The 57671-nt window shown below is 36.3% G+C and carries 46 protein-coding genes and 1 pseudogene (2 of these 47 cut by a window edge); 18 read left to right on the top strand and 29 right to left on the bottom strand.

Going from position 1 to position 57671, the window contains the following annotated elements:
- The 9 genes in view from LEP1GSC059_RS18075 to LEP1GSC059_RS18035 are tightly spaced (at most 29 nt apart) and all read right to left on the bottom strand, a layout consistent with a single transcriptional unit that may run on beyond the window.
- Positions 1-743, bottom strand: the 5' portion of a protein-coding gene (locus tag LEP1GSC059_RS18075; RefSeq protein WP_017214677.1) for a phosphotransferase. 874 nt of this gene lie to the left of the window's left edge; only the first 743 of its 1617 coding nucleotides appear in the window; its start codon is at positions 741-743; its stop codon lies off the left edge, out of view.
- Entirely contained in the window at positions 740-1732 is a 993-nt protein-coding gene (locus LEP1GSC059_RS18070) for an NAD-dependent epimerase/dehydratase family protein (protein ID WP_017214676.1), read from the bottom strand. Before LEP1GSC059_RS18070 ends, LEP1GSC059_RS18075 begins: the two co-directional genes overlap by 4 nt.
- A gap of 3 nt (positions 1733-1735) precedes the next feature.
- Complete coding sequence (locus tag LEP1GSC059_RS18065) at positions 1736-3268, bottom strand: PfkB family carbohydrate kinase (RefSeq protein WP_017214675.1); 1533 nt, start codon at positions 3266-3268, stop codon at positions 1736-1738.
- On the bottom strand, positions 3265-4068 hold the full coding sequence (locus tag LEP1GSC059_RS18060) for a nucleotidyltransferase family protein (RefSeq protein WP_017214674.1): 804 nt from the start codon (positions 4066-4068) through the stop codon (positions 3265-3267). Before LEP1GSC059_RS18060 ends, LEP1GSC059_RS18065 begins: the two co-directional genes overlap by 4 nt.
- A complete protein-coding gene (locus tag LEP1GSC059_RS18055) occupies positions 4049-5038 on the bottom strand; it encodes an SDR family oxidoreductase (protein ID WP_017214673.1) in 990 nt (329 codons plus the stop codon). The genes LEP1GSC059_RS18060 and LEP1GSC059_RS18055 overlap by 20 nt, the downstream gene beginning before the upstream one ends.
- A 6-nt stretch (positions 5039-5044) precedes the next feature.
- Positions 5045-5602, bottom strand: coding sequence for an SIS domain-containing protein (locus tag LEP1GSC059_RS18050; RefSeq protein ID WP_017214672.1), 558 nt, complete (start codon positions 5600-5602; stop codon positions 5045-5047).
- A 29-nt stretch (positions 5603-5631) separates the two neighbouring features.
- The gene (locus LEP1GSC059_RS18045; RefSeq protein ID WP_017214671.1) at positions 5632-6729 is read right to left on the bottom strand and encodes an NAD(P)/FAD-dependent oxidoreductase; all 1098 of its coding nucleotides are present in this window, start codon (positions 6727-6729) and stop codon (positions 5632-5634) included.
- A gap of 17 nt (positions 6730-6746) precedes the next feature.
- Complete coding sequence (locus LEP1GSC059_RS18040) at positions 6747-7691, bottom strand: GDP-L-fucose synthase family protein (protein WP_017214670.1); 945 nt, start codon at positions 7689-7691, stop codon at positions 6747-6749.
- A 5-nt stretch (positions 7692-7696) separates the two neighbouring features.
- The gene (locus LEP1GSC059_RS18035) at positions 7697-8017 is read right to left on the bottom strand and encodes a MarR family EPS-associated transcriptional regulator (protein WP_017214669.1); all 321 of its coding nucleotides are present in this window, start codon (positions 8015-8017) and stop codon (positions 7697-7699) included.
- A gap of 1134 nt (positions 8018-9151) precedes the next feature.
- Between LEP1GSC059_RS18035 and LEP1GSC059_RS18030 the strand changes: the two genes are divergently transcribed.
- The 5 genes from LEP1GSC059_RS18030 (at position 9152) to LEP1GSC059_RS18010 (ending at position 16016) form a co-directional block, all read left to right on the top strand.
- Positions 9152-10582: an SBBP repeat beta-propeller lipoprotein, LipL53 family gene (locus tag LEP1GSC059_RS18030; protein WP_017214668.1), complete on the top strand. Its 1431-nt coding sequence runs from the start codon at positions 9152-9154 to the stop codon at positions 10580-10582.
- A 715-nt stretch (positions 10583-11297) separates the two neighbouring features.
- Complete coding sequence (locus LEP1GSC059_RS18025) at positions 11298-12722, top strand: SBBP repeat beta-propeller lipoprotein, LipL53 family (protein WP_017214667.1); 1425 nt, start codon at positions 11298-11300, stop codon at positions 12720-12722.
- An 812-nt stretch (positions 12723-13534) separates the two neighbouring features.
- Positions 13535-13951, top strand: a complete 417-nt coding sequence (locus LEP1GSC059_RS18020; RefSeq protein WP_017214666.1) for an Hsp20/alpha crystallin family protein — start codon at positions 13535-13537, stop codon at positions 13949-13951.
- 20 nt (positions 13952-13971) lie between these two features.
- Positions 13972-14376, top strand: coding sequence for an Hsp20/alpha crystallin family protein (locus LEP1GSC059_RS18015; protein WP_017214665.1), 405 nt, complete (start codon positions 13972-13974; stop codon positions 14374-14376).
- Between the two features lie 1292 nt (positions 14377-15668).
- The gene (locus LEP1GSC059_RS18010; protein ID WP_036026449.1) at positions 15669-16016 is read left to right on the top strand and encodes a DMT family protein; all 348 of its coding nucleotides are present in this window, start codon (positions 15669-15671) and stop codon (positions 16014-16016) included.
- Between the two features lie 356 nt (positions 16017-16372).
- Here LEP1GSC059_RS18010 and LEP1GSC059_RS18005 read toward each other — a convergent pair whose 3' ends face one another.
- From LEP1GSC059_RS18005 to LEP1GSC059_RS22500, 5 genes and pseudogenes are all read right to left on the bottom strand, one after another.
- The gene (locus tag LEP1GSC059_RS18005) at positions 16373-16969 is read right to left on the bottom strand and encodes an SCO family protein (protein WP_020981163.1); all 597 of its coding nucleotides are present in this window, start codon (positions 16967-16969) and stop codon (positions 16373-16375) included.
- Between the two features lie 350 nt (positions 16970-17319).
- The gene (locus LEP1GSC059_RS18000) at positions 17320-18357 is read right to left on the bottom strand and encodes a multicopper oxidase domain-containing protein (protein ID WP_017214662.1); all 1038 of its coding nucleotides are present in this window, start codon (positions 18355-18357) and stop codon (positions 17320-17322) included.
- Positions 18344-18655 carry a PLDc N-terminal domain-containing protein gene (locus tag LEP1GSC059_RS17995; protein WP_002178529.1) on the bottom strand — a complete coding sequence of 104 codons (312 nt, stop codon included), beginning with the start codon at positions 18653-18655 and terminating at the stop codon, positions 18344-18346. Before LEP1GSC059_RS17995 ends, LEP1GSC059_RS18000 begins: the two co-directional genes overlap by 14 nt.
- A 39-nt stretch (positions 18656-18694) precedes the next feature.
- Positions 18695-20716 (bottom strand): right-handed parallel beta-helix repeat-containing protein, encoded by a 2022-nt coding sequence (locus LEP1GSC059_RS17990; protein ID WP_017214661.1) that lies wholly within the window; start codon positions 20714-20716, stop codon positions 18695-18697.
- Positions 20717-20811: 95 nt separating this feature from the next.
- Positions 20812-21005 (bottom strand): annotated as a pseudogene (locus LEP1GSC059_RS22500) (hypothetical protein).
- On the opposite strand from LEP1GSC059_RS22500, the gene LEP1GSC059_RS17985 reads away from it, so the two are divergent.
- From LEP1GSC059_RS17985 to LEP1GSC059_RS17965, 5 genes are all read left to right on the top strand, one after another.
- A complete protein-coding gene (locus tag LEP1GSC059_RS17985) occupies positions 21004-22263 on the top strand; it encodes a sensor histidine kinase (RefSeq protein ID WP_017214659.1) in 1260 nt (419 codons plus the stop codon). The pseudogene LEP1GSC059_RS22500 and the gene LEP1GSC059_RS17985 sit on opposite strands and share 2 nt — an antisense overlap.
- Positions 22264-22691: 428 nt before the next feature.
- The gene (locus LEP1GSC059_RS17980) at positions 22692-23213 is read left to right on the top strand and encodes a hypothetical protein (RefSeq protein WP_036026496.1); all 522 of its coding nucleotides are present in this window, start codon (positions 22692-22694) and stop codon (positions 23211-23213) included.
- 15 nt (positions 23214-23228) lie between these two features.
- On the top strand, positions 23229-24065 hold the full coding sequence (locus tag LEP1GSC059_RS17975; RefSeq protein WP_017214657.1) for a penicillin-binding transpeptidase domain-containing protein: 837 nt from the start codon (positions 23229-23231) through the stop codon (positions 24063-24065).
- Positions 24066-24083: 18 nt separating this feature from the next.
- Positions 24084-26330, top strand: coding sequence for a cation:proton antiporter (locus tag LEP1GSC059_RS17970; RefSeq protein WP_017214656.1), 2247 nt, complete (start codon positions 24084-24086; stop codon positions 26328-26330).
- 131 nt (positions 26331-26461) lie between these two features.
- Entirely contained in the window at positions 26462-27547 is a 1086-nt protein-coding gene (locus LEP1GSC059_RS17965; RefSeq protein WP_002178715.1) for a DNA-methyltransferase, read from the top strand.
- Positions 27548-28945: 1398 nt separating this feature from the next.
- Here LEP1GSC059_RS17965 and LEP1GSC059_RS17960 read toward each other — a convergent pair.
- Complete coding sequence (locus LEP1GSC059_RS17960) at positions 28946-29443, bottom strand: DUF4395 domain-containing protein (RefSeq protein WP_002178618.1); 498 nt, start codon at positions 29441-29443, stop codon at positions 28946-28948.
- Positions 29444-29866: 423 nt separating this feature from the next.
- On the opposite strand from LEP1GSC059_RS17960, the gene LEP1GSC059_RS17955 reads away from it, so the two are divergent.
- Positions 29867-33163, top strand: coding sequence for an efflux RND transporter permease subunit (locus tag LEP1GSC059_RS17955; RefSeq protein WP_020981314.1), 3297 nt, complete (start codon positions 29867-29869; stop codon positions 33161-33163).
- Positions 33164-33404: 241 nt separating this feature from the next.
- The gene (locus tag LEP1GSC059_RS17950; protein WP_002178479.1) at positions 33405-34979 is read left to right on the top strand and encodes an FAD-dependent thymidylate synthase; all 1575 of its coding nucleotides are present in this window, start codon (positions 33405-33407) and stop codon (positions 34977-34979) included.
- Between the two features lie 975 nt (positions 34980-35954).
- Here the strand turns inward: LEP1GSC059_RS17950 and LEP1GSC059_RS17940 are convergent.
- Entirely contained in the window at positions 35955-37010 is a 1056-nt protein-coding gene (locus tag LEP1GSC059_RS17940; protein WP_017214653.1) for a class I fructose-bisphosphate aldolase, read from the bottom strand.
- Between the two features lie 838 nt (positions 37011-37848).
- Positions 37849-39303, bottom strand: coding sequence for an ATP-binding response regulator (locus LEP1GSC059_RS17935; protein WP_002178864.1), 1455 nt, complete (start codon positions 39301-39303; stop codon positions 37849-37851).
- 391 nt (positions 39304-39694) lie between these two features.
- Between LEP1GSC059_RS17935 and LEP1GSC059_RS17930 the strand changes: the two genes are divergently transcribed.
- The 3 genes from LEP1GSC059_RS17930 (at position 39695) to LEP1GSC059_RS17920 (ending at position 41039) form a co-directional block, all read left to right on the top strand.
- A complete protein-coding gene (locus tag LEP1GSC059_RS17930; RefSeq protein WP_002153584.1) occupies positions 39695-40135 on the top strand; it encodes a CBS domain-containing protein in 441 nt (146 codons plus the stop codon).
- 206 nt (positions 40136-40341) lie between these two features.
- Positions 40342-40533, top strand: a complete 192-nt coding sequence (locus LEP1GSC059_RS17925) for a hypothetical protein (RefSeq protein WP_002178644.1) — start codon at positions 40342-40344, stop codon at positions 40531-40533.
- Complete coding sequence (locus LEP1GSC059_RS17920) at positions 40530-41039, top strand: LIC_12238 family plasminogen-binding lipoprotein (RefSeq protein WP_020981161.1); 510 nt, start codon at positions 40530-40532, stop codon at positions 41037-41039. The genes LEP1GSC059_RS17925 and LEP1GSC059_RS17920 overlap by 4 nt, the downstream gene beginning before the upstream one ends.
- Before the next feature lie 25 nt (positions 41040-41064).
- Here LEP1GSC059_RS17920 and LEP1GSC059_RS17915 read toward each other — a convergent pair whose 3' ends face one another.
- From LEP1GSC059_RS17915 to LEP1GSC059_RS17880, 8 genes are all read right to left on the bottom strand, one after another.
- Positions 41065-43032, bottom strand: coding sequence for a hypothetical protein (locus LEP1GSC059_RS17915; protein WP_020981326.1), 1968 nt, complete (start codon positions 43030-43032; stop codon positions 41065-41067).
- Positions 43022-43486 (bottom strand): chemotaxis protein CheW, encoded by a 465-nt coding sequence (locus LEP1GSC059_RS17910; RefSeq protein WP_004421003.1) that lies wholly within the window; start codon positions 43484-43486, stop codon positions 43022-43024. Before LEP1GSC059_RS17910 ends, LEP1GSC059_RS17915 begins: the two co-directional genes overlap by 11 nt.
- Before the next feature lie 8 nt (positions 43487-43494).
- On the bottom strand, positions 43495-44232 hold the full coding sequence (locus LEP1GSC059_RS17905; RefSeq protein WP_002154911.1) for a hypothetical protein: 738 nt from the start codon (positions 44230-44232) through the stop codon (positions 43495-43497).
- 222 nt (positions 44233-44454) lie between these two features.
- Complete coding sequence (locus tag LEP1GSC059_RS17900; protein WP_020981219.1) at positions 44455-45516, bottom strand: mannose-1-phosphate guanylyltransferase; 1062 nt, start codon at positions 45514-45516, stop codon at positions 44455-44457.
- Entirely contained in the window at positions 45513-46388 is an 876-nt protein-coding gene (locus LEP1GSC059_RS17895; RefSeq protein ID WP_017214650.1) for an SPFH domain-containing protein, read from the bottom strand. Before LEP1GSC059_RS17895 ends, LEP1GSC059_RS17900 begins: the two co-directional genes overlap by 4 nt.
- Positions 46388-46645, bottom strand: a complete 258-nt coding sequence (hfq, locus tag LEP1GSC059_RS17890; RefSeq protein WP_001274793.1) for an RNA chaperone Hfq — start codon at positions 46643-46645, stop codon at positions 46388-46390. Before hfq ends, LEP1GSC059_RS17895 begins: the two co-directional genes overlap by 1 nt.
- Before the next feature lie 16 nt (positions 46646-46661).
- The gene (gene miaA / locus LEP1GSC059_RS17885) at positions 46662-47555 is read right to left on the bottom strand and encodes a tRNA (adenosine(37)-N6)-dimethylallyltransferase MiaA (protein WP_017214649.1); all 894 of its coding nucleotides are present in this window, start codon (positions 47553-47555) and stop codon (positions 46662-46664) included.
- Positions 47556-47564: 9 nt separating this feature from the next.
- Complete coding sequence (locus LEP1GSC059_RS17880) at positions 47565-48041, bottom strand: TIGR02300 family protein (RefSeq protein ID WP_002178584.1); 477 nt, start codon at positions 48039-48041, stop codon at positions 47565-47567.
- A 374-nt stretch (positions 48042-48415) separates the two neighbouring features.
- On the opposite strand from LEP1GSC059_RS17880, the gene LEP1GSC059_RS17875 reads away from it, so the two are divergent.
- A complete protein-coding gene (locus LEP1GSC059_RS17875; protein WP_002178831.1) occupies positions 48416-49168 on the top strand; it encodes a pyridoxine 5'-phosphate synthase in 753 nt (250 codons plus the stop codon).
- Here LEP1GSC059_RS17875 and LEP1GSC059_RS17870 read toward each other — a convergent pair.
- Positions 49140-50159, bottom strand: coding sequence for a hypothetical protein (locus tag LEP1GSC059_RS17870; protein WP_020981308.1), 1020 nt, complete (start codon positions 50157-50159; stop codon positions 49140-49142). The two genes, LEP1GSC059_RS17875 and LEP1GSC059_RS17870, sit on opposite strands and share 29 nt — an antisense overlap.
- Between LEP1GSC059_RS17870 and LEP1GSC059_RS17865 the strand changes: the two genes are divergently transcribed.
- Both LEP1GSC059_RS17865 and nadB read left to right on the top strand, forming a co-directional pair.
- Positions 50101-51924: a S41 family peptidase gene (locus LEP1GSC059_RS17865; protein WP_036026454.1), complete on the top strand. Its 1824-nt coding sequence runs from the start codon at positions 50101-50103 to the stop codon at positions 51922-51924. The two genes, LEP1GSC059_RS17870 and LEP1GSC059_RS17865, sit on opposite strands and share 59 nt — an antisense overlap.
- 1 nt (position 51925) lies before the next feature.
- Positions 51926-53524, top strand: a complete 1599-nt coding sequence (gene nadB, locus LEP1GSC059_RS17860) for an L-aspartate oxidase (protein ID WP_017214646.1) — start codon at positions 51926-51928, stop codon at positions 53522-53524.
- 297 nt (positions 53525-53821) lie between these two features.
- Here the strand turns inward: nadB and omp85 (LEP1GSC059_RS17855) are convergent, their stop codons facing one another.
- The 3 genes from omp85 (LEP1GSC059_RS17855) to omp85 (LEP1GSC059_RS17845) form a co-directional block, all read right to left on the bottom strand.
- Positions 53822-55426, bottom strand: coding sequence for an Omp85 family outer membrane protein (gene omp85, locus LEP1GSC059_RS17855; protein ID WP_020981142.1), 1605 nt, complete (start codon positions 55424-55426; stop codon positions 53822-53824).
- Positions 55427-56117: 691 nt separating this feature from the next.
- Positions 56118-56801, bottom strand: coding sequence for a surface adhesin Lsa25 (lsa25, locus tag LEP1GSC059_RS17850; RefSeq protein ID WP_002178619.1), 684 nt, complete (start codon positions 56799-56801; stop codon positions 56118-56120).
- Positions 56802-56808: 7 nt separating this feature from the next.
- Positions 56809-57671: the 3' portion of an Omp85 family outer membrane protein gene (gene omp85 / locus LEP1GSC059_RS17845; protein WP_017214645.1), read on the bottom strand. The gene runs 676 nt beyond the window's last position; only the last 863 of its 1539 coding nucleotides appear in the window; its start codon lies beyond the right edge, outside the window; its stop codon occupies positions 56809-56811.

The following is a 57671-nucleotide window of genomic DNA, read 5'->3' as shown; positions in this document are numbered from 1 at the left end:
TGGCTATTGGAATCAACTCGATACACTCTACTATTCCCGTTCGCTTTTATCGTTTTTATTCCAGTCAAACCTAAATCTTTCCATTTTTGAGTTAAAACAGAGAATATTTCTTCTAATGAGAATTCAGAAAAAATAAATAACGAAATTTTTCTCCAGCTATCAAATTCTATTATGTTTTCAACGCTTTCAGTATTTGATTCTAACTTACCGAAAAGAATTTTTTTAGTAAGTGATGAAAACTCCTTCTCTTCAAAAACTTCAAGTAGATCATCTATGAAATAAGAAAACTTAAGTTCATTGATCTTTTTTATTTTTTCTAATCTTGTAGTAGAGAAAAAAACGTTCTCTAGAGAAATATTAAATTCATTGGGATTAAAAAATCCTTTTTGTTTCATCCATTGTAAGGCTGCGGTTCTAAGATTTATCTTTTCTTCGTCGAAATGACCATACTCAGTTTTATGACTAACAATAAAAACTTCTACCTGATTTAATTTACATTTCCATAAGAATTCAGCTACCCCCGGAAATAGAGTGGCTTGATTCATATATTTACCGTAAACTTTACCTTGGACTTTTTGCCATAATAATTCCCCTTTTTCTAAAGTTCTAAGAAAGTCCCTAAGTTCTTTCTTAGATCCTTTCCATTCATTTGGGATTAATTTTTGTTCTTTCGCTACAATCGCAAAAACTTCATCATAGCACGCGAGAGTATTATCGAAATCTAATCCGATTCGAAGTTTCATCTTAAACTTATAGATTGCATACGTTTTATATTAAAATATTTTTCATCGGTCAGAGAATTCGGAAGAAGGCCAGAATCAAAAGCTTTCTTTAAATCTTCTGCAGCCAACTTGATAGAACGATTTGCACGGAACCCCAATTGATTGTAAATCTTATCGGAAGAAATATGGTAAGATCGATTATCGTTTGTAGGAGTGGTAACTAACTTTACATCTTCTCCGACAACTTCTTTAACCATATTAGCAATTTCAGAAACTGTAAAGTTCAAATAACCGGCGTTATATATTTCTCCTGCTACTTTTTCTTTTGGAGCGCGTAACAAAACCAAATAAGCATCGACCATATCGTCAATATGAATATTCGGACGAAGCTGAGCGCCTCCGAACACGCTGATCTCGCGTTTATGATAAGCAAGATTAGTCAAAATATTTACTACAACGTCCAATCTTTGTCTAGGAGAATAACCACAAACCGTAGCAGGGCGAATTGTAACAGTCGTAAAATCAGAGGACTGATATTCTGAAAGAATTTTTTCGCAATCCGCTTTAAACTTGGAATAATCGGTAAGAGGTTCTAATGAAAAATCCTCAGTAACATTTGGCTCATCTTTAATTCCATAAACAGAAGAAGAGGAAGCATAAATGAATCTTTTGACGGCGTGCTTTTTACTAATTTCAACAAGAGGTCGAAATGCGTCCAAGTTGATTGATTTTCCTAAATTCGGATTTAACTCAAAACTAGGATCATTGGAAATACATGCCAAATGAATTACCGAATCATGACCTGGAATTGTTTGATTCAATACATCTTGATCTCGAATATCACCTTGAATCTTTGTTAGGTTAGGATGTTTTTTAAGCACATCTTCTCCATAGATCATAAGATCAAGTACTGTAACTTTATAACCTTCCGAAAGAAGGCGAGGCACAAGCATGGCCCCGACATAACCGGCACCGCCAGTTATATAAATACTTTTAATATCTTGGCCCATTATTTACCTCAAATTCTTAATATAGTTTTCAAGTTTCTGATGAGAAACAGGTATATTCCCAACTGTTTGAACGGCAAGCGCCGCCATACAAGTACCAATTGCAGAAGCTTCCATTAAATTTGCACCGGAACACATACTAACAGAAATAGCTGCTAACAAGGAATCACCCGCTCCGGCTACATCTACCGGATTGGAAACTAAAGCAGGAAAATGTTCACTTTTTTTAAGATTGCCTGGAGTAGTATCGTTCGAATAGGCAATAAATCCTTCCGCACCCAACTTAATTAGTAAATTTCTAGAACGTGTTTTTTCCAAAAGAGTATTTGCAATCCATTCTACACCATCTTCATGATTTGCTAAAGCAATTCTAGCCTCTCTTTCAGTTGGGCAAATTAAATTAAAATCTTCAAATTTAGCAATATTGCCAACTTGACTACTACACTGTAAATCTCCAAACAGTAAAATATTGTTTTCCCTTGCTATTGATCGAATTTCAGCAAGAATTCTATTCGTTATCACCCCATATACAAAGTCACAAACTAGAATTCCATCGTAGTTTTTCGCAATTTTTCTTAATTTTTCAATGAGTTGATCTTCAACTTTTTTTGAGAGAGAGTGTTCCTTAAGACGACTGACTCGAAATAGTTTTTGATTTTCAACCATATAACGAATTTTGAATGTAGTAGGACGACTGCTATCACGAGTTAATTGTACATCAATACCTTGTTCTTGTAAGTTTTTATTTACCAAATTTGCATTTTCATCCTCGCCTACAACGGATAAAAAAGTACAATCCGCGCCCAAAGCCTTTACGTGTGCGGCAACTACCCCAGCCCCACCCACAAATTCTCTAGTTTCTAACTCCTTAACTACAAGAACGGGAGCCTCGGCACTAATTCCAATTGCGTCACACGCAACATACTGATCTACAATTGTATCTCCAACAACGAGGATTTTAGAATTGGAAAATTTTTCAATGTAAGTTACAAGTTTTGCGAGATCGATTCCCTGTCGTTTGTTTGCCTGAAGAAATAAATGTTTTCTTTCCGATTCAAGATCTTGTTGGCTGCCATGAAGTAAATCAGCGCTTGCATAGTGAACCTCACCTGCATGAAAAATAACTTTCCCATTTTGTTTTTCAATACTATAAACCGCAGCCTTAATGTCTTCACGATGTGTATTTTCAAGTTCTTTTCCCAAAACTAAAACAGAGGGTTTAATCTGGATCGATAAGTCCTCGAGAGAAATTTTATCCAATACGTAAACTAAGTCTACAAAATGTAAAGAAGCCACACCCTCTGCTCTTTCCATTTGATGAAAGTATTTACTTCTTTGAGATTCTGTAATACTTTGATCTCCTAGAACCGCTACTTTTAGTTTTTTTCCAAGACTTTTAGCATATTGTAAAAATCGAATATGTCCCGGATGTATAACGTTAAAATGCCCATAACAAAGAACTAAAGATTCTTCTAATGGACTTTCACTCAATTGTGAAACGTCTACGACAGATATAATCTTATGAGAATTCGGAATCATAATATGGATTGAATGGATTGATGAATCGAGTTTGATAAAAATTCAGTTTCCCATTCATCTAAATTATTGTTTTTTGGAAAAACAATTTCCTTTTGAGCTTTCGCCAAGGCTTCTGAATTTCCAATATCGCGCATTATATCTTTGTTTTCCCAAGTGGCGATTTTACCTAAAAACTGAGGCAATACCTGATTGCTAAAATCATTTACGTATTCTTTTTCTCGAATCCAATCTAAAACTTCTGGCTCAATCAAATAGATAGCGGCATTTGCCAGATCTCCTGGAGGGTTCTCTACTTTTTCGTGGAATCTCTGAACGACTCCGTTATCATCCAGTTCCACAATCCCGCAACTTTTCGGAGAATCAGTTCGAAACGTCATCATCGTTATAAGAGAACCCTTAGGTCTTTTCAAAAAATGAAATTCAACAAAAGAATCAAAATCGCATAAACAAAGATTATCGCCGTGAATCAAAAGAATTGTTTTTCCTTTAAAGAAATCATAGTTTTTTTGAAGAGTTCCAGCCGTACCTAATAACTCAGGCTCATAGACGGATTTGACCCAATCCTTATATCTCGGTCTTTTTAAAAAAGAAGATACGACCTCGCTCAAATAATGAAGATTCACCAAAACTTTAGAAATTTTTAATTGAGAGATCTGATCCAACCAAATTTCAAGCAAAGGCTTTCCGGAAATCGGCATCAAACATTTTGGCCAAAAATCTGTAAGAGGTTTTAACCTAGTTCCAAGTCCAGCCGCTAAAATCAAAACATTAATTTCGTTTTTATGAATTAGATCCGCCAAGATACTTAAACCAATCAGATGTAGCCTTTTCTATTTTATCAGGCGTCCACACTGGGGCTTCTCTCCAATAATTTATATTTTTTAATAATTCTCCAATTCCTGTTTCTATAGAAATCTTAGGGGACCAATTTAAGTCTTTTTTAATTTTCGTAATATCTGCAAAAGTACTATCTGGTTCACCAGGTCGCTTTGGAATGTACGTAACTTCTCCTTTTAGAAGTTCTACAATTCGATTTACTGAAATCGTCGCACCGCTTCCAACGTTATAAATTTCACCTACTTTATCACTTTGTGCAGCAGCAAAAACTGCTTCCACCACATCTCTCACATAAGTAAAATCCCTAGTTTGTTTCCCATCCCCTACCACGGTAAAAGGTTTTTCAGCTAACTTTTGAGCAAGGAATACTCCAAAAACGGCCCCGTAAGTTCCTGAAGTTCGAGATCTAGGTCCGTAAACATTAAAGAATCGTAATGATAAAGCAGGAAATTTATAAACCTGAGCCCAGTGTATTACCAATTCCTCTCCCATTCTTTTCGTAAGAGCGTAAGGATACTGAGGTTGAATCGGAGACGTCTCGGGAGTCGGATAAACTTCCGGAATCCCATAACAGGAAGATGAGGCGGCATAAACAAAACGCTTTACATTCTGATGCCTGCTTGCTTGTAAAACGTTTAAGGTGCCTGTTACGTTAGACTGAAAATACCCTTCAGGATTTTGAATACTTGGAACAATATCCGCAAGTGCTGCGAGATGAAATACGTAATCAACCGATTGGAACTTCTTTATCCAATCGCCTTGAACGGATATATCGCATTCGACTAAATCGATTTTTTTCTTTACGTGATCGAGATTTAAAGCCCTGCCCGTGCTAAAATTATCCAAAACAGTAACTTCAAATTTGTTTTCTAATAGAAGATCAACAAGGTGACTTCCGATAAATCCGGCTCCTCCGGTAACTAATGCTTTCATTCTTATTTATTTAGCCTCACATAACCACTGCATACACATATGACCGACAATTACTTGTAAATCTTCGGATATTTGCATGTCATTAATCGGAAAGTGAATTGGATATTTTGCCAATTCTTTACACTTCCCTCCCGAAAATCCCAAAATTGCGTAGGTCGTCATACCGATACGATTTCCGACCTCAAGCGCCTTTACTACGTTAGGTGAATTACCACTCCCAGAAAGAACGATTAGAACATCACCTTTATTCGCTTTTACCTCTAATTGTTGAGAAAAAATAGTATCGTATCCTTCGTCATTGGCAAGGCAAGTAATGACGGCAGCATTCGCAGGCAAGGCTTCTACACGAAGCCCTATTCCGTTTTTTTTATCGATACCATAATTAAAATCATTCGCGAGATGAATTGCGTTTCCTGCACTTCCGCCGTTTCCACAAAGGAAAACTTGTTTTTTAGTCTCCCAAGCATCTTTCAATGAAAGTGCAAGACGTTCTATTTCGGATGCTCTTTCGGGAACAAGAACCGATTGAAGACGGCCAATATACGCATTGTAATGATCTAACATTTGCTTTCCTCTTACATAAAGAAAAATTACTAAATCAGTGATTTGACTAATAGAGAAACTTCTTCGCCAATCGAAGGAGAAGAAGTAAGTCCAGGACTTTCAATCCCAAGTAAATGAATCCAGGGGCGATTTTCTGGGTATTTTTTAATTACAAAATCAGCAATTGGTTTATTATCAAAAAATAACCTAGGTCTTAAACCTACGTAACCTTGGATCAAATCTTCTTCAGTGTAATAATTTGTAATATTTTTTAAAGAATTAAAAAAAACATCTCTAGACGTTTGAAATTTATAATCCGTTTTAGATTCAGCCCAATTAGAATTTGGACCTGCGTATGACTCGCCATTGAGATGAAACGTATAATGAACACCTAATGCAGTACTTGAATAAGACGGAAGAGGATAGACTAATTTTTTAAATGGAAGCTCTCTTCTTAAACGGTAATACTCACCTTTATTTGGGCGAATCTCATATTTTAATTCTTTCAACTGCTTTATAAGCTCATCTGAATGAAGACCTCCGGCGTTAACAATACAATCGGCTTCAATTTCTTCCATTCGTCCTGACTGCATATCACAAAAAAAAGGAACTTCTTCTTGAAAAAGAAATCGTTTGCCTTTAATAAAAGTGACTCCAGAATTTTCACATTCTTTCCAAAGCGCTTTTAAATAAAGAGAAACATCGACTACCCCGGTTTTAGAAATATGAATTGCATTTTCTCCCAAAAGGAAAGGATATTCAGAAGTAAGATTTTTTATATAAAATGTATCTTGAATATTATACTTTACAGATTTGCTATAAAGTTCTTCTAACTTTTCTTTTTTTTGTAACTCAATAGAAGGATCTTCTTTAGCTCCAGTCGTAATTATCTTGCCGCAAATATTATAAGGGACATTAAATTGATTAAAAAATTCTAGTGATAATTCGTAACCTCTAAGGCAGTGTTTTAATTTTTGTGAATCTTCGGAATAGTAAATCCCAGAATGTAAAACTCCGGAATTTCTTCCGCTAATACCATCACCTCTATTTTCCGAGGCATCACATAAATAAATATCTAATTGGGTGTTTTTAGAAAGTTGATAAGCGACCCAACTCCCTACTATACCGGAACCTATTACTAAGATCAAATGGTTAAATACACCCTTTATATTGCCATTTTATAATCTTCAAACGCCAACCGAATTCCTTCTTTCAATCCTACCTGATGTTTCCACCCCATTTTATGAAGTTTAGAAACGTCCAAAAGTTTACGGGGAGTGCCGTCCGGTTTAGTAAGATCGAAAGTCAAAAGCCCTTGATATTCGACTACTTCTTTAACGGTCTCCGCTAATTCACGAATACTTACTTCAATGCCACTTCCGACATTGACGTGTTCTCCGCCTTTCGGATCTCCAGTCACATCGTAATTCTTCATTAAAAAGACGCAAGCACTTGCCATATCGTCTGAATATAAGAATTCTCTTAAGGGTTTACCGGTTCCCCAAATGATCACTTCCGGAAGATTTTTTATTTTAGCCTCATAAAAACGACGGATTAAAGCAGGAAGGACGTGAGAATTTTCAGGATGATAATTATCTCCAGGGCCGTAAAGATTGGTAGGCATAACGGAAATAAAATTTGTGCCATATTGACGATTATAACTCTGACACATTACAATCCCCGCAATTTTAGCAACCGCATAAGGTTCGTTAGTTGGCTCTAATTTACCGTTCAACAACTGTCCTTCGTCCATTGGCTGTTTAGCAAACTTAGGATAAATACAGGAAGACCCTAAAAAGAGAAGTTTTTTTGTTTTAAACCGAAAACAAGCATCTATGATATTATTTTGAATTTGAAGATTAGAAAAAATGAATTCTGCCGGATAACTGTTGTTAGCGTGAATTCCACCCACTTTTGCCGCAGCCAAAAAAACATACTCGGGACGATTTGTTTCAAAGAACTCGTTGACTTTGGATTGTTTCGTAAGATCCAATTCCGCGTGAGTTTTACCTAAAATGTTTTCGTAACCTTCTTTTTTTAAAACGCGTTCAATCGCAGAACCTACAAGCCCTTTATGACCGGCGATATAAATCTTTGATTTCTTTTCCATCGCCTTTATTGTTCTCCGATTTCCTTTTTTAATTCTTCGATTTCTTTTTGAATCTCTTCGTATTCTTGCATCTTCAATTTCAGATAACGGACAGTAATACGAGCCTTTTCTTCAATTCCAGTCGGAGTTAAAAAATATGCGTAAGCAAGTTTATGTTTACTATTTTTGAAATTTCTCGCCTTGATCCATCCCTTATCCATCAATGCTTTTAGACAATAATTCACCTTTCCTAAACTGATTCCTAAAATTTCGGAAATTTCTCTTTGATTTACTTCTGGATTTTCTTCCAGAATTCTCAAAAGTTTGTGTCTTAGCGCATCGTTCATTAAAGCATTAAAAAAGAATGAATTGAATTTGAAAAAGAAGCTAAAAGAAAGGCTTTAGTATAGCTTCGCCGGGTCAGTCCCAGTCGTCGGGAAATCTAGATTCAGCAAAAAGTTTATGGGACATTTTGTCAAGAAAATTTGTTCAACCATTGAACAGATCATTCTCTAATTTCAAAATTAAATCTTCAAAAATGTAAGAAGATTTTCACGACGCGAAAGAAACATGACTCTTACTTTTGGAAAAATTAATTCTAATTTTCTACCACCAAATTAATGTTAAATGAAGCTAAAATTTGACTTGTAGAAATTCAAAACAATGTATTTCAAAACATTAATTCAACATCCGGTACTCCAATAGCGCTCGGTGTTCTTTAACCCGTAAAAACTCTATTGATCTCGTTTTTAGGCTGCGTGTAAAAGTCCCATAAACGTCAAGAACAGTAAGTTTTAAAGATTTCTTTATTGCGACTCACTCTAAATTAACGTGAGTTCGACGTAAGAAAACCGGGGCGAATCCGGCTTGCCACAGGCAGCCGGCCGGGCTCTCAGCTATGGTCAATAAATTGCATACAGGAAACATAATACAACAATCGTCTTTAGATTCAATTTATTGACCCTAAAACGCTTTCGTAAAAAGCGTTTTGCTGAGTTAACGCGACCCAGGAAACTCAGCGAATGCCTCTCTAAGGAGAGGCATTCAGGAGAGTGTTTTGCTTTAGTTCATTCATCGATCCCTTTCGCGTTAGGTCGAACTCACGTTAAATTAGGATGTTTTTATAAAATCCAAAAATAAAAACTCTCGCATCAAACTTGCCTATTCAATCGTTGTTTGGTGGCATTCTTCTAAAATCGTTTTGTAATTTTTTTAAAAATATAGAATTTTATAGATTCAATATTCTGAATATTATTTTCCTTACAAATTGAATTCATTGAAACAATTTTTGTATTTTCAAATTGTCTTTCAGAAGCTAAAAACTTCCGCTTACTTCTAAAACCGACTCTTTTTATATCTTAAGCAACCCATAACGTTTCGCGTTATTTAAAACCGTAGGTCAAATCTCCCTATCACAACAAAAATTTCTATCGCGAAATCTATCAAGAATGAAGTCTCTCTTAAAATAAGGGTAAAATAATATGTTTCAAATTTACATTTTTATTTTTGTTTTTACATTCTTTCAAAATTGCAATCTTGCTAATATGCTTGGCATACCTCGTCCCGAATCGGACGGTTTATGGATGCAGTTCGTTTTTAGAGAGAACGCGGAAATAATACATATTGACCATTTTCCAGAAGAAAACGGTATTGAGGAAGAGAGGGAAGAAGCAAAGAACTTTGAGTTAAAACAAACCATAATAACCGGAGTTCCTCATGCACATACCATTAATAGAAGTATTACGGTGGATGAAAATGGTTTTATATACGTGGCAGGAGACACAAACGGAGAACTTTACATCGCAAGAAACATAGGAATGAGAGATCTTACCATCATCAAATATGATTCTCGAATGAATCAAATTTGGGCAAAACAAATCGGAAATGCAGGTGTTGCTTTAGAAGCAAAGGGAATTGCGGTAGATCAGAACGGAAATATATTCGTAACCGGCATTACAGACGGCAACTTTCGGCGCGTTCTTTCAGGAAGACAAGATTTGTTCCTAATGAAATTCGGCTCCAACGGAAACTTAATCTGGTCGGAGCAAAAAGGGTATAGAAATGGCAGAATAACACCTAACGCTATTACGATAGATCGATCAGGAAGTTCTTATATAGTTGGTGAAACGGACAGTTTTTCTGGAAATTCGCAATTTGGACATTACGGATTTATCATTAAGTTTAAATGGGACGGAGGAGAGGATTGGCGTAAACATGTTAACATTCAAAATACAAGAAGTCATCCTACCGGAGTTGCCTTTGATAGAACGACCAATAGTGTTTTTATGGTCGGCCACGGAACTGCAAACTATCTAAATGGAACAAACCAAGGAATTGGAACTGAAAATCTTTTTATCTATAATTACGATGAACAAGGCAATCAGCACTATTTTACCGGACTAGGTTCGGCTTTAGGTTCGGTTACGAATTGTCACGTAACCATTGATCCGTTCGGAAATATCCTAGTGGGAGCAAAGAGCAACGCTCGTTTTGATCCGCTTTTAGGGGGAAATAATTTTCTTGGAACGATCTTAAAACACAATATCCAAACTAACAATCAAGAATGGATCCGACAATTCGGTCCTATTGATAACCAAGCGGATACCGAAATCAACGGGATCACCACCGACGAAAACGGAAACATTTATACAATCGGTTACAGCACAGGAAATGTCTTAGACGACGGTAGAATCGGATCCATAGGAAGGTCGGATGTATTTCTTGCAAAACACGATTCGTCCGGACAAATTGAATTTATACGGCGAATCGCCACCCCCGGTGCAACAATAACCGCTTCAGGAATCTCGTCAGATTCGAGAGGAAATACTTATGGTCTTGGACATACAAATAGTTCAATCAATGGCTCTCCTCTTCTTGGATCCCAAGGAGCATTCATTGTTCGATACAGATAACGTGGGAGTTTCCACGCGATTCCAGAATCGGCTTACTATATGATGTTATTATAACACTCAGAATTATAAAATAGAGCCCGTCCTTAAAGGAAAATTCATCTCAAAATTTATAGTTTAAGGATCAGTAATAATTTCTCTACAATTTAAACTAAGTTATTTTAGGAATTTATAATAAACTTTTCTGAAAGTTCTCATTAGAGTTGTTGAAAAATTAATTCTCCAACTGTTTTCTATTCCATGGAAACGGGCAATTGAAGCAGTTTGTTCAATTGAACTATGGAATTTTTCAACAACTCTATTCTTGTATAAACTGATTTAGCGCCAAATTCGTGTTTTACGAAATTTTAATCTCATCTTTTTATAAAAATTTCCAATAAAAAAATCTTATTTTTTTGATTCACCATAAAAATAAAATCATCTCTAAACTTTTCTGTTTTTTAGTTTTTTCTTTCAGAAAAAATTCTCCCAAAAGACTACACCCATTTTTTATTTTGTAATTTCAGGAAATTCCAACAATATGACAAACTCTGTTCTTGTCCAAAAACTGGATATAGGGTTTATCTCAGATTCTTTTTTTTGAATATTTATATTCCTTAATCAATACTGATACATTCTTTTCCTAAAGATATAGGGCAAATTACCCTATCTTAAATTAAATTTCTATTCTAAAAATACTAGATAATTTAAGTCGTATATCTGTTCGAAAAATATAACGATGAAACAGTTTTACTTTCTTTTATTTATATTCTTTCCAATGTGCACCGCTAAAGTAGTGGGCGTGCCAGACCCCGGACCAAACGATCTTTGGATACAACTGCTCATTCGTGATAAAATCGAAGAAATCATAGACAACGAAGACTTATTCGATACAATTACCTATCCAGATTCGAACAATATAATATTAAAAAAGACTTTACTACTCGGAGCGCCTAACGCACACACTAGCGGCAAAAATTTAATCGTGGGCGCAAGAAGTTCTATCTATATTACGGGAGAAACAACCGGAGGGGTTTATAATGCTACATCCGTTGGAATTCAAGACTTAATTTTTGGAAGATATGATTCTCAAATGAACCCAATTGGAAATAGTACTCGTCAAATTGGAAATGCAGGAGTAAGTTTAGAAGTGCAAGACATTGCAGTCGACTCAAACGGAAACATATATATAACTGGCAATACTAAAAATCATTTTAGAGGCATTCAACTCTTTGGAGCGACTGATATATTTCTAATCAAACTAGATCCAGATGGAAATGAACTTTGGGGAATACAAAAAGGTTTTGCTAATAGCGCGCTTTCGCCTGCAAAGATCATATTAGACTCGCTTGAAAACGTTTACATAACCGGAAGATCGACCGGACCTTATGGAGGCACTAAAAGTGGAGCCAATGGATTTATCGCCAAGTTTAGTAATGTTGACGGAAATGAAGAATGGGCTAAACAAATTGCATTTCCACAAGCACAAAGTTTTCCGACGGGACTCACTTTCGACAAAACAACAAATATGATTTATGTAACCGGAATCACTGATGCAGACTTTAAAAATAACAAGAAACCCGCAATTGGACAAAATGACATTTTTATTTTCAAATATGATTCTCAAGGGAATCGTCAATTTTTTGCCCAGCTCGGCACTGTTTCTAAATCCCTAGATAACGCATCCATAACTGTGGATTTATCTGGAAATGTTTTTGTAGGTGGAACGAGTAATGGTCGTTTTAATCAGCAACTAGGCGGGACGAGTTGGCTCGGAACCATAGCTAAATACGATTCACTTGGCACCTTAGAATGGATTCAACAATTCGGACCAACAAGCAGCGTTCCTCAAAAACATGCTGTAATACTCTCAATCATAACCGATATACACGGAAATGTTTTTACTACGGGATATACAAATGGAAATATCTTAGACGGAGGAGATGATTCTTTAGGAGTTCAAGACGCATTTATTACAAAACACAACTCCTCCGGACAAGTTCTATGGACAGAACAGATTGGAATCCCCGGCGCAACCATTTCCGGAAATGGATTAGGACTTGATCCTCAGGGGAACCTCTACGTTATCGGAAATACAGATAGAGGAATCAACAAGACTCCAGTTATTGGAAGACGGGATATGTTTCTTGTAAAATATAAATAATCATTTTTTAAAAGTTTCTCTCAAGGAGTTACTTTCAAATTCTGTTTTTTGATCCAGGGTAGATTTATTTTGAAACATTTTGAATATTATCAGAATGTAAATTACTCTGAACTATATACTTAAGTACTTAAGCATTTTGCACTTGTAATAGAATTTTGTAATAAAAATTTATGGTATTCAATTTTATAGGATCAATAGTGAAAAAAATTAGAAAGAGCATATTTTAAAAAAACAACCGAACATCTTGCCGCATTAGGTTCTATCTGATTTGTATATAAAAACAGGAATTTTTTTGAAAATGTGGGAACTACCACTTAAAAAGTCTCTCTAACAAAAATTGCTTTAGACAAAACTCATAAAAACGTAGTTCCTAAAATAAAAATGATCGTAAATACAACATAATCTGTGGGAATTTTCACAAATGCAAAGGGGTTTATGTGAGATGCCCCCGTTTTAATACTATTGCTAAAAAAACCTTAAAAGACTTAAAAGAACGTCTTAAATGTTCCTTTCCCAAAAATATTATGTGGTCTTTCTTGAATTGTATGAGTTCCCACAATTTTACAATTTATGCATAAAATCGTAGTTTGCGGTAGTTCCCACGTTTTAGAAATGATCTGCAAAGTTCAAATCCAACTTTTTTCAGAAAAATGAATCATGACCAAGCTCGTATTAGTAAGGTTCCCAATCTCGTTTTTTTCATCAATTAGCACTTAATAAAAAAGATTGCTAATTTTTTAAAAAAATGCTGGAACTTTTTTTACTTTTTAGCACTCTAAGTTTTAGATTGCCAAAAAGAGGAATAAACAATCATGAACCAATTTAGAATCTTTGAAGACCTTCATAAGCTACAGAATCAGTTTTCCAATCTTTGGGACCCGTTTTTACTCAATGGTGGAAGTGCTTATCCCGCTTTGAATATATACAAAGGAAACGATTCAGTTACAATTACGGCTCTGATTCCTGGAATCGATCCGGAAAAATTGGAAATCACCGTAAGCGGAAATCAGCTTCATCTGAATGGAGAAGCTCTTGCAAAGGAACCAAAAACGAATCCGGGGGCCAATCGAGTAGAAAGATTCCATGGAAAATTTCATAGGACATTGGAACTTCCTACAGAAGTAGATTCCGAAAAAGCAAATGCAGAATTTAAAAATGGAGTTTTAACTCTTATCCTACCGATTCGGGAAAATGTAAAACCACGTAAAATTCAAATTCAAACCAACTAACAACAATTAGGAGAAATACAATGACCAGTGCAGTTTTAAATCAAAAAAATCATTCTGATCAAGAGAATCATACTTTTGAAGAAACCAAAAAAGAAAAAGTGAGAGTTCTTATTCCCAGAGTGGACATCTATTCCGATGAGGAAAATATCTATCTGCTCGCCGACCTCCCAGGCGTGAAAGAGAAAGACGTTCAAGTCCAATTAGAAAAAGACCAGTTGACCGTCTCTGGAAAAACTTCAAATAAAGACATATCCGGAGAACTTAGATATTCTGAGTTTCGTACTGGAGAATATAGAAGAGCTTTCACTCTTACAGAATCTGTAGAAGAGGATCGTATCTCTGCGGTTTATAAAAATGGAGTCTTAAATCTGACTCTTCCAAAGAAAAAACCTCTCACTAAAAAAATAGAGGTTCGTTCCGAATAAACTTTGTTCGTCGGCGGATTCATTTTCCAAAAATCCGCCGACAGAACTTACTTTTTAGATTGATTCGAGAGATTGAAATCACATTCAACAAAGACGCGTTAGTCTAAAACCCAACACTGAAAACCCCAAATCGTTTGGGGTTCTTTTTTTATGTATATTAAGAAAGAAAGACCTTTCCAAATCAAAGAATCTAAATCTTATCAGGAAATCTTACTACTAAGACGCATGAAAATAATATTACCATAAATTCGTTTCAAAAGTTAGAATATACAATTTCCTTTAAAAACGGCCAACAATTCCGAATTAGATGCAATTTTTGAGGACTCCCATATTTTTGTAAAATCGACGGTTAATTTCGGTTATCATTTTCATACATCCTTGTAACAATAAAAAGTATGAGTTCCCACAAATTTTGTCTCAAGTTTAGCAATTTTGAAAAGATTCTTCCTAAATAACGTGAGGCCACCCATGAATTGAAATCTGAACCTTATAGATCGATTCCTAAAATGTGGGAACTACCTCAATTTAAAAAATAGAAATTTATAACAATTGAATTTGTCGTATTGAATGCGGAACTCACGCAAAACTTAATTTGTTTATAAAATTATGTGGGAACTACTGCAAATCGCGATTTTACAAGCAAATTCTAAAATTGTAGGAACTTATACTTTTGAAAATTAGTTCTTTGAACTCACATTAAAATGGGTTCTAAATTTCGATGATCGCCGTAAAACAATGGTTTTGTGCAAAAATCTGGTTGGACAATGATTCTTTTTGTATTTCATAGTAGTTCCTAGAATTTTCAAAATTTAATTGTGAATCCACGATTTGTAAGAGTTCCTACATTATAATATATTGGGAATAAATTCAAAATGAAAGTTATCTAAAAAACATTAGATTACTTTGAACCGTTTCTAGTCTACATTCAAAACTATGTGAATAGAGTTGTTGAAAAATGAATTCGCCACTTAGTTTCTGTTTCATGGAAACGGTCGATTGAATCAGTTTTATTGATCGTTACTATGAAATTTTTCAACATTCTAATAAAGTACCAATATTTTACACTCAAACAATCCTCTATAATAAAAATTTACAACACTCGATTTTACAAAGATCAGTAATAGCCCCAGAAAACAAAAAGCATACGAATTCAAATCAGAAAAAACGGTAGAATATAAGATCTTATATCATTATACTTCCAAAAAACAAACAATAGATAATCAAACAAATCCACTACGATAAAATTTAAATTGGAATTGCCTTTCTTAGAAACCACAAATTCATATTCTTTTATGAAAACCTTCCTTCTACTCATTTGTTCCAATCTTTTTATGACCTTCGCGTGGTACGGTCATTTAAAATTTTTTCACGGTTGGAGTTTACCCCTTACAATTTTTTTAAGTTGGGGAATTGCACTTTTCGAATATATACTGATGGTTCCCGCCAATCGAATCGGATATAACGAAGAAGGTTACAGCACGTTTCAACTCAAGATTTTACAAGAGATCATCACAATTAGCGTTTTTATCTTATTCGCTTCCTTAGTATTAAAGGAAAAAATTAAATGGAATCATGCAGTAAGTTTTCTTTTAATTTTGGCGGCGGTAGGATTTGCTTTTTATGATAAAACACATTCTTAGCCGCTTGTTAACCAAACCAAAATGGCTATAAAATCGTTACTTACAAATCTAAATGACCGATTTTAATATTCTAAAAAATTAATATTTCGGGCGCTTCCTGCGTTTAAATCCATTTGAAAAATAAAATAAAAATTGTACAAAACGCAGGCCGGGCTCTCCTCTCCGGTCAAGTTATTGAAAAAATAATTCAATTATAAAATCTATTTTGAAAAGATCAATAACTTGACCCCGAGTCGATCCCTAGCGCAGTTAGAAGTAAAGTGTTCAGTATTATTTTAAATTGATAAAATACTTCTCGATTGTTTTACAGTAAGAAGCGATCACAAGTAAAACATTGCAGTAGTAAAATTGAATCTTTAAAGAAAACGTCTAATTTCTTTCGCGATTGCCTTTCCATCCATCCCTCCCGGAAAGGTCATTAGAATCCTACTTTGAGCGTCTAAAACATAAATAAAAACAGTGTGATCCACCGTATACCCTCCCTCCAATTGAGGTGTATTGACCTTTTTAGACACAACTCCAAACGCATTCTGCAAAGAATCTAGTTTCAATTTTTCACCCGTTAAAGCGACAAGCTTGCCTTCGGGAAACTGTTTTACATATTTTGCAAGTAGCGACGGTGAATCTCTTTCTGGATCTACACTGATAAATACTGGAGTCAAATTTTTACCCTCGTCTCCTAGTTCTTTAACAGCCAAAGACATATCTATCAATGCTCTTGGACACATATCCGGACAATGTGAAAATCCAAAATAGACTAGTTTGAGTTTGCCTGGAATTTGGTTTAAAGGAATTTCAAGGTTTTGAGTATTCTTCAAAGTAACCTTAGACCATTCTTCTACAAAAATAGGTTCTTGAATTATAGCCAATCTAGATTTCCATACTTTCCAACCAAAAAAACCTAGACCGATTCCAAAAAATAACACTACTACAAAAAGAATTCTTTCTTTCAAAACTTTCACCTAGATACGCTATTATATTACTGATCTCTATAAAATTGAGTACCGTTAATTTTATCACAAAACACTGATTCCATGCAAAATATTAGGTACTTTATTATATAATTATGAATAACTTGAATTCGTATAAAAAATAAACATCAACCGCTTTCAATCTAAAACTTTGCATAATCAATACCATCTATATAGATCTACATTAGAATTGTTGAACAATTAATTTTCTTCCGTTTTTTTCATTAAAACGAATCGAGAAAATCTTTTATAGATATGGATTTTTTCGAAAACTCTATTCAAAAAACTTTTTGTTGAGTTCTTAGAATTTCAAATTGATTACTTACGTTAAGCTACACCGCAACGATCCAGCCCATTGCACCCTTCTCCGCCATTTTTGTTTGATGAGGATGAAACATATACCTTCCTCTTTTAGGAAGAGTAAATTCTAAAATCACCCTTTCTGTTTGTCCCAGAGTGACCACGTCTGTATGATCGTCTGGAACGAGCCTGGTTCCAGTTCGAAACACGTCAAATGTCTGAGCGTGTAAATGAAAAGATGCAACCGGTTCGTATTCACACATGTTTGCGATATAAAGACGCACCTTTTGACCAACCGGAACCTTGATTGGGTATCGATCGTAAAAACCAGCCATCCCGTTCCAACAAAAAAGATCATTCTTCCCTTTGTCTTCTAAATCCCATCCAGAAAGGATCAACATAAATTCGTGTGCAGGCGGACGCCCTCCGGGAGGATCCACGATCAAACCTCCATAAAGACCTTTTGCCATATGACTAGCCAATGGAGGAACGTGACAATGATATGGATGAAATCCAATCGGACCCGCAGTCAATTGATACATTTTTTCACCACCAATAACGACAGGTTCCCAGCCGTCTTCGTTTGGGTCGTGACTTCCGTGAAAGTGGATTGAATGTGGATGTTCAGAATCGTTTCTAAGAGTGATTTCCATCCTCTGTCCCAATTTGGCTCGGATCACTGGACCGGGAACCATTCCGTTAAAAGTCCAAGCCTTGACCACAGTATTGTGTGCAACCGTCAAAGGAATTTCTACAATGCTAATGTGTTGTTTTAAAATCGGTCCCGAAGAAGAAATTTCTAGATTCTTCAAATCCATCCGGTTTAAAAAGGTGGGATCAATATGAAAGGGAGGATGTACCATACTCCCGTAAGAATTATTCCCCGGATTTCCAGGGATGGAAGTTTCTTTATTAACTCCTACGATTCCAGGTCGTATTTTACAAAGTAGACCACTCTTTTCGTCGTCTCCGATAGAACTAATTCCTGCTCCGGCGGCTAAACCAGCACCTCCGATTCCGATCCACTTGAGAAACTGTTTACGATTCAACTTCTTTTTAAAATTTAGCAACCGAAGTGACTAAAATAATCAGCACTAAAATTCCAACTCCTCCATAAACGAGTATGTTTTTTAACCAAGAAGGAATTTTAGATCCACCCGCAACGAGATAGGCGCCCGCCCCTAAAATTGGTATCAAAAGAATGGCACCAGTCCAGATAGAACCAATTTTGGAATCTACATCCTCTCTTTTTACTAAATCCGAAAGAGCCAAAGGCGCCAGAAGTGTGTAGAGTATAAACGGAAAGTAATACCCGTAAAAGTTGAATAACAAAGCAAAAAATCCAGGTCCGCCTATAGTTTGTTCCATAATGTTCTCCTATAATTATTTCTGAATATTTTAAAATACTTAACTGATCGTTTTGGTTCCGACTCCGTTCATCAAAGAGATTCCAGTATAAGCCAAAAGCAAGAAGAATACAATCAATCCACCCCAAACCAAAGTTCTTCGAAACCAGTTCGGATATTTATTTCCGCCTACAACCAGATAAATCGCAGGGCTTAAAATCGGAACAAAAAGGATCGCTATTATCCAATAGAGCTTTCCGTTTAATTCTAAATCCGTTCTATCTTTCAGATCCAACAAAGACATAGAAGTCCAACAGATATAAATTGCAAACGGAAGTAAAAATCCCAACCAATGATAGAAAAACGGAAAAAGACCAATCGGCTTTACGAGAGTAATTGCACCTGTAGTAGGTGCCGGTTTTCTAGGAATCGTTTTTAATATCTCTTCCGCTTCTTTAGGAAGTTTCACTTGATTTAAATCCAGATTAAAATCTTCAAATGCGGTTAACGCAGGTTTTACGGGAGCCGCACTTCCTAAGGGCATATTCATTTGTGGAACTGGAATGGGTTGTTCTTTATAATTTCCAGAAGGGAACCTTCCACCGGAAGCCTGGACCATCAAACCCAGAGCACCGAGCATCATAGAAAGATCTCCTCCCATCGGAAGCCGTATCAGCGAACCACAGCCGTTCCATTTTTCTAAAAACGCTGGAAGTTCGGTTCTATATTGGTTACCGGAAAAACAGTTACCAGTACTCATCGGACCTACCAAAGTAATATCCGCTCTTCCTGAGTTATAAACTATATTATCTTGAACTACGTTGTTATGTGAAAGCCAAAAGTTTTCGTCCAAGTTAGGAAGAATTACAATTCCATTGTTTTGGTGTTCAATAACTACATTCTTTCGGATCACATTAGAAAGACCTCCCGCGATCAAAATCCCATTTCCAAAAGAAGGATATTCTAAAGCTGCAATCGGCGCCTTAGGATTATTGTTGTTATAAACTAAGTTTCCTAGAATTGTACTTTCTCTTTCTGGAGGAAGTAATTCCCTATCCAGAGTATTCGGTGCAAGACCTACGATATTATTCTTCCAAACGGAACCAATCAAATAGAGCTCTCCTCCCGCGTTGGTTCCAGAATAACCCAAAGCGTTATGTTCCGAAACTACGTCATAGATAATCGCCTTACAAGGATAACACTGTCCTATATAAATTCCGGAATCGGGAGAACCAGAAGCGTAAGAATGTTCGATCACTCCGTTTATAGAATCAAACGCATAAATTCCGTAGTCACCGTTGTTATGTGCTGTGAGATAAGAACCTCTATATCCTTTTACACCCGTCCAATAAAAGCCGTTTAACGTGGCGTTTCTTGCCGTCAGATTTTCAATTACAACTCCATCCGCCGCAACTACCATGATCCCATTTCCCCTTTGAAACTGGCCGTCTATGATTACTTTGTTACGGTCCACTCCTCGAATTGTAATCGAAGGAGTTGTCACTGTAACTTCTTCCAGATAAATACCTTCGCTGATCAAAACTAGATCGCCCGGATTTGAAGCATCCACTGCATTTTGAATCGTAGGATAGGAGGAAGGAACTTTACGAGTTGTTCCAGAAAATTGAGAAACATTTTTCCAAGATTTCCCGGATTTTGCGGCGGGGTTATAAGGAACGTTTCCTACTACAATATCTCCCACCATTCCATTTTTACCGTCTGGAGTCGCATGAAAAGAACAGAAATAAGGAAAAACACCTTCTTTTGGAAAAGAAACTTTCGTTTTTGTTCCTCGAGACATGACTATATTTCCAAAAGACTTTTCTGTAGACCAATTTTTATCCACTGAAATCGCGTTATGTGGATTGTTTCCGGAATTGATAAATTCTACAATTCCACCGACTGGAATTTTCTGCATCGGAGGAGAAAAAGAATTATCAATCATCAATACGTGTGCAAAACCACTGATCTCATCTTTTTTTTCTCCGGAACAAGCCGAAATTAAAATCCCGAATAAAATTCCAATCCAGAGTAAACCGAACCAATAAACAACTTTTGTAGTTTCAAAATTTAGTATTTTCATGAACCCCCCTGGGCTTTTAAGGAATTTTATTGTATACTGAATCTGAGGATTGTTCTGAATAGGACTGCACAACATTTACATTCGATCTAAAGAAGTTATACGTTATACGGTAAAATAAACCATTTCAAACTATCAACGGCTTCAAAATCTATTGTTTTCAGAATAATGAGCAAAAGCTCACATATTTTAAAAAACTCAAGACAAAAATAAGATGAGAAAGATTTTTCCGGAACCGAATTGAACGTTTGTTATTTCGCAATCGGAAAGTTGTAAATGTTTGGATCGACATGAATCTTTTTTCTCATTTCGAAAAATCATTCAAACTGCTCTCTCATCGTTCTACCTACTTGAGCGTTTGGAAAAGAAACATCATACAAGTCATTTTGATTTTAGTTTCTTGTTTTGGTTTTTTAATTTATATCCCAAGCGTATATTTAGCCTGGCAACAAGGACTAGGAGAAGTAGTCATCTTAGACACTCTTGCACTTCTTTTAGTATGGTTTTTATTACTACTTCCAAATCGATTCTACAAACCTAAATCTTACTTTTTAGTATCCTTAATTTTTATCTTAGGTTGTTTACTTTATACTAAAATCGGTTTAGAAGGAGCAGGAATTCTTTGGTTATTTTTGGTTCCCGTTTTTTGCGGAATTTTTTTAGACCGTGTTTTTGCATTTTGGAGTTGGATGATCACATCTGCCTTCGTTTTTTCAGGAATCCTTTTTATTCATTATAAAATCTGGACCGGATCGACTACTTTCTTTCAAGTTTTTGTAATAGGAGCTAACTTTACTTTTTTATGCGGGATTCTTATGTTTTTGATCTTAGAAATCTTAAATGGAATCCGAAAACAAAAACGTCTATTTCTAATTTACAAAAATACAAACAGAAAACTTCAAAATAAAATTCTAACTCACACAAAAAAAGAATCAGAACTGATAGAATCTTTAAATCATAAAGAAACTTTATTTAAAGAAATCCAACACAGAGTAAAAAACAATATTCATTTGATTTTAGGAATGTTGAATTTGGATCGAGAAAAAGCAGAATCAGAACTCGCTAAAAAGGCGATCGAATCAGCAATCGATCGGATTCAATCAATGGGCATTGTTCAGGAATATCTATTTTTAAACGATTCATACAAAGTCGTTCAAACCAAGGAATATTTAAATACATTAGTAAATCATATTTTTATTTCTTACGGTCCAAACGACGGAAGTATTCAATTAAATTGTAATATAGCAGAAACACTACTTTCGGTTGACAAGGCAATTCCTTGCGGATTGATTTTAAATGAATTAATGATCAATTCTTTCAAACACGCTTTTCCAGAAAATCGTAAGGGCAAAATTACAGTATCGTTTCAAAAATCGGATTCCGGGTATTTCATTTTAGAAATCTCAGATAACGGAATCGGAGAAAAATCGGAAAAAAGTAAATCTATGACAGGAATGAGTCTAATTCAAGCGTTTTGTTTTCAATTAAGAGGGGAATTAGAAATAGAAAAGGAGAACGGATTTTTAGTTCGAGTTCGTTTTTTTTCTTAAACGTCTATTTCAATTAAAAAAACATAAACTTAAAGTGAGTTCGACGTAAGAAAATCTGGACGAAATCTAACTTGTCTATGACAGCGTGAACCACGCCCTCAACTCTGGTCAATAGATTGTATAAAGGAAATAGGATACAACAATCGTCTTTAGTTTCAATAGAACGCGTTCTGTAGAGCGGCAGCGCCCCGGATGAAGTGATAACATTGAGTTCAAGAAGTGAGACACTGAGTTTGAAAGAGCATTTCGTTTTAGTTCCCTCCATCGATCCCTTTCACGTTCAACTTAGAAAGTCTACGAAAACCAAAAATGTAAGTATTATCGTTTTAAAAGTTTCTCTCTAAAAAAACGGCATACGATTTGGTTTGTCATTTCTTTGGGAAAATTTTGTATGGATAAACATTCTCTTTTTTGAATTCAATTCACACATGCCTCTAATTAACGATACGACACAATCATCTTTGGAAATCCTGGATTTTGAATTTGAAAAAGAAGTCTATTGGAATCGATTTTTAGAAAGGGCCGGTTTAATCGTAGGGTACGGGGCTTATCTGGTTTGTTTTGTAATCGTATTCGGTTTAAAGTTAGAATCCGTAAAATATGCTTCTCTATTCTATTTAGGACTTTTTACCAGAGTTTCCAGTCTATTGATCGGAAAGTTTTACGAAATCCCTATGGTATTTCGTAACCTATTTTCAGAGAATCAAACGTTAGTCGCTTTAAGTATGGATTATATACGGATTTACAGAGAAAAAACTTTTAGACGTCTTGCTGCCAACCTATTTGGAATGAACGATTCTTCTACACTTTACAAAGCCAACGAAGAAGAACTTTTAGAAATGATACGTCCTAAAATGCAAAAACCTTGGAAGAAAGCGGGGAAAATTTATTTTTTCTTTATTTATATCCCGATCGCGTTCGTTCTAATTTGTATTTCTATTTTGATGTGATCGGTTTTAGATTTAATGAAAAACGGATTCTTATCCTTTTTAGTAATTCTTTTGTTTCTTTCTTGTAAGATTAATTCTTCTAATTCTAGTCTAAATACAAAATCTTTTTCCGAAAAAAGTCTCAAGGGAAACCATTGTGCGATCTTAGTCAACCAAACCACAAACAATAAAATTTACTTTCAAAAAGATGAATGTTTTCATAAAACTCCTCCTTCTTCTTTGTTCCATTCTGCTTTAGCGCTCATTTCCGTAGAAGGAGGTTATTTAAAAGAGAATCAAACCCTTTTTTTCTGGGATAAGACTAGATACCCATATATTCGTTGGCAAAAAGATCAAAATTTAAAATCTGCCTTAGAATATTCTGTACACTGGTATTTTACAAATTTATGGAATGATATAGGACCGGAAAAGGGAAAACCACTTTTAGAAAAAATAGAAATCTTTCAGATTCCAAACACACGAAATTCTTTTTGGTCGGACGGTTCTTATACAATTTCACCTTCCGAGTTTGTAGATTTTTTAATCCGACTTCAAGAAACTCCTCCGCCTATTCGTAAAAAGACGATTCAAAGCGTCTGGGATTTGTTAAAAAGAACTCCAGGTTCATTCTCCAATGCAACTGGAAGCCACGATCTTTCGGGAGACTGGAATGGAGTGGAAGACTATAGATCTGATTCTGCATTTTATTATACACAAGAAGAAACCAGTTCCTGGTTTTGGGTTTCTTTTCAAAAGTCGAATGTTCGATGGCTTTTACTTACACGTATCCGAATTTCGCAGCAAATTACAAGCCCTTTGAAAGCGGCGGAACTCGCCTCTAAGATTCTCAAAGACGAATTGATCATTCCTTAAACTATCCTAAAAATCTGAATGACGAAACAGGAATTCGTTCCTACAATGCCTCCGAACATGAAAAAAATATCGCTATTTTATATTTTTCTAATTTTCTTATTCATTCTATCTTTAGGTTTTATACTACAGTCAGGACAAAATCTGGAACTGGAAAAGGAAAATTTTCATTCTTCTCAGGTATTATCCAAGAAGAATCTCAACATCCCAAATGAATCTTCAAAGATAAACTTTCCCAGACCAGGCTTCTTAGATTTGGAAGCAATAGGAAAAAATTTTTCCGGACATCTTAAACAACCAATTTCTAGACTTCTACTTCAGTTGATAGTGATCATACTCTCCGCCCGATTTTGCGGCAAACTAGCGACTAGTTTAGGACAACCTTCTGTAATCGGAGAAATACTCGCTGGAATCCTTCTTGGGCCGTCTCTACTTGGTTTGATCTTTCCAGAAGGATTTCAACTTTTATTTCCTAAAGAATCTCTTTCCACACTTCAAATACTCAGTCAACTCGGTCTTTTACTTTTTATGTTCGTAGTAGGAATGGAATTGGATCTAAAAATTCTACGAAACCAAGCCGAGTCTGCAATTATCATTTCTCACTCAAGCATTATGTTTCCGTTTCTTTTAGGTGCGGGGCTGGCTTATTTGATCTATGTACCGTTAGCTCCCGAAGGTGTAGATTTTATTGCATTCTGTCTTTTTATGGGAATCGGTATGAGTATCACCGCCTTTCCAGTTCTTGCCAGAATTATTTTAGAAAAAGGTTTAACTAAAACAACGTTAGGCAGCCTTGCCCTCACTGCCGCTGCAGCGGACGACGTAACCGCTTGGTGTGTATTAGCAATCGTAGTTACGATCGTAAATGCAGGTTCTTTTTCTTCCGGGATTTTGATGATCGTAATGTCTCTGACATATATGTTCGTAATGTGGAAAGGAATTCTTCCTTTGATGAAAAGAGCCGGAAATTTATACACCACCAAAGAATCCATGACAAAATCAATCACCGCGTTTTTCTTTTTATTCATTTTTATTTCTGCCTGGATCACAGAAGCGATCGGAATCCACGCACTTTTCGGAGCATTTTTAGCCGGTGTAGTAATGCCGGATAAAAAAGAACTCAGAAACAATCTGGTAGAAAAAATTGAAGACTTCAGCCTTACCGTTTTACTTCCTCTTTTTTTCGCGTTTACGGGACTGAGAACTAAGTTCGGTCTTTTGTCAAGTTCAGGATTATGGCCCGTTTTTTTTCTAATTCTTTTTGTAGCCGTATTAGGAAAGTTAGGTGGAAGCGCCATCGCCTCTCGTCTATCTGGTAAAAGTTGGATGGATTCTTTTTCAATCGGAATCCTTATGAATACCAGAGGCCTTATGGAACTGATCGTACTGAATATAGGGTATGACTTAGGAGTATTATCTGAAGAAATTTTTTCGATGATGGTACTTATGGCTTTGACTACAACGGTGATGACCGGGCCCGGACTTAAACTGATAGAACTCTTTTTTACAAAACGAGATATTGACGTAAAACCAGTTTTGAATGCAGGAATTCTAATCTCCTTTGCCCAACATACGAGAGGTTTAGAATTATTAAAGATTGCTTATGGACTTTTTCCAGAAAAAAAGAAAGAAAGAGAAGTTACAGCCGTTCATTTATCTCCTGATTCCAATATTTCTGAATCCCACGCGGAAAAATACGAATCCTTGAGTTTTACTCCTCTGAAAGAACTTTCAAAAGATTTAAATGTAAGTCTGAGTACGATCTATAAAACCTCTACGAATATTACTAAGGACATTATTCGAATTGTAAACGAAGGAAATTATAAACTACTTTTAATCGGTGCTGCACGTTCTTTTTTTTCGGATGATATTTTAGGTGGAAAAATTAGAACGATACTGAACGAAACAAATTGTAATACTGGAATTTTATTTTCCTCTCAATTACAAGACATCAAAAACATACATATCTTATTTGGTAGAGAAAAAGATTTAGAACTTCTTCAGATCGCGAAAAGACTGGCGGCAAACTACAATTCTAAACTGTCGATCGTGGATCTAAATGGCTCTATTAACCAACCCCAGATCAAACAGAATCTCAAAAAAGAAAAAGTGAAAATCCTAACTCCAGAAAATTGGAAACAATTCGATTTGATTCTTTGTGATTTGGACATATGGGAAAATCATTCTGAATTTAGAGTAGACGAACTACCAGAAGGTGGAGGACTTCTTTTAATCCGTTCTACGGACGGCTTTCTAATTGAAATTTGATTTTAATTTTACCGGGTATTTATTATAAATTTATAATTTGCCTAAAGTTTAGTTTTTTAATCTGAGTCGAACTCTTAAAAACGTTTTGAGTAGACATAAAAAATAAAGATTAAATTCTAATTTTTATAGGTATGAAACGAACGATTCATAGGATTCATTTTCGAGATTCTAGAGATACGTTTCCTCTCGATTCGGAATCAGTGGATTTGGTTCTCACTTCTCCTCCTTATCCTATGATAGAAATGTGGGATGAACTTTTTTTTGGTTTTTCTAAAGAAATTCAGAAAAATTTTCTTATCGATCCCAATCTTTCTTACGAACAAATGCATCTCGAATTAGATAAGGTCTGGAAAGAATCGTTTCGCGTTTTAAAAAACGGAGGTTTTCTTGTAATCAATATAGGAGATGCTACAAGAAACACCGCTTTTGGTTTTAGAATTTATATGAATCACGCAAGGATTCTACAAGGTTGCAATTCGATAGGATTCCAAAGCCTTCCAGGTATTCTTTGGAGAAAACAAACAAATTCCCCTAATAAATTTATGGGCTCCGGCACACTCCCAGCAGGTGCGTATGTAACCTTAGAACATGAGCATATTTTAATATTCAGAAAAAATAATAAACGAAAGTTTTCCACAAAATCGGAGCGTTTATCCCGTATGGAAAGCGCTTTTTTCTGGGAAGAACGTAACTTTTGGTTTACGGATGTATGGGATTTTAAGGGGAAAAAACAGGGACTAAGTTCTCTTCTCGCTGGTAGAGAAAGAAGTGCCGCGTATCCTTTAGAACTCGCAAATAGAATTATACTAATGTATTCTCTCAAAGAAGACGTTGTTTTAGATCCTTTTTTAGGGACAGGGACCACCACTCTGGCTGCAATCGGCAATTGTAGAAATTCAATCGGGTTCGACCTAGAACCCGGTTTATTAAAGACTCAATTTGAAAACCTACACTCTCTAAGAGATAAATTGAATCGAATGATAGAAAAAAGAAAAAACGACCACGACGTTTTTGTACAAAACAGACAAAACGAAGGAAAATCGTTTCTTCATTTTAATCAAAATCTTCAAACACCCGTAGTGACAAAACAGGAAAAGTTTCTAAATTTAGAAAGAATCACCAGACTTTTTTGTAATTCGGAAAATGAAATTGAAGTGGAATATTTTCCCTTATTACAAACAGAACTACTTCCACAACTCGAATCAGTTCATCCATAACTAACGTGAATTAGGCGTAAGAACCCATAATTCTGAAAAAAGTTAGAATCTGAACTTTATAGATTGATTTTTTTTAATGTGGGAACTACTGCAAAATTTCGTTCGGAAAAGTATGATTTAAAATCGCAAAAAAGATTAAAAGAGACGTAATCTGTGGGAACTACCACAATTTATAAAATAACGTGAGTTTCGCATAACGCGAAAGGGATTGATGCGCGGGGTCGAAGTAACTCAGCAAAACGCTCTCTACCATAACCTTACCCACAAGTATTTGGATCTCAATATTAAATCTGTGGGAATTACGACAAATTCTCTGTAAAACTGAGTTCCCACCCTAGAACGCGATCCGTCGAGAGCGTTCTGCTTTAGTTTTCCCACGTTTTGGGTGGGGGTAACTCAATGAATTGCTTCCCATGGGTCGCAATTCAGGTGGAGAAGTTCGGAAGACTTTTCTCTATCAGAAAAACATACTTTTTGCAAGTTAAAAGACTCATTCTTGTCGGAACACTTGAAAAATGTGTGTTTTTGAGCCCACAACGCGATTCATAGAGAGCGTTGTGTTGAGTTTCAAACGCGACCTGTCGAACGACCTAAAACGCTTTCGTAAAAAGCGTTTTGCTGAGTTCGGGGAGCGAGACGCTGAGTTCAGGAAAACGTTTTGCTGAGTTCAATTTTGATTCTAAAATCCTATTCAACTTGTGGGTAAGGTTATGGCTTTCTACGGATCGCGTTTTAAATTGAACCTAAGGACAATATGTTGTATTAAGTTTCTTGCATACAATTTATCGACCAGAGCGGAGAGCCCGGTCCGGCTGCTTATAGCAGCCGGATTCGCCCGTTTTTTCTTACGCCTTGCTCACGTTAAAATAGAAGTTTATAACTGTCGTATTCAAGTGGGAACTATTACAAAACTTAGATTTGTCCGTAAAATGATGTGGGAACTCTCACAAATCTCGATTTTACAAACAATTCTTAAAATTGTAGGAACTCATACTTTTAGGAAATTTTTTCTCAGCCGAATTTAAGCTAAGATGGGATTTAAATTTTGATGATGCCCGCAAAACAACGTTTTTGTGCAAAAATCGGATTGGACGATGATTTTTTTGTATTTTATAGTAGTTCCCACAACTTTCAAAGTTTAACTATAAATCTACAATTTGTGAGAGATCCCACATCTATTTTTTTTACAAAAATTATTTAGCTGATCAATAAAATTATCCAACAATATTTGATCTTTAAATATTAAAAAATCTTCATAAAACTCACTAAAACTTTTATGCCACATATAAATTATAGTATAGAAATTTAATTCAAAATCATTAATCGAGAATTAGAAAAATTTTTATAATTGCGCACCATTATTAAAATGTCATTATTTTAATAACACCTAACATACATTCAACGAGTATCCGTTTCTTTGGAAACAAACGTTAACCGATTGCACTTTTCGCAGACTTCTTCGGGAATAATTTTCCATCTCATCAAATATCCAAATACAAAACAACCCGCACAAAAACCTATACAAGATTCCAAAACCGCAAAAAACACTAAGGTTCCAAGTACTACCTGAAACGCTAAAATCTGTCCTTGGGTAAGTAATATCAAAGAAGTAAAACTAAATAAAAAACCAATTCCCTGAGCAAATCGTTTCGGCGGTCCCGCTACGGTTTTGTTTCCCAATCGAAACCTGGGAACAATCCAATGAATTGCAAGTTTTGCAAAAATAGAAAATCTAGGTCCGTATAAAACACGTGCGGTAAATCCATACAACAAAGCAAGATTTAACCAAATCGATTGTGTAAAAAGAGTTATAACTGATAAAATCACTACAAGCCCTGCCACCGATCTGGCAGCGTATTCGTTGACCGTATCTGGAAATTTCCCAATAGAAATCATAAAAGCCCCTTTATTTTAGACAGATAGAACCGCAATTTCAGGTCCATTGTTACATAAACAATCGTTTCCAATTGAAGCAATTATTTAAATTTTTCAACGAGTATATTCAATTTTATTTATATTAGATATAAATTTATGGCCTAAAATTTTGTCATATAATTTCAAAAAAATACTAGCAAATTGTTTTTTATAATATCTTCTCAATTTCAATCCTACAAAAAATGCTATTTCCTTATTTTCAAATGTAATGTTGAATTTTTTGATACATTCCAATTACTTGGAAAAGAAAAGAAAAAACCTATTTATAATTTTTACTGGAATGAATTCCTTCCGAACAAACAACACTCAACAAAAAAATCTTTCAACTCTAAGCTTCTAAGACTTTCCTGGTCCATATCGTCTTTTTAGAGATAAACCAAAATTATGATTGATAAACTAATCCGCGCTTCGATTAAAAATAGAGCCCTAGTTTTGGTTCTGACCTTTATGGTAACCCTCGTAGGGATCTACAACGCATTCTATCTTTCCATCGACGCAATTCCAGACGTGACCAACGTTCAAGTTTCGGCGGTCACGTCCTCTCCTGGTCTTTCTCCTCTTGAAGTAGAACAGTTCATTACATATCCCATTGAGATGGAATTTACGGGCCTTCCTAACGTCACCGAAATCCGTTCTATCTCCAGAGCGGGGGTCAGTTCAGTTACAGTAGTTTTCAAAGACGGAACAGATATCTATTTTGCAAGACAACTAGTTAACGAAAGAATCAAACAAGCGGAAGCAATCATTCCCCCCGATTATGGAAGACCAGAACTTTCTCCAATTGCAACCGGTTTAGGAGATATTTATGAATTTGTACTGACATCGGATAAACATTCTCCGGAAGAATTGAGAACTTATATGGATTGGGAATTGGCTCGTGAAGTCAAGTCCGTAGAAGGAATCATAGACGTGAATATTATCGGCGGCCAAGTGCGTCAGTATCAAGTTAAGATCGATCCTAGAAGACTCGCGGTCCACAATCTTACCCTTTCTCAAATTTACGATAAGTTAGAATCAGCAAATCAAAATACGGGAGGGGGTTATATTTCTAAAAACTCGGAACAAATCGTAATCCGAGGAGAAAGTCAGTACAAATCCATTGAAGACTTAAAAAACACTGCGGTCACAACCGCTGGAGACGGAATTCCTCTTTTGCTCGGACAAATCGCAGAAGTGGAAATCGGTCCGGCTCTTCGTTTTGGTCTAGTTACCAAAGACTCTCAAGGAGAAGTGGTCGGAGCCACGGCCATGATGCTCATGGGTCAAAATTCTCTTGAAGTTGTCAAAAGGGTTAAAATAAGAATTGAAGAAATCAAAGCAAAACTTCCTCCCGGAATGAGAATCGAAACCTTTTACGATCGTTCCGAATTTATCGGAAGAACGTTAAGCACCATCTTCACCAATTTAGCGGAAGCGGCTGTTTTAGTAATCATCGTACTCATAATCGCTTTAGGAACCGTCAAAGGAGCGTTACTCGTTGCTTTAGCAATTCCAATTCCTATGCTCACGGCCACCATCTTTATGAACGTGTTTGGAATCGTTGGAAATCTGATGTCATTAGGAGCACTCGACTTTGGTCTGTTAGTCGATGGGACAATCGTGATGTTAGAATCGATTTTACACGCATTTATTTTAAAACGTTCTTTCTACGAAATGCAGACCAAACTAGAAGACAGAGAATTAGCCGCAGAAGAAATTATCACGGACGCCTGCGTACGCGTTGGACGTGCGGCGACGTTTTCGGTTGCGATCATTTTACTTGTATATCTGCCTCTGATGAGTTTAGAAGGTGTAGAAGGAAGAATGTTTAAACCGATGGCAATTACCGTAGCGCTCGCGTTAGGCGCTTCTCTTCTATTTTCTCTAATTACGTTTCCGGCCGCAGCAAGTATCCTTTTTAAAGATCCGGTATTTCATCATAGCAAGTATTGGGATATAATTACAGAAAAGTATAAACTTTTACTGGATTTCGGAATGTCCCGTAAAAAGGAATTTTGTTACGCAGGAATTGGAGTGGTCGTCTTAGCGATGTTACTCGGTTCCGCTTTGGGTTCAGAATTTTTACCTAGAATCGACGAGGGTGAAATCGCAATCGACATCAAACGCCTTCCTTCTACTTCGATCAATTATTCCAGAGACACAAACTCGGATATGGAAGCTGTATTAAAAAAATTTCCGGAGGTAATTGGAGTTGTTTCTAGAATGGGCCGTGGAGAATCCGCGGCGGAACCAGTTGGTACCGACGAAGGAGAAGCCATGGTTAAATTAAAACCTCGTAAAGAATGGACGAGCGCTAAAGATAGAGAAGAACTGATGACTAAAATGAAAGATGAAATTCTTAAGTTCATTCCTTCGAGCACGATCAGTTTATCTCAACCAATTGAAAACAGAGTCAACTCTCTTCTTTCCGGATCCAAAGCAGACGTGGTCATTAAAATCTATGGAGACGATCTAGTCAAACTTAAGGACATAGCCGCAGAATTTGCAAACAAACTCAAAACGGTTCCCGGAGTCGCCGACTTAAGAGTTCAAAGGGTTTTAGGTCTTCCTCTTGTGGAAATCAAAGTAGATCGAGGAAGTATGGCGCGTTATGGAGTTCAAGCAGAAGAAATTCTAGCGACCGTAGAAGCGCTTCGACTCGGTAGGCAAACTGGAAAAGTTTTCGAAGGTTTTAAACGATTTGATCTTGTGGTTCGTTTGAAAATAGACGCTACCGATTTAGAACAAGTGGAAAATATTCCAGTCTTTACTTCTTTTGGTTCCACCGTTCCACTGGGTCAAGTTGCAGAGATTAAACTCGTAGAAGGTCCAGCGGCAATTTATAGAGAATCTCTAAAAAGAAGAATTATGGTAGAAACAAACATCCGAGGCAGAGACCTCGTAAGTTTTGTAAACGAAGCGCAAAAGGTCACAGAAGAAATTGAAAAAAATCTTCCACCCGGTTATAAAACCGATTGGGGAGGTCAGTTCGAAAACTTCACTCGAGCCAAAGAAAGACTAGCCTTAGTAGTTCCGATCGCACTCGCGATCATTTTCTTTATGCTTATGGCGGCGTTTGGTAGCATCTACTACGCGTTAGGTGTTTTTATCGTGGTTCCTCTCGCCGTTTCAGGTGGCATTATCGGCCTTGTAATCCGAGGTCTTCCGTTTAGTATTCCTGCAGGAGTCGGTTTTATTGCGGTAAGCGGAATTGCCGTTTTAAACGGAGTCGTTTACGCTTCTACCCTTCGGGAAGAATTAGAAAAAGGCGCTTCGATTGCAGATGCGGTTTATCTCGCTGGAATTCATTCCCTCCGTCCCGTAATGACTACGGAAGTGATAGCCGCAGTCGGTTTTATTCCGATGGCAATTTCCACAATGGCCGGTGCAGAAGTACAAAGACCTCTTGCAACTGTAGTGATTTTTGGAGTAATCGTAGCCACCGTTTTTTCTAGGGTGCTTCTTCCGATTGTGATGGAATATCTTTTAAACATATACGAACACCAAGAAAGAAGAAAGTCCGCAAAACGTAGGCTTTTAGAAAAAAAAGCGTTTGGACATCATAGTCATAATTTCGAACACGATAATAGTGAGTGGGTAGAAACTACGCAAGAAATTGTTACAGAAGAAGACACATCCTCGAAAGTAGACGTTAAAGAGAGATCCAAATCTAAAAAGTCCGGCAAAAGAACAAAAAAATAAAAGTACTCGTAGAGAAAAATTTCTCTACATAGAAGAGTTGCTGAAAAATTCCATAGTTCAGATCAACAAACTGTTTTAATCTCCATAAAACAGAAACTGATGGAGAATTAATTTTTCAACAACTATAAAGTTTATATTGAGTGCATCACTGTAAAATAATCCTCCAAAAAAGAGTTTTCGACGAACTTTCCACCCTCAAGATAGACGAAAGAGGACATAGCCGTCCCAACCAAAAACTTTTATGCCAGCCCAAAAACCGATCGTTTTACTTCTGGATCACAGTAAAGATCCATTCAATCTATCTATAGCTACTGCAAGAACTTGTTATTCTTCTAAAGGAATCCTTCTTCCTTCCGATATGACCACCTCGGAAAAATCGATAGAGATCCGAGATAAAGTCGCCAAATCTACTAAAAAAGCGGGACATCTTACCACTCGTCAACATCCACAGTTTATATTTACTTTGGACAAAGTATCCAGGCAATTCGTTTGGTCCTTTTTACATTCGCATCCATTTTATAATTCCGAACAAGTTTCTCAAAGATATGTAGAAGTAAAAAAAGAAAATTACTACATTCCCCCCGAACTAAACGGAAAACTTTTAGAACTTTATTTAGACGCCGTAGACTTTGCGAGCCAGTCTTACTTTTCTTACACGGAAGCACTACATCCTTTTATCCAAGAAGAATATTTTCAGATCTATAAAGCTCGCGCCAATTATCCGGACAAATGGCAAACTCCAATTAAAAAAAAATGTTTAGAGGTAGCACGTTATCTGCTACCTCTAGGAACATTTACATATCTCTATCATTCCGTTAACGGACTTACTCTACATCGTTACTATAGATTAATGAATTCCTACGACGTTCCGAACGAACAAAGATCAGTTGTTACTGAAATGATCCATCAAGTTCGAGCAATTGATCCTTTATACGCGGACGAAATGGATGATCCAATTCCTCTAGAAGAAACCACAGAATATCGTTACTTCGAGTCAATGTTCGGAAATGGTAAAAGAGAATTTCATCCAGAAACCGCTTCTACTTTTGTAAAAGAATTTGATTCTGAATTAGTAGGAAGGTATTCCAAACTAGTCTCTCATTCTTCTAACGGTCCAGAAATTTTGGCCCAATCGGTTCGTTCTATATTAGGAATTCCTAAATCAATTTTGAATGATCAAGACGCAATTGATCTGGTTTTAAATCCCGCAAAAAACAAACATCTTACTTCCACTCTCAACGAAAGTTCAATGAGTCCGATTACAAGGGCACTTTTTAACGTTCAATATTCTTTTCAAAAAAGAATCTCACATACAGCGGACAGCCAAGATCAAAGACATAGAATGGTTCCTGGCGGAAGACCTGTTCTAATGTCTCAATATGCAGGTGTTCCTGATTATATAACACCATTTATAGTTCAAAAATATCCTGAGCTCAAAGAAAAATACGACCTAGTTCATAAAGAAATTTTTGAAAAACTAAATCGTTTTTTAGAAGCGGGAGGTTCTCCTGAACACGGAACGTATCTTTTACCAAATAGTTTTCCAATTCGTTTTTACGAAAGTGGGGACTTACTCAATCTCCATCATAAATGGAGATCTAGAACCTGTTATAATGCTCAGGAAGAAATCTTTCAAGCTTCTGTAGACGAACTGACAGATGTAATGAAAGTCCATCCTCAAATAGCAAAATGGATCAAAGCACCTTGTTGGATTCGTTTACAAGGGGAAGTCAAACCTTATTGCCCGGAAGGAGATCACTACTGTGGTACTCAGGTTTGGAAAAGAGAGTTATCCGAATATTCTAGAGTAATTTAAAATTGATAATCCGAAGTTTCAAATTTTTGTTCTATTTCTAAAAGTTTCCACGTTTAATTTTTTGTTAGAATTAAATACTACCTCATCCCTATAAAATTGATTACTTAAATTTATACTAAAAAACTTCATTAAACATAGATTAGGTGTAATTAATGCGAAAGGGATCGATGAATGAACTAAAGCACAACGCTTTCCTGAACTCAGCGTCTCACTCCCTATGGGTCGTTCGAAATAACTCAGCGTCTCACTCCCTATGGGTCGTTCGAAATAACTCAGCGTCTCACTCCCTATGGGTCGTTCGAAATAACTCAGCGTCTCACTCCCTATGGGTCGTTCGAAATAACTCAGCGTCTCACTCCCTATGGGTCGTTCGAAATAACTCAGCGTCTCACTCCCTATGGGTCGTTCGAAATAACTCAGCGTCTCACTCCCTATGGGTCGTTCGAAATAACTCAGCGTCTCACTCCCTATGGGTCGTTCGACAGGTCGCATTATTGGTATTTTATAAAATTGAATCTGATTCTGGAATTTCACAATAACTTGACCAGAGCTGAGAGCCCAGTCCGGCTTGCCTACGGCAGCCGGATTCGCCCTGATTTTTTACACCAAATCAACGTTAGCTACTGAGCTATATAACAGAGTACCGTTATTTTAGATTCCAAAAACCAATTCTTGTCAAAACTAGAATTATTCTAATCATTAAGTAAATTCAATAGAAGAGATTCATTTTATAAAATCTGATTTCTCTGTAAAAATAAAATATAGGAACGAATACATGTTTATAAAAATTTAGTGTTCATTCTGAATACCATGTTGTAGCAACTAAACATAAAATCAAATATGAGTAATTTTGAAAGTGATTAGAAACAAACATTCATTTAGGTATTTATTTCTATAGGAAAGAGTGATAAAAAAGAAAACTGATACAAAATAAAAACCTCTTTTTCCAAAGAGGTTTTTATTTAATTTTGATTTTTAAGCGATCGTTACGTCTTTCGAAAGATAAACGTCTTGAATCGCATTCAAAAGAGCGACTCCGTCTTTCATCGATTTCTGAAACGCCTTTCTTCCGGAAATAAGACCCATTCCACCAGCTCTTTTATTGACAACCGCCGCTTTTACCGCATCGGAAAGATCGTTTTCTCCAGACGCTCCTCCAGAATTGATCAAGCCAACTTTTCCCATATAACAGTTTGCCACTTGGTATCTTGCCATATCGATTGGATTATCTGCCGTCAACTGAGTGTACATTCTATCGTCTTTTTTACCGAACTTTAAATCCTTAAAACCACCCGCAAAAACTTCAGGAAGTTTTTGTTTTACGATATCTGCTTGGATCGTAGCACCTAAATGGTTCGCCTGTCCTGTAAGATCCGTAGCCAGATGATAATCAATCTTATCCGGCTTAAAAGAATCATTTCTCAAATAAGCCCAAAGAATTGTAACGAGCCCTAGTTCGTGGGCTCTGTGAAATGCATCTGAAATTTCTTGAATTTGGCGAGAAGATTCTTCGGAACCAAAATAAATCGTAGCTCCGACCGCGGCCGCACCCATATCAAACGCCTGCTCCACATTTGCGAATAAAATTTGATCGAACTTATTTGGATAAGAAAGGAGTTCGTTGTGATTGATCTTTACAATAAAAGGAATCTTATGAGCGTATTTTCTAGAAACAAGACCTAAAACACCAAGTGTAGAAGCTACCGCGTTGCAGCCACCTTCGATCGCAAGTTTTACAATATTTTCCGGATCAAAATAGGCCGGATTTTTTGCAAAAGAAGCCCCAGCGCTGTGTTCAATTCCCTGATCCACGGGTAAAATAGAAGTATAACCGGTTCCGGCAAGTCTTCCAGTATTGAGAATCGCTTGGTAATTTCTAAGAACGCTGTTGTTTCGATCACTTTTAGAAAGAACTTCGTCTATATAATTGGCTCCGGGAAGACTTAAAGATTCTTTTGGAATCGTTTTACAAGTATGGTTTAAAAGAGAATCCGCTTCTGCACCCAGGGCGGCTTTGATTTTATCAATCATTCCTAAGTTCCTTTGCTCGATTTGAATGTTGGATACAGTTTTTTTTACTCCACCTGGTTTTTCCATCATTTTTGGGTTGTACATTTGCGCAACCCTATCCAATTTTCAGGACTTTCAACTTGTATCTGTTTGAAATACTTTGATTTTTTCTTCCACAAAAATGAAATGAAAATCAATAGCGGTGGTTTAGAAAAAACGAAATCAAGTCTCGAAACTCCAAATCGTATTACTCATCTTAATATATTAGAGTATCCAATAATAGTTTAAACTTCAATAATAGATTTTTTGAAAGTGGCGATGAGCAAACTACTTCAATTTGATTCTTCCGCATAAAAAGGAACTTTAGATTTAAATAAAATTTCTTAAAAATATATAATATTATTTGAATAAATAAAAATACTTATATATCATAACTCAATATGCCCGCTCGCAGCCGAATAAAATTCTGTTTTAAATTTTACTATTTCTAATGCCTAAAATGTTTTGTTTCTACTAACCGAACATTACAAATCAAGATCTCATCAACTCATTTTGAAAATGTGGGAACTTCTAACATCGAAAAATGAATATTTAGAATGACTTAACTTTGTGGGAACTATTATAAAATTAAGATTTCGCAGTGCAATTTTAAAAGCAGGGACCTAAATCAAAAAAAACTATTCTTTAGAAATTGTGGTAGTTCCTACAAGTTACGTTTCTTTGGAGAATTTATAGATTTGTTACCTATCTGACCGATTTTGAATTGCCTTTTTTATTGTTCTGTGAGTTCACACATTTTTGTAAAACTCAATCTCACTTCCTAAGGGACGTTCGATAGATTTCGAGACAGATTCTATATTTAAACGGGAAGTTGAATGATAAAGTCCCAACCAGATTCTGATTTTTTAAGAAGTAGTTGTCCTCGATTCGCTTGAAGAATTCCATAACAGACTGAAAGTCCCATGCCAATCCGAGAATCGTTCGAACGAAAATTTTCAAAGGGTTCAAATCTACTTTCTTCGCTCAGATTTAAATCTAGATTTAGCTTTCCAGAAATTAAAATTTTAAGATAAGAAGGATCTGTAGAATCCAAAGCGGCCCTCAAATGAATCAAAGCCTTTTTTTGATTTTCGGAATAGTAATATAGAATATTATAAAGAACTTCACGAATTTGATTCGGACGAATTGAAATTTCCAAATTCTCCGGAATTTGAATTTCTAATCGAATTTCCTGTGCTTTTAACATTTCTATGATCATATTTTCGACAGAGTTAACGAGTTGTTTTAGGTTACATCGTACGGGTTGTTCGGGATCTTTTTTGGAAAATAAAACCAAATTGCGAATGATCGCCGCAATCCTTTCACCTTGTTCAATGATAAGCCGGGCATAATTTTTAGTTTCCGCGTCTCCGCCCTTATGATTTTGAATGACATGTCCGTAATTAATAATTCCCATCAGAGGATTATTAATTTCATGCGCTAAACCTGCCGCAAGTTTTTGGATGGATTCTAATCTTCTTTCGGATTGAATGATTTTTTCCATTTCAGATTTTTCTTTTTCGGAAATAGAAAGAGCCGCAATTTCAGAAAGCATAATAATAGAACCCACGATATATCCTTTCTCGTCTCTAACTGCAGAAACACGAAAGGCTACCTGAACCCTACTTCCATCATTACGGGTCAACAAAGACGGAATGTATCTCAAATGATCGGATTGTATCGCACGAATACTCTCTCCATTGTTCGTGGAAAATCTTAAAACCTTTTCCCCATATTCTCCCTGAACTTCGGCAAGTGACCAACCGGTAAGATACTCTGCGGTTCGATTCATAAATAAAATTTTTCCTTCTCGGTCCAGAGATATCGCGCCTTCACCGATGTTTTGAATTACATCCTTAAATTCCTTTCCTTCCTCCCTCGCCTTTCCAAACCTCTTTTGTTGTTTGAGTGCAATTTCAATAGAGTTTTTAAGAGACGTAGGCTGAAAAGGTTTCGAAATGTATCCAAATAAAGAAGCCTTGTTTACGGCTCGATTGAAGGTTTCTTCGTCTGCAAACGCAGTCATAAATATAACTGGAATGTCCATTTTTTTTTGTATTTTTTCTGCGGCTTGAATTCCGTCCAATTCACCTTCAATACGAATATCCATCAGAATCAAATCCGGATTTGTTCGTTCGGCCATTTCCAAAGCTTCGTCTGCCGTCCTCGCAGTGCCGGCAATTTTATATCCTAACTTTTGAAGAGAAAGCTGGAGATTAAAAGCAATCAGCCATTCGTCGTCTACAATTAGGATCGATGGATTGGTAAAATTCATTCTTAGTAGTAAACCTTTGGCAAGAAAGATTAGATTCTATCTGAATTGAAAACCTTTTTTCATCTAGATTCTATAATTCTACTCGAACAAGTCTTGAATTCAAAAGATATTAAGTTATCGTTTAGAAAAATTCTTGAACCCTATTCCTAAAGCCATTAGGATATATCTTGCGATCAAGACCTAAGATCAAAGACCCTTTGTAGAACAAAGAAACACAATCCAATCGGATTTTAGTTTTGGACAAAACAAGTAAATAGGTAGTTTATAGACATTTTATAAATTTAATTCATAAAATGAGAAAATAAAACGTGAATTCTTTACAAGGCATTTCGTTTTCGTTCCTTGAGAAACAATCTAAATAGAATCGATCACAACCAAAACGGAGAAGGTAATGTATATAAAACAAATCCTAGCAAAAAAAGATAGAAAGGTATTATCAGTAGAACCGGAAACTTTGGTAATGGATGCAGTCAAATTTATGACCAAATATGATATTGGATCGGTGATCATTTTAGGAGAAGGAAAACTCAAAGGGATTTTTACGGAAAGAGATGTACTTCATCTTTCGGCAGAACTAGGTCTTGATTTTTTTAAAAAATCGGTTTCAGAAGTAATGACAACTTCCATCACTACCATGACTCCAGAAGACGACGTAGATGAACTTCTTTCTATTATGCTCAAAAAAAGGATTCGTCATATGCCGATCTTAGAAAACGATATTTTGATCGGAATCATTTCGATCGGAGATGCGGTCAAAGCGAAGATCGAAAAAACAGAAGAAGAAAATAAAAATCTTAAACAATATATGTACAGTGAAAACGGATTTATCTAAAATCTATAACCAGTTTAAAATAAAGTTTTAGAACATAAAATGTATAAAACGATAATCAAACTTTTCGGAAATATAAAAACTCTTATCAATTTTTACTTTTTTCCGATTGCAATAAACAATACCCGAGTCAAATTAGAAATAGATTAAAAAATCTTGAATTTTCTATTTTGTAAAAAGAAAATTCGACCTATAAAAATTGTAACGTTATGAAATTCATTCTTTTTCTATTGATGACCTATCTGGTGTATCGTTTTCTTTCCCGTTTTTTTATATCTACTACACAACAAACCAATTCTCATTGGAAAACGTTTTACACAAACGTATACCAAACTCCAAAGGAAAAAGACATTTCCAAACAAGCTCGTGTAATCGATTCAACGTCCTTAAAAGAAAAATGAAAACGGTCCCAGCCTTTCAAAAGTTGACTGTTTTTTTTAAGATCTTTTTTTTCTCTTTGGCTTTTAGTGTTATCTCGACTTGTTTTAAGCCTACTGGAGAATTTGGTTGGGCGTTACTCGACGAGGAAAAATTCAATATCATTGAAAAAAAAATTATGACCGTAGGAGAATATACGGTTACAAGACACAATTTGATTTTTCCGGACGACAAGACGATCTATTATATCTACCGATTTTCTAGATCCGTTTCCGAATCTGCAGAAACCTACGTGAGTTTAAGTAAATTTCAACTTGGATATAACGAAATGGACGTTCTTCGCAAAAGACCAAATCCAATTTCTCAAACGATCGAGGGATCTTTTCAAGGACTCAGTCCCGGAAAATATCTTCTCAAAGTTGCTTATGAAGGAGATGTAATCGATGAGGTTGAGTTTTTAGTCCGATCTATACGAACTCCTTACGTAGAAGATCCATCTAATGACGATATAGAAAAAGCAATGAAGTAATTTTAAAATGTAGAAACTACTACTTTTAAAGAGGTTCTCTTTTAATACCGTCTTCTAAAATTTTATTGATCCTATTTATATTCTTTAAAGAAAGATTGATTTCGATAGAATTTCCAATCTTCACAATACTTTCGTAAATTTTTCTTGCGGCCAGAAAATCGTTTTCTTCCTCTAAAAGAATCGATAATCTTTTCATTGCCAAAGTAACCGGAGTGGAATTCAATTTGGTTCGAATGATTCCAAGACGACTTGTGGATTCCTGAAAATCTAAATCCTTCAAACGATATTGAGCCATAGTAGAATCGTCCGTTTTTTCCAAAAGATTTCTTTTGATAGAAAGAACTTCCTTTTTAAGATCCGAATTTTTATTCTCTTCTACTTTATAAATATCTTTTAAACGTTCGTAAGAACGAATGGCTGAATTTAGAGAAAGTTTCTCTTCCTTCGGTTTTTTACGATATAAATACAGTTTAGAAATTCCTAATTCTGCAAAAAATTCCTGACGATAAAGTTCACATACCTCCGAAAAAGTAAGGCCAGAAGTTTCGGGACTAGTACGCTCCTTCAGCCAAATTCCATAATAGAAAGCAGCACGTTCTAAATCTCCGGTTCTATTTTCAAAAAAAGAACCAAGTTCATACGAAAACTGAATTCTCTTTTTAGAGTCCGTTTCCGCTTTATAATAGAATTCATAAAAAGAAGAAGCCAAAACATTCTGTTTGAGTTCCGTATAAAGAGAAGCAATTGCAAAATAAATTTCCGTAAGTTTAGATTCTTCTATTTTTTCGCTGCGAGCAAGTTCTAAATACTTTTTATAAAAGTCTATCGCCTTTGCTTTTTTACCGGAAGATTTAAGTTCCTTTGCAAGATCTAAAACTGGCTCTTTCATCGTAGGATCTAGTTTAGTAGCCAGTTCCCAAAGCGCCGCTGTCGCATAAAAGTCTGTATTACGTTTATAATCAAATAAAACGAAAATTCCGCTCCCAGCAATTCCCAGACGATTTACAATTTTCAGCCTTTCTTTGTTTTCGTTTTCCGATTGTTTTACAAGTCCGGCCAAATAATAAACTACTTCCGCGTCTTCTTTGGATTTTTTACTTCTAAAAATCTCATAAGAATTTAACTTAGAATCGTTATATTCTTTTTGTTTAATACTTAGATTATTTTCGGATTGTTTGATTTTTTCTTTATAAGCAGGAAGATCCATTTCGGTTAATGTTTTTTCGTAATTTTCTCCGTTTTGTCCTCGTTCCGTAATTTTAGTTTCTTTTCCGCGCGTAAGATTAGCCTCGAACAGATGATAAAAATCTTTGGAACTTTTAAGATCTTTTTTCGATTTTTCTAAATTTTCGATGGATTGTTTATGAGAAAACGCACCTTGTTTTTCAATCGGATCAAAAATTTCAGCCAACCTTCTTTCGTCTAAATACTCTTCTTCGGTATGACTAAAATCTCTGTAACGAATCGCTGCAAGAGCGGATTCGATCGCTTTTGAGTTTTGTTTTTTTTTGTCATATTCTTTAGAAAGAAGCATGTGTAGTTCAAATAAAATCGGAGAATCCCTCATCATCCCAGAAGGAGTAAGTTTAGAAAACATATTTAGAATCAAAAGTCGGATCGTGTTTCGGTTGGTATTTTCATCAAAAATTTTTCCGAGCCTTTTTTCTTCTTCAATTCTTCTCGAATCTATAAACTGGGAATAATATTGACCCAAAACTTTTTGAATTTCAGAAATCGAGTCTTTAGAAGGATCTTGAATAGATTGACGCAGACCGTTTAAGTCTTGTTCGGTGATCTTTACGGAAGGGGGATCGTATAAATTTTTGGAATCGTATCTTCTATCTTGTTCGTCTGCAACAATAGAAAATACTCCGAGGTATAATAAAATAAAAATCGTTGATTGAATAGGATTTAAAAAGTTAAAACGACTTTGACCGAAACGGTCTCGAGCAGACCTACTCCGATTTTGAAAATTGCTTTTTTCATCCGACATTGTTTCCCAATTCGGTTAATTCTTCCGTTCCTAAAATCTTTTCCACGTCTATGATGATAATAAATCGATCGTCTTTCTTTCCGATACCTGTAATATATCTTCCGGAAATCCCTTTTACGGAAGGTGGAGGAGGATTGATGGAATCTGGCGGAAATAGAACCACGTTAGCTACCTTGTCTACAATAATTCCTACAGATTGCCCACTTACCTTGACCACGATCGCACGATCATAAGTTATTTCCCCTTCTCTAGGAACCGTAAGTTTAACCGCCAGATCTACCATCTTGACCACTTTACCACGTATATCCATAATTCCCGCAAAATAAGTTTTTGCTTTTGGAATTCGGATTAAATTGTGAATTTTAATGATCTCGTCTACTAAGGAAATAGGAATCGCATATTCTTCGTCTCCCAAGCTAAACAAAATGTATTGGTGGTCTATTTCCGATGACATGATTTACCTCAATACCGGGTATATCCGACGTAGTAAAAGTAAGATCCAAGACTCATAAATAGAATTACTTTTACAAAGAGCGGATTTCTTTTTCTCAGCATCCAGTCTAAACCACCAAAAAGCAAACCGAAAACTGCAAGAGAAAATCCAAGCATATAGAAATCTGTATATGCATAATAAATTCCGAGCGCAGAACAAGCACCCAAAATCAGGTCTTGAAGTTCGCTCCAAAATCTTTTCTTAACACGAACGATCCAAGGTTCTTTGTATTTTCGATTTCTAGAAAAAATTCTCTGCCATAAAGTTTTTTCCCGATTGATTCCAAAAATATGATTATATCGAGTGGAGGTTTCCCAAGGTCTGTGAGTTTGTTCTTCTACATGACCTAAAGGTTGTTTAGAAATTCCATACAAACCGCCTAAGGTGTTTAGAAGATCCGGATCCGGTAAACAGGAAAACACTTCTTGAAACGGAGCGAGTTTAGAATAGATAGGAACCATTCTTCCGCTGGAAAGATCTTTCTCCTGAATTACCTCTCCGTCTTTAATAGTAGCAATATAGATCTTTCCGTTTTCACTTGCAATTTCGAGAGTTAAACGGACTTTTTTATCGTGAAAGTTGAGATCGGCTTGGAGTATATCTCCGGATGGAGTTGTGGCAGAATAAGATTTCGTATAACCTTTCGCAGGTGGAGTTTCTTTTTTCCACCATTTGCGAAAAATTGAGTGATCCTGAAATGAGCCCATACCTATTTATCGGTAAAAATAAAAATGGGCTTAACGGTCTTAAAATATCTCTAGTTTGATTCCGGGATTTTCGTCCCGGAGAAAAATCTACGGATTACTTTTTCTTTTTATGTCTGTTCGCTCTTCTCTTTTTCTTTCTTTTATGAGTAGCGATCTTTCTGCGCTTTCTTTTTTTACCTGAAGGCATTAAGAACTCCTTAGATTTTCCTTCCTGTCAAAAAACTATTCCGTGTACTTTTGTAAAGTTTTATTTTTACGAAGTTCCGAGACTAGATTTTTAATATCATTTATTCCTGATTTTGTACTGATAAATAAAACGTCTTCCTCTTCTACAACGATCAAATCGTTTACACCTAAAATGGCTGTAAACTCTTTGCGAGTCTGAGTGATATTTCCGGAAGACTTGTGAAACAAAACCGTCTTTCCCATATGTCTGTTTCCAGACTCGTCTCCTGCCATTACCCTTTCTAAAGAAGTCCAAGATCCTACGTCGTCCCAACCAAAACTCGCCTCAACCATTTTGATACGAGAACTTCTTTCCATAATAGCTATATCCACAGGTTCAGAAGAAACTATCTTAAAAGCCGCGGCAAGTTCTCCCGCTTTTTTAAAAGGAAATCGTTCTTTAAGAGGATCTAAAATTTTAGGAGAATGTGTTTTAAATTCTTCTAATATTAAAGAAGTTTTCCATAAAAAAATCCCTGGATTCCAATAGAAGTTTTTCTTCTTAATATATTTGAGTGCGGTTTTTACGTCTGGTTTTTCGTAAAAAGATTTTACCGCAAAACAGCCGTCAGTCGACTTTCCAGTTTCTATATAACCGTATCCGATTTCAGGACGATTGGGTTTAATTCCTAGTAAAACCAAATGATCTTTTGTATGTTCTAAAGCCGTAGAAATTGTCTTTGTAAATTCCTTTACTGGTTGAATCCAAGCATCCGCAGACAAAACTACTTGAAAAGGATCACCGTATTTTTCCTGAAAATACAAAGAAGCAAGTGCGATGATGGGAGCCGTATTTTTCCCTTCCGGTTCGATGATAAAATTTTTTTCGGGGAAATTTTTTTCCTGAGTCAGAATCGACTTTTTTAGACTCGCATTAGTTCCGATATAAATACGATCTATCGTAGTAATTGTAAGAGCGCGCTCTAATGTTTCCCGTAAAAGTGTTTTATTAGAATATACTTTCTGAAGTTGTTTTGGTGTGGAAATTCTAGAACGAGGCCAAAAACGTTCTCCCTTTCCCCCCGCCATAATCAAAACTACCGGTTTGTATTGGTTCATTCTACCTCTTTGGGTTTTTTAGGGTTCTTTTTCTTTTTAGAGGACGGAACTTCTCCTAAGATCATCTCCGAAGGAAGCAAAATCACTTCTACATTGTCAGATAAACTTTCATAAAGAAGAAACTCTTTCATATCCGGATTTTTAGTTATAAAATCCTTGGTCTTTTCTAAACGTCTAAGAAGCGAAGAAATTTTTGCGTCTTCCTCAATCTTAAAAGCCTCCGCTTTTCCTAGGGCAGTTGTAAGATCTAATTTTTTTTGAAGAATCAGATTTTGATTTCTGTACACACCTGTGATGAGTGCAGGTTCCGGAACCTGTAAATCTAAAATTCTTAGATTCAAATTCTGGAATGTTTTTTCCTCGGAAAGTAACTCCGAGGAAAATTTCGTCCTTAGATAATTGTCTAAATTAGTTTTGAGGGTGTTCGGATTTGCTAAAAACTCTTCTACCTTCTTACGAACAATAGAATATACTATTTTTCTAATATAAGAATCTATCTTTTCTTGTCCGATTCCGGCGGCTTCCAAAAACTCAAAAGCCCTGTTTGGGTACAAAGAATATCTAACTTCGAGAGAAATTTTGATTTTTCCTTCCGGAGAATTTTCGGGAAACATTCCAGAAGAAAGATCTATGTTCAAGACTACATTGGAAATTTTAGAAAAGATGGGAAAACGAACTACTGTATATTTCCAGGGAAAAATCGTTTTCCATTCGAACACATAACCGGGCCCAGAAGTATAATCTAATAATTCTTCAGAACCGTCCAGTACAAGAAGCGACTCTCTTTCTTTAAGAGTATGAATACAAAGATAAATAAGAACCGTTAGGGCCCCAAAAACAAGGACCCAAAATAACTTAATCCAAAATCGCATTATCCCTGAGCTGCGTCTTTGTTGTCTTTTGCTTCCTCTGTATAGAGTTTGATGATCTTGGCGGGAATGATCGTAGAAATAGCGTGTTTATAAACGAGACTCTGTTTATTTTCCTGTTCGAGTACGATCGTAAAATTATCGAAACTTACCACCTTACCTTTCAAGGGAACCCCGTTCAGTAGATAAATGGTAAGATCCAATTTATCCTTCCGGGCAGTGTTTAAGAGTTGATCCTGTATATTGTTTTTAGCAGACATCTTTTTTTATTTCCGTTTATTTTATATGTTTGATACGTTCCAGCGCCTCGGACCGATCCATCGATTGGATATAGTTTTCCTTTCGAAACCAAGTGACCTGCCTTTTGGCATAATTCCTATGAGACTGACTTAAATCCGTAAGGAATGTCTCTACATTGGAGTTTCCTTTTTTATTTTCAAGTGCAAAATTATAACCCAACGATTTGAGTCCGGGACAAGATTCACCGTATCTTTCTTTAATTTTCCAAGCCTCATCTGCCATTCCCAAATCGATCATCTGTTTGGCTCTTAGGTTGATTCTTTCATAAAGTTCTTTCCGATCCAGGTCCAAAAAAATACCCAAACGAATTTCCAAATTATATTTATGAATCGCAGAAGTATTTGGATCAATTTTCAAACGGGACCATTTCTCTCCCATCAAATTGACTTCTAAAGCCCTACCCAATCTATAATCGTCCCCTGAAAATATTTTATCCAAAGCCTCCGGATCTAAGTCATTTAAAAGAATCTTTTTTTCTTCTAGATTCATAGAAAGAACCCGTTCTCGAACGGAAACACTGATATCTGGTACTGGAAACATTCCAAACAAAAACGCCTTTAGATAAAAGCCTGTGCCCGCAGTAAGAACCGGAATTTTACCGGAATTTAAAACTTTTTGCAAAGCCTCTTCCGCCATTCGATTGTAAAGTCCAGCGTCTATACTTTCCTTAGGAGATAACACTTCTACGAGATGATGACAAATTTTTGACTGCTGCTCTTTTGTGGGAGCCGCGGTTCCAATTGGCATTTCTTTATAAATCTGTCTGGAATCGAAAGAAAGAATCTCGAACCGAGTAGGATCCAGTTCGGTAATGAGGGAGGTTTTACCCGCTCCGGTTGGAGCGGCAAGAATCAAAATCGGAAAAGTCAAAGAAGAAGATTACTCTTCCTGTTCTTCCGCATCATCCTCTTCTTCCTCCAAAGCTTCTTCCAGTGGTTCTTCGGTGAACTCTATTTCATCGTCTTCAATTAAAGCTTCTTCTTCTACGATTTCTTCCTCAACGACTCTAGGACGAACAGTACGAGTGCGTGCAACCGGACGTTTATTTTGGTCCGCTCCACATTTAGGACAGAGTTTTTCTTCTTTATTGAGATCGTAGAATTTGGTAGAACAAGTATGACAGGTCCATTTTTTTCCGAGAGGATTGAAGGAATTAACAACCTTAGAACCAGAAACCTTTTTCGTACTTGTAGGTTTAGATTTTGTAGAAGGACTCGATAGAGCCTTTTTGATGATCTCAACTTTCTTTTTTGCCAATGCGTTCCCTTTTTTGGGCGCAGTTTTTTTTGCCGTTGCCTTTTTCTTAGCCCCGGCCGTGGCAGTTTTTTTGGGCTTAGTCTTTTTGTTATTTGCCATCGGAATTGACCATGTTATGTGAGAGGTAGCGTCCTTCAAGCAGAAATAATTGGAACCTCTTACTTGAAGGACGGGCGAAAACCTTAACCGATTTTTGAAAAAAACGCAAGGAAAGAATCCTTTGATTTTTCTTTTTTTCGATTTTTAAAAATAGGATTTTTTTTAAGAGATAGTTTTCAAAGTTGAACTGACGTATTTATACTCGTTTCTTTTTTAAAGTTTTAAAATAAGATCTCAAAATGTAGGTGAGTTCTACTCGAGAACTATAAAATCGAATTTTTAGAATTCGTTTCAAAATTTATGTACTCTATTCTGTAAAAGATCAGTAAAAACGAATTTACGTTTCTAAACCGTATTAAAAGGAGAATCCTATTTTGAAAATCAAACTGAGCGTAAATATCAACAAAATCGCCACACTGCGTAATTCTAGAGGGGGGAATATTCCGAATCTATTACATTTCGCGAATTTGATTTTGAAAGCGGGGGCTCACGGAATTACCGTCCATCCCAGAGAAGATGAAAGACATATTCGAAAAGAAGATGTATTTGTTTTGAAAGAATTTATTGATTCCTACAACCGAAAGAATAGTATAAAAATAGAATATAATTTAGAAGGGGAACCTTCTCCCCGTTTTTTGGATTTAGTTCTAAAAGTAAAACCTGATCAGGCGACTCTCGTTCCAGTAACTCCGGGAGAAATTACCTCGGATCACGGATTCGATTTTGAAAAAGATATGGAAATCCTTTCTGAATATTCTAAAATTCTAAAGAAAGATAAAATACGAGTCTCCCTTTTTGTAGAAACCGGTCTGAAAAACCTAAAACTCGCCTCTTTTTCTGGCGCAGATCGAGTAGAGTTTTATACGGGTCCTTTTGCAGAAACATTTGATCATTCTCCCCAAACTGGAAAAAAATTTTTTGAAACCGAGTATGTCCCAGCCGCTACCGCAATTCTAAGCCAAAAAATGGGAATCAACGCCGGTCACGATCTAGATCATGAAAATTTGAAAATTTTTTCCAGACTTCCCGGACTTCAAGAAGTGTCTATTGGCCATAGACTGATTTCCAGAGCCTTGGAAACCGGAATTGATCAAAGTGTTAAGGATTATCTTCAAGCTCTTTTGTAAGATGTCTAAATCCTTCAAAACTAGGATCCCCTTGAATCAAATAAAAGGCTGCTTTTTTGAGATTGAGTGCCAAATTTTTAGAGTGTTGGCTCTTTTGAGAAACCTTTTCCAGGCTTTCTTTGAACTTTTTTAAGTGTTCTATTGCCTGTACTTTATTTTTAGATTTTACAGATTGTCTAAATTCCTTCCAAGTTTTTGTAACTTCCTGGTTTGGGATTTGCATCTTTTCTAAGGTTTGTCTACGTACCGTTCCGCTAACGTCCCAAACTTCTCGATACGGATGTGAATTCTCTAGAAATTTATAATATTCTTTTATATAATTTACTTCATTTGGTTTTAAGTGAACCAGAGATTCCGATTCTCCCACACATTCCGCAAAAATTCCTTTTTGTAAGGATTCCTTCCCGATTTCTTTTAAAGCGGCCAGTACGATCAAATCCGAAAGTGTTTCGTTCTTTTTCCCTTCTTTACAGTTTTTAATCGCTCTGAAATATCTCTTTTCCACTTCGTTTACGGAAAGTGCCTCTCCTTGTTCTAACTCCAAATGATACGCAATCTGAAATACCTGATCCCTATAAAGGCTATCAAACGGATCTGCTTTTCTGGCTCGAAGCGCATATTCCAATGCTTCTGGATAATTTTTTGAAGAGGCTAAAAGTACAGAAAGATTATAACAAGACAAGGCTCGATCAGGATGTAAGGATCTACAACTAGATTTAAGCAGTTTAACAGAAGATTCCCTTTCTTCTGAGGTTCCGTAGAATTCTACAATCGCCTGTTCTTGTACCATTTCTAAGGCGAACCTTCCGGAACCGGGCATGGAAACAGTCGAACAGCCAAATTCGAAAATCAATAAGATAAAACTTACGTTCCAAATAGATTGACACTTTGAGATTTCAATAGAGAATGAACCGAAAATTTTCTGAAAGGACATGAGTTTGAAAAAAGGATCTACCGCATTTTCGTTGTTACTTTCCACTCTTTTGGCCATTTTTATCCTATTCTGCGAGCCTACATCCGGCAAGTCCCCGGTCAAGGCGGACTTTACACTCAAAGATTTTGATAACGTCGTAAGTCATGTTTCTCGTTACTATATCGATAAAAATATCGATAAAAACCGAGCCTACCGAGAAGCAGCAATCTATGCTCTCTTATCTCTTCCTCATTCCATTTATCTCTATCCGGAAAGTTATTTCAAGGAAAGAGATAAATACGAAGAAAAAGACGAAATTTTTCCGGGTAAAACGTTTAAGATTTCCACAGACGATTCTTTCATCCTCTTTGATCCGGATTATGCAGAAGTGGAAAAGATACGAGATCGTAAACTCAAAGAAGACGCAAACAAAACCAAAGTAAGTGACGAAGAAGTTAAAAAGATCGTAGAAAGAGAAAAGATCCGTAAAAATGTTCTTTCTTCTAAATGGGAACGAACCGGTTTTAGTAAAAAAGATTTTGACCGAGTTTTAGCATTTATTGAAACCAATTTAGACAAGTATAAAGATTCTCCTTTAAAAGATCCTTTTGGAGAATCAGAAGAAAAATCCAAAGAACCGTTTACGATGAATGACGTGATGCTTGCAGCGGCGAACGGTTATTTATCTTCTTTAGATCCCCATAGTAATGTTTTTTTAAGATCCGCTTGGGAAGAATCTATGGCCAAAATTCAAGACGGAAGTTTTGAAGGAATCGGTGCCATTCTTTCTGGTGGTGGCAATAAAGAAGTTGTCGTAGAAAATCCGCTCGAAGGAAGGCCCGCGGTCAATGCCGGAATTCGTTCCGGAGACGTAATCCTAGCAGTAGATGGAAAGTCGATCAAAGGAATTCTTTTAGACAAGGTAGTAGAAAAGATCAAAGGTAAAAAAGGCTCCAAGGTAGCACTTACCATTCAGAGAAAAGGAGTTCCGGGCACATTACACATTGAAGTAGTAAGAGATACGATCGAGATCAAAAACTTAAGTAGTAAACTCATTGAAGGTCATGAACATATCGGTTATATCAAACTGACCGGTTTTGTGAAGTCTGAGGAAGGCCCTTCCGTAGACCGGGAAATTATAGAGAAATACAAGGAATTAGATAAAGAAGCACAAGCGAAAGGAACCAAACTCAAAGCGTTGGTTTTGGATCTAAGAAATAACGCTGGCGGTTATTTAGATCTTGCAATCGACATCGCGGATATGTTTATCGAAAAAGGTCTGATCGTTTCTACAAAAAGTCCAAACCGTAGTCCAGAAGACGCCTACGCTAAAAACAAGGACATCACCAATTTGCCGTTAGCTGTTCTAATCAATGCTAAATCTGCTTCTGCTTCTGAAATCGTAGCCAGTGCAATCAAACACCACGGAAGAGGAATTCTATTGGGAGAAAGGACTTTTGGAAAGGCTACTGTACAAAAGTTAATGCCCTTAGGCAACGACTACTTGATTAAACTTACACAAGCTCGTTATTATTCTCCTTCCGGAAACACGATTCAAGTTGTAGGAGTCAAACCGGACATAGATATTTCTTCCGAAGAAGACGGTTCGTTTCCGTTTCGATTTAGAGAAGAAAATATGTGGAACCATCTTTCTGAACTTCCTCCCGAAGCTGAAGAAAAAAGTTCCTTTGACATAAAGAAGTTAGAAGCCTGGGTTCAAAAAAACGGAAAGGCATCCGAATTCATTGCGGTTCATAAAAACGATCCGATCAAACCGGACTATCAATTGATCCGTTCCTTGGATTATATAGAAGCCCTACTCAGTATTCAAAAAAAGAAATAACATGCCCCGTATCAAAACGGACTTTTTAGTCCTAGGGAGCGGAATTACGGGCCTTTTTGCGGCCTTAAAACTCGCTCCCTACGGCTCCGTAATCATAATCACAAAAAAATCGGACTATGAATCCAACACAAACTACGCACAAGGTGGAATCGCTTCCGTATTTGCAGAAGGAGACAAATTAGAAGATCACGTAAGGGATACTTTAGAAGCGGGAGCCTGGCTTTGTGACCCTGCTGCGGTTCAAGTTTTAGTGGAAGAAGGACCTCCTTTAGTAAAAGAACTTTTAAATTTTGGAGTTCCATTCAATTTAGAACCTTCCGGTAAATTTGATCTTTCCAGAGAAGGAGGACATGGTAAAAACCGAATTGTACACGCACACGACCGAACCGGAAGGGAAATTGAAAAAACCCTTTTGAACGTTGTAAAAAAAAAATCAAATATTCAAATATTAGAATATCATACTTTAGTAGATTTAATTACCCCACATCATCTAAAACGAAAAGGTTTAATCTGTTACGGCGCTTACGTTCTTTCCAACCATACTGGAGAAGTGTTTCCTATTTTGGCAAAAGAAACAATTCTTGCCACAGGTGGTGCTGGTCAGGTTTATTCTCATACCACCAATCCTAAAATCGCTACCGGAGACGGTGTCGCTTCTGCATACAGAGCGGGCGCTCTCATTAAAAACATGGAATTCTATCAATTTCACCCTACCGCACTTTATCACAAAGATGGAAATTCTTTTTTGATCTCAGAAGCGGTGCGTGGCAAAGGAGCGATTTTACTCAATCGGGACGGTGAAGCTTTTATGAAACGTTATCATCCTATGGGTGATCTGGCTCCTAGGGACGTGGTAGCAAGAGCCATTGATTCGGAGATGAAAAAAAGAGGAGAAGCTCATGTTTGGCTGGATGTCACACATCTTCCTTCTTCTCAGATCATAGAATCCTTTCCTTCTATTTACGAAAAATGTAAAGAACTGGGAATTGACATCACCACCGATCGGATTCCAGTTGTTCCTGTTGCACACTTTTTGTGTGGGGGTGTGGCTTCGGATTTAGAAGGTAGGACTACGATTTCTAATCTTTCTGCAGCGGGAGAAACCGCATGTACTGGTGTTCACGGCGGTAACCGCCTTGCTTCTAACAGTCTTTTGGAATGTCTCGTATTTTCTAATCGGATCGCTCAAAGAATTTCAAAAGAAAATCCGAAATTTACTAAAACTCACGATGAAATCCCTTCTTGGAACAAAGAAGGAATGGTCAACACAGAGGAATGGGTTTTGATTTCTCACGATCTAAACGAAATTAAAAATACAATGAGTAATTACGTTGGAATCGTTCGTTCTAATCTCAGATTGGAAAGAGCAAAACGTAGAATGGATCTGATCTACGACGAAGTTAAGGATTACTATAATCGGACCGTGATCACAAATCCACTTATTGAATTGCGTAACTTGGTGATTGTTGCAGAACTGATCATTCGTTCTGCACTCTCCAGAAAAGAAAGCAGAGGTCTTCATTTTTCCACAGACTATCCTGAAAATAGAAACCCTTCTAGAATCGATACGGAAATCGGAAACGATAAAGTTCTTCTTTGATTTGAAATTGTAGGAACTATTACAAAATCCGAATTTTACAGTTAAACTCTGCAATTGTGGGAACTATTACAAAATCCGAATTTTACAGTTAAACTCTGCAATTGTGGGAACTATTACAAAATCTGAATTTTACAGTTAAACTCTGAATTTGTGGGAACTATTACAAAATCTGAATTCTACAATTAAACTCTGAATTTGTGGGAACTATTACAAAATCCGAATTTTACAGTTAAACTCTGAAAATGTGGGAACTATTACAAAATCTTTCCAGGGAAGAATCTTACCACTGAGATTGTCTCAGAACGCGTGACTAAAATTGACAAAAAGTTGTTTGTCTTCTCTGGAAACTGCATAATCCATCATGATAATCGTCGCTTGATTCCAAGCAATTCTAAGACCTAAACCCTGAGAATATTTATAATCAGTTAAACCCGCCTTGTGTTCATCGTTCCAAACCCTACCAAAATCCCAAAAAGGAACTAAGTTTAAAGCGAAGTATTCTCCCCCGACTGAAAATGCCCAAAATTTCCAACGCAGTTCCAACGTACCAAAACCCATCGCACGTCCCACAAATCGATCCTGTTTGTAACCCCGAAGAGTTCTAAGCCCGCCCAAACCGGAGACAGTGTTTTCCGTCCCCCAAAGATTTCTATATTCAAAAAATGGAACATTCCCATCCGAAATCCCAAAACCAAATCTAGAAGCCAAAACCAACTTTTCAAACGTCTTCGGAAACGGGCTGTAAAAGAATTTTGCGTGTCCAAAATACTTCTGAAAATCAAAATCGGAACCAATCGTTTTAGAGGCCTTTTCATAAGTGCCTTCCAAAAAAACACCAGAGTTTGGATCTGGTTCAAAATCTCTCGTATCATACACAAAACCAATCTTAGCAGTGTTTACAAATCCTCCATGATAACCTAAAATTTTTCCGGCCTCCGCGTCTTCAGTAAGTCTGGTTTTAGCGTTTGGAACCTGCCCCGAATTGCTAAAAGGAGTTCCTTCAAAAATCGGGTCTATTGACTTTACAAATTTTCCGTCGTTCACATATACAATGTTATTCGAAAGTCTAAAACCAGCCACGAGTCTTACAGTTCCATGAAAAAAAGATCGCTCTGTACTGAAATTCAACTGAGGAGTTTGGATCGTATAACGGTTATACATACGATCGGTCACATTAAACCCAGGACCAGAGGGAACTCCTGAATAAAGCCTACCTCCAAGTTCAATCGGATCTCCCGGACCTCCGGGTCTTTGGTATTGAAACGTAGATTCCTGCAAACCATATTGCCCATTCGTAATCTGTGGCGCGCCTGGTTGATTTCGTTCGTGATACGTCAAAGGTTTTAACGTAGATTCTCCTACTCCAAAGTACAAAGTAGTAGGAGTAATCGTAAGTAAAGCATCTGCACGAAGTCTCCACTGTGTATTAGCTACATAAGGCATATCTAAACTGAGCTGGTGATATTGAGCATTTTTTGTCGTATTAAAATATTGCGCGAAAAAGCGAAGTCTATACGGAGTATATTCAAAAAACGGATCACTTTTTTTTCCGTTGTTATAGCCATAAACTCTAACACCATAGCCTATTCCTTCGTTCGGATCAGAATTGATCAGAGGAAGCCCTGTAGGATACCAACCTTCTTTCTTATTATCCAGATCTTTTTTACACATCTGTTTGGCCCTATCGATCGAAAACGGAAGATCCTTTCTTGCTTCCGGTTTGTCACAACCCGTAAAGTTTTCTTGGGCAGAAATTTTGAAAGAGGGAATAAAGATACATCTAGAAATTACAAAAATTGTAAAAAAGGATTTGTAAAAATTTTTTAAATCCCACGTTTTATCTTTGTAAAAAATAGAAACAGAAAAGTTTTGCAATTTTAAAATTGAATTATCGTTTTTCATATTTTTAGAACCAAGAATTTACGATTCTTCATCAGAATCAATCTACGTTAACAAAATAAAATATACTATTTTAAGTATATTCTAAAAAACTCATCTAACAATCTTTCCATTTTCGGTAAAATACTCAAAAGCTTCCTAAATTCTAAAATCGCCCTAAAAATCTTTTTCATAAACCGGAGAATATGATGGATTATTGTATAAAACAAGATCCAAATTTTTCAAAGATCTTATTTTAACTTGAGTTTAACGTAAGAAAATCTGGGTGAATCCGGCTTGCCAAAGGTAAGCCTCTCCGTTCGGGTTAATAAATTGTATGAAAAAAACGTAATACAACATTTAGTCTTTAATTACAATTTATTAACGGCGCATCGATCCCTGCGCATTAACGCACGTTATTTTAGAAAGTTAAAATCCGTTATACGAAACCCTTTCTCTAAGACAAGTGAAAAGAGTATAATTTTAAAACAAAAATCAGCTAAAAAATACCGATCTCTCGTCGTAACGATAACAAAATACAACGAGTTTTTTCAAATTTAACTTTTTATCCAATTTTAAACTCTTGAACGATTCTTCCAAAGTGAAAGGTAATAGTTTCCACACAAACACTCGCCTAATTTTTTATCAACCGAGAAGTTTTAATACAAACTTCCATTAAGATTAAGCCCATAAAACTTTTTGGCCTCCCAATTTATTAGGGAAGACTTCTAACACATCGGACAAAATTTCGATTTGTTTTTGCAAATGCCATTTCTTCCCCAAAATGAGAAGCTTCAAAACTGATTGTATGAGCCGTATCTACAGTTCCTTCCTTTGCCCAAGAAGTCCAATAATGGTCTTCTACAGTATTCGGAAATTTCAAAAGAAAAGAATTCAAACTTCCAGAAGCGGTCAAAGCCTTTAACTCTGGTAAGGTGGGAAGTCTCCAATCAAAATGTCCTGCGGTACGATCCTGAGAACAAGTATCGTATGCCTCGCTCGTTCCGGAAAATCCAGGAGTTTGTCCCACCAAAACCTGCGGGATAGATATTACATTACAGTCATTTAAATTGAGAGAACAAAATTGAAAAAGAGAGGCTCCGTATCTTCCTATAATAGTAGAAGCGTCGTTGATTCCTTCACAATCGTATTGGCCGTTTTGCCCTACTCGAAGAACCTGTCCCTGTGTACAAATTTTCCACATCAACTTACTCGTTGTATCAGTGATTGTTCCGGAAGTAGTATCTACCGAATAAGGATTAAAAAATAACATACCTGCAAGTAATACTTTCTCGTCCTCGTTAATAAAACCCAAAGTAGTATCGTCCGGTTTCTCCTCGCAATTTACGAAAAAAGAAAATAAGATATAGAATATTAGAATATACTGATATTTTTTCATGATTTCCTCAGAAAATGTGGTTAAAGTTCATAAATACTTGTTTGTCTTCCTTGGAAACCGCGTAGTCCAACATAAGTATCGTACTCTGATTCCAGGCGATTCTAAATCCTAAACCTTTGGAATATTTATAATCCTTGAGACCTACGTTATGTTCGTCGTCCCAAACTCTACCAAAGTCCACAAAAGGCACCAAGTTGAGGGCAAAATGTTGTCCAGCAATGTTAAAATCAAAAAACTTCCAACGAAGTTCTAGGTTTCCCCATCCCATTGCTTTACCAGCAAATCGATCTTGTTTGTAACCTCTTAAAGTCCTTAATCCTCCGAGCCCGGTAATTCCACCTTCCGTAGACCATAAATTTCTATATTCAAAAAAAGGAGCGTCTCCTTCGGTCAAACCGAACGCCCCTCTACCTGCAATGACTAATTTATCAAATACTTTTGGAAACGGACTGTAGAATAATTTGATCTGAGTAAAGTATTTGGAATATTGAAAATCAGATCCAAAGGCCTTAGCAACTTTTTCATAAGTCGCTTCTACAAACATTCCTCGGTTTGGATCTGGTTCTAAATCTCTGGTATCTAAGACCAATCCAAATCGGACCGAATTCACATTACCGCCGTTAGCTCCTATGATTTTTCCAGCCTCTGCGTCTTCTGTTACTTTTGTTTTTGCATTGGGAGTCATACCAGAATTACTAAAAGGAGTTCCTTCTGTCAAAGGATCCGTACTTTTTACAAACTGTCCGTCAAAGGTTTTGATTATGTTCTGAGAAACCCGAATTCCTGCGACCGTTCGAACCAAACCTCCAAAAAATATATGTTCTCCACTTAGATTGGCTTGCGGAGAACGGATATCATAGCGGTTATACA

The sequence above is a fragment of the Leptospira noguchii serovar Panama str. CZ214 genome, assembly GCF_000306255.2.
Taxonomy (GTDB): Bacteria; Spirochaetota; Leptospiria; order Leptospirales; family Leptospiraceae; genus Leptospira; species Leptospira noguchii.
This window is presented reverse-complemented; position numbering and strand designations above follow the sequence as displayed.

Bases quoted from the DNA above. Each gene is read 5' to 3' on its own strand.
- LEP1GSC059_RS17940 (WP_017214653.1), bottom strand. From the start codon at position 37,010: ATGATTGATAAAATCAAAGCCGCCCTGGGTGCAGAAGCGGATTCTCTT.
- hfq (WP_001274793.1), bottom strand. From the start codon at position 46,645: ATGTCTGCTAAAAACAATATACAGGATCAACTCTTAAACACTGCCCGG.
- LEP1GSC059_RS17880 (WP_002178584.1), bottom strand. From the start codon at position 48,041: ATGGCAAATAACAAAAAGACTAAGCCCAAAAAAACTGCCACGGCCGGG.
- LEP1GSC059_RS17990 (WP_017214661.1), bottom strand. From the start codon at position 20,716: ATGAAAATACTAAATTTTGAAACTACAAAAGTTGTTTATTGGTTCGGT.
- LEP1GSC059_RS18010 (WP_036026449.1), top strand. From the start codon at position 15,669: ATGAAAACCTTCCTTCTACTCATTTGTTCCAATCTTTTTATGACCTTC.
- LEP1GSC059_RS17920 (WP_020981161.1), top strand. From the start codon at position 40,530: ATGAAAACGGTCCCAGCCTTTCAAAAGTTGACTGTTTTTTTTAAGATC.
- LEP1GSC059_RS17870 (WP_020981308.1), bottom strand. From the start codon at position 50,159: ATGGCCAAAAGAGTGGAAAGTAACAACGAAAATGCGGTAGATCCTTTT.
- LEP1GSC059_RS17910 (WP_004421003.1), bottom strand. From the start codon at position 43,486: ATGTCATCGGAAATAGACCACCAATACATTTTGTTTAGCTTGGGAGAC.
- LEP1GSC059_RS18015 (WP_017214665.1), top strand. From the start codon at position 13,972: ATGACCAGTGCAGTTTTAAATCAAAAAAATCATTCTGATCAAGAGAAT.
- LEP1GSC059_RS18050 (WP_017214672.1), bottom strand. From the start codon at position 5,602: ATGTTAGATCATTACAATGCGTATATTGGCCGTCTTCAATCGGTTCTT.
- LEP1GSC059_RS17975 (WP_017214657.1), top strand. From the start codon at position 23,229: ATGAAAAACGGATTCTTATCCTTTTTAGTAATTCTTTTGTTTCTTTCT.
- LEP1GSC059_RS18065 (WP_017214675.1), bottom strand. From the start codon at position 3,268: ATGATTCCGAATTCTCATAAGATTATATCTGTCGTAGACGTTTCACAA.
- LEP1GSC059_RS17905 (WP_002154911.1), bottom strand. From the start codon at position 44,232: ATGGGCTCATTTCAGGATCACTCAATTTTTCGCAAATGGTGGAAAAAA.
- LEP1GSC059_RS17965 (WP_002178715.1), top strand. From the start codon at position 26,462: ATGAAACGAACGATTCATAGGATTCATTTTCGAGATTCTAGAGATACG.
- LEP1GSC059_RS18025 (WP_017214667.1), top strand. From the start codon at position 11,298: ATGAAACAGTTTTACTTTCTTTTATTTATATTCTTTCCAATGTGCACC.
- LEP1GSC059_RS18055 (WP_017214673.1), bottom strand. From the start codon at position 5,038: ATGAAAGCATTAGTTACCGGAGGAGCCGGATTTATCGGAAGTCACCTT.
- lsa25 (WP_002178619.1), bottom strand. From the start codon at position 56,801: ATGAAAAAATATCAGTATATTCTAATATTCTATATCTTATTTTCTTTT.
- LEP1GSC059_RS18020 (WP_017214666.1), top strand. From the start codon at position 13,535: ATGAACCAATTTAGAATCTTTGAAGACCTTCATAAGCTACAGAATCAG.
- LEP1GSC059_RS17915 (WP_020981326.1), bottom strand. From the start codon at position 43,032: ATGTCGGATGAAAAAAGCAATTTTCAAAATCGGAGTAGGTCTGCTCGA.
- LEP1GSC059_RS17955 (WP_020981314.1), top strand. From the start codon at position 29,867: ATGATTGATAAACTAATCCGCGCTTCGATTAAAAATAGAGCCCTAGTT.
- LEP1GSC059_RS17960 (WP_002178618.1), bottom strand. From the start codon at position 29,443: ATGATTTCTATTGGGAAATTTCCAGATACGGTCAACGAATACGCTGCC.
- LEP1GSC059_RS17935 (WP_002178864.1), bottom strand. From the start codon at position 39,303: ATGAATTTTACCAATCCATCGATCCTAATTGTAGACGACGAATGGCTG.
- LEP1GSC059_RS17900 (WP_020981219.1), bottom strand. From the start codon at position 45,516: ATGAACCAATACAAACCGGTAGTTTTGATTATGGCGGGGGGAAAGGGA.
- LEP1GSC059_RS18035 (WP_017214669.1), bottom strand. From the start codon at position 8,017: ATGAACGATGCGCTAAGACACAAACTTTTGAGAATTCTGGAAGAAAAT.
- LEP1GSC059_RS17970 (WP_017214656.1), top strand. From the start codon at position 24,084: ATGACGAAACAGGAATTCGTTCCTACAATGCCTCCGAACATGAAAAAA.
- LEP1GSC059_RS18040 (WP_017214670.1), bottom strand. From the start codon at position 7,691: ATGGAAAAGAAATCAAAGATTTATATCGCCGGTCATAAAGGGCTTGTA.
- LEP1GSC059_RS18030 (WP_017214668.1), top strand. From the start codon at position 9,152: ATGTTTCAAATTTACATTTTTATTTTTGTTTTTACATTCTTTCAAAAT.
- LEP1GSC059_RS17865 (WP_036026454.1), top strand. From the start codon at position 50,101: ATGAGTTTGAAAAAAGGATCTACCGCATTTTCGTTGTTACTTTCCACT.
- LEP1GSC059_RS18070 (WP_017214676.1), bottom strand. From the start codon at position 1,732: ATGGGCCAAGATATTAAAAGTATTTATATAACTGGCGGTGCCGGTTAT.
- LEP1GSC059_RS17995 (WP_002178529.1), bottom strand. From the start codon at position 18,655: ATGGAACAAACTATAGGCGGACCTGGATTTTTTGCTTTGTTATTCAAC.
- LEP1GSC059_RS17930 (WP_002153584.1), top strand. From the start codon at position 39,695: ATGTATATAAAACAAATCCTAGCAAAAAAAGATAGAAAGGTATTATCA.
- LEP1GSC059_RS17985 (WP_017214659.1), top strand. From the start codon at position 21,004: ATGAATCTTTTTTCTCATTTCGAAAAATCATTCAAACTGCTCTCTCAT.
- LEP1GSC059_RS17980 (WP_036026496.1), top strand. From the start codon at position 22,692: ATGCCTCTAATTAACGATACGACACAATCATCTTTGGAAATCCTGGAT.
- nadB (WP_017214646.1), top strand. From the start codon at position 51,926: ATGCCCCGTATCAAAACGGACTTTTTAGTCCTAGGGAGCGGAATTACG.
- LEP1GSC059_RS17925 (WP_002178644.1), top strand. From the start codon at position 40,342: ATGAAATTCATTCTTTTTCTATTGATGACCTATCTGGTGTATCGTTTT.
- LEP1GSC059_RS17895 (WP_017214650.1), bottom strand. From the start codon at position 46,388: ATGCGATTTTGGATTAAGTTATTTTGGGTCCTTGTTTTTGGGGCCCTA.
- omp85 (WP_020981142.1), bottom strand. From the start codon at position 55,426: ATGAAAAACGATAATTCAATTTTAAAATTGCAAAACTTTTCTGTTTCT.
- LEP1GSC059_RS17950 (WP_002178479.1), top strand. From the start codon at position 33,405: ATGCCAGCCCAAAAACCGATCGTTTTACTTCTGGATCACAGTAAAGAT.